General features: G+C 68.5%; 50 protein-coding genes (1 of these 50 running past the window's edge). 23 read left to right on the top strand and 27 right to left on the bottom strand.

The window, feature by feature from the left end:
• Positions 1–2737: the 5' portion of a methionine synthase gene (metH, locus tag IU459_RS31360; RefSeq protein WP_195133210.1), read on the bottom strand. The gene continues 860 nt to the left of window position 1, outside the view; only the first 2737 of its 3597 coding nucleotides appear in the window; the start codon lies at positions 2735–2737; its stop codon lies off the left edge, out of view.
• Between the two features lie 296 nt (positions 2738–3033).
• Between metH and IU459_RS31355 the strand changes: the two genes are divergently transcribed.
• Together IU459_RS31355 and IU459_RS31350 are read left to right on the top strand one after the other, a co-directional pair.
• Positions 3034–3918, top strand: a complete 885-nt coding sequence (locus IU459_RS31355; protein ID WP_195133209.1) for a PAC2 family protein — start codon at positions 3034–3036, stop codon at positions 3916–3918.
• Between the two features lie 111 nt (positions 3919–4029).
• Positions 4030–6624, top strand: a complete 2595-nt coding sequence (locus tag IU459_RS31350; protein ID WP_195133208.1) for an AMP-binding protein — start codon at positions 4030–4032, stop codon at positions 6622–6624.
• Here the strand turns inward: IU459_RS31350 and IU459_RS31345 are convergent.
• Positions 6526–6831, bottom strand: coding sequence for a hypothetical protein (locus IU459_RS31345; protein WP_067475793.1), 306 nt, complete (start codon positions 6829–6831; stop codon positions 6526–6528). The genes IU459_RS31350 and IU459_RS31345 overlap by 99 nt on opposite strands.
• Positions 6832–7109: 278 nt before the next feature.
• Between IU459_RS31345 and IU459_RS31340 the strand changes: the two genes are divergently transcribed.
• From IU459_RS31340 to IU459_RS31320, 4 genes are all read left to right on the top strand, one after another.
• Entirely contained in the window at positions 7110–8303 is a 1194-nt protein-coding gene (locus tag IU459_RS31340) for an XRE family transcriptional regulator (protein ID WP_228838782.1), read from the top strand.
• Positions 8304–8458: 155 nt separating this feature from the next.
• On the top strand, positions 8459–10111 hold the full coding sequence (locus IU459_RS31330; RefSeq protein ID WP_440446547.1) for a TIGR02677 family protein: 1653 nt from the start codon (positions 8459–8461) through the stop codon (positions 10109–10111).
• On the top strand, positions 10111–11535 hold the full coding sequence (locus IU459_RS31325; protein WP_195133207.1) for a TIGR02678 family protein: 1425 nt from the start codon (positions 10111–10113) through the stop codon (positions 11533–11535). Before IU459_RS31330 ends, IU459_RS31325 begins: the two co-directional genes overlap by 1 nt.
• A 3-nt stretch (positions 11536–11538) precedes the next feature.
• Positions 11539–15729: a TIGR02680 family protein gene (locus IU459_RS31320; RefSeq protein ID WP_195133206.1), complete on the top strand. Its 4191-nt coding sequence runs from the start codon at positions 11539–11541 to the stop codon at positions 15727–15729.
• Positions 15730–15787: 58 nt separating this feature from the next.
• Here IU459_RS31320 and IU459_RS31315 read toward each other — a convergent pair whose 3' ends face one another.
• The 3 genes from IU459_RS31315 to IU459_RS31305 all read right to left on the bottom strand — a co-directional run bounded on the left by IU459_RS31315 (position 15788) and on the right by IU459_RS31305 (position 19346).
• On the bottom strand, positions 15788–16312 hold the full coding sequence (locus IU459_RS31315; protein ID WP_195133205.1) for a M15 family metallopeptidase: 525 nt from the start codon (positions 16310–16312) through the stop codon (positions 15788–15790).
• A gap of 741 nt (positions 16313–17053) precedes the next feature.
• Positions 17054–17530, bottom strand: coding sequence for a hypothetical protein (locus tag IU459_RS31310; RefSeq protein WP_228838781.1), 477 nt, complete (start codon positions 17528–17530; stop codon positions 17054–17056).
• Positions 17531–17669: 139 nt separating this feature from the next.
• A complete protein-coding gene (locus IU459_RS31305) occupies positions 17670–19346 on the bottom strand; it encodes a fumarate hydratase (RefSeq protein WP_195133204.1) in 1677 nt (558 codons plus the stop codon).
• A gap of 281 nt (positions 19347–19627) precedes the next feature.
• Between IU459_RS31305 and IU459_RS31300 the strand changes: the two genes are divergently transcribed.
• Entirely contained in the window at positions 19628–20098 is a 471-nt protein-coding gene (locus IU459_RS31300) for a MarR family winged helix-turn-helix transcriptional regulator (RefSeq protein ID WP_195133203.1), read from the top strand.
• Between the two features lies 1 nt (position 20099).
• Here IU459_RS31300 and mftD read toward each other — a convergent pair whose 3' ends face one another.
• A complete protein-coding gene (gene mftD, locus IU459_RS31295; RefSeq protein WP_195133202.1) occupies positions 20100–21326 on the bottom strand; it encodes a pre-mycofactocin synthase MftD in 1227 nt (408 codons plus the stop codon).
• Positions 21323–22024 (bottom strand): mycofactocin biosynthesis peptidyl-dipeptidase MftE, encoded by a 702-nt coding sequence (gene mftE, locus IU459_RS31290; RefSeq protein ID WP_195133201.1) that lies wholly within the window; start codon positions 22022–22024, stop codon positions 21323–21325. Before mftE ends, mftD begins: the two co-directional genes overlap by 4 nt.
• Before the next feature lie 64 nt (positions 22025–22088).
• Here mftE and mftR point away from each other — a divergent pair, with 64 nt between their 5' ends.
• From mftR to IU459_RS31260, 6 genes are all read left to right on the top strand, one after another.
• Positions 22089–22685, top strand: coding sequence for a mycofactocin system transcriptional regulator (mftR, locus tag IU459_RS31285; RefSeq protein WP_195133200.1), 597 nt, complete (start codon positions 22089–22091; stop codon positions 22683–22685).
• A 139-nt stretch (positions 22686–22824) separates the two neighbouring features.
• Positions 22825–23730, top strand: a complete 906-nt coding sequence (locus IU459_RS31280; protein WP_195133199.1) for an STAS domain-containing protein — start codon at positions 22825–22827, stop codon at positions 23728–23730.
• A gap of 12 nt (positions 23731–23742) precedes the next feature.
• A complete protein-coding gene (locus IU459_RS31275) occupies positions 23743–24132 on the top strand; it encodes an STAS domain-containing protein (protein WP_040779629.1) in 390 nt (129 codons plus the stop codon).
• The gene (locus IU459_RS31270; protein WP_195083374.1) at positions 24122–24535 is read left to right on the top strand and encodes an ATP-binding protein; all 414 of its coding nucleotides are present in this window, start codon (positions 24122–24124) and stop codon (positions 24533–24535) included. The genes IU459_RS31275 and IU459_RS31270 overlap by 11 nt, the downstream gene beginning before the upstream one ends.
• On the top strand, positions 24528–25202 hold the full coding sequence (locus IU459_RS31265; RefSeq protein ID WP_195133198.1) for a SpoIIE family protein phosphatase: 675 nt from the start codon (positions 24528–24530) through the stop codon (positions 25200–25202). Before IU459_RS31270 ends, IU459_RS31265 begins: the two co-directional genes overlap by 8 nt.
• On the top strand, positions 25199–27481 hold the full coding sequence (locus IU459_RS31260) for a SpoIIE family protein phosphatase (RefSeq protein ID WP_195133197.1): 2283 nt from the start codon (positions 25199–25201) through the stop codon (positions 27479–27481). The genes IU459_RS31265 and IU459_RS31260 overlap by 4 nt, the downstream gene beginning before the upstream one ends.
• 50 nt (positions 27482–27531) lie before the next feature.
• Here IU459_RS31260 and IU459_RS31255 read toward each other — a convergent pair whose 3' ends face one another.
• The 3 genes from IU459_RS31255 to IU459_RS39845 are packed head-to-tail and all read right to left on the bottom strand — an operon-like array spanning position 27532 to position 29681.
• On the bottom strand, positions 27532–28491 hold the full coding sequence (locus IU459_RS31255) for an acyl-ACP desaturase (protein WP_195133196.1): 960 nt from the start codon (positions 28489–28491) through the stop codon (positions 27532–27534).
• Positions 28492–28500: 9 nt separating this feature from the next.
• Positions 28501–28932, bottom strand: a complete 432-nt coding sequence (locus IU459_RS31250; RefSeq protein ID WP_440446546.1) for a pyridoxamine 5'-phosphate oxidase family protein — start codon at positions 28930–28932, stop codon at positions 28501–28503.
• An 8-nt stretch (positions 28933–28940) separates the two neighbouring features.
• On the bottom strand, positions 28941–29681 hold the full coding sequence (locus IU459_RS39845; RefSeq protein ID WP_324199099.1) for a sigma 54 modulation/S30EA ribosomal C-terminal domain-containing protein: 741 nt from the start codon (positions 29679–29681) through the stop codon (positions 28941–28943).
• Positions 29682–30068: 387 nt separating this feature from the next.
• Here IU459_RS39845 and IU459_RS31240 point away from each other — a divergent pair, with 387 nt between their 5' ends.
• A complete protein-coding gene (locus tag IU459_RS31240) occupies positions 30069–30842 on the top strand; it encodes an MBL fold metallo-hydrolase (protein ID WP_228838780.1) in 774 nt (257 codons plus the stop codon).
• 225 nt (positions 30843–31067) lie between these two features.
• Positions 31068–32099: a DUF2293 domain-containing protein gene (locus IU459_RS31235; RefSeq protein WP_324199098.1), complete on the top strand. Its 1032-nt coding sequence runs from the start codon at positions 31068–31070 to the stop codon at positions 32097–32099.
• Between the two features lie 7 nt (positions 32100–32106).
• Here the strand turns inward: IU459_RS31235 and IU459_RS31230 are convergent, their stop codons facing one another.
• The gene (locus IU459_RS31230; RefSeq protein ID WP_195133193.1) at positions 32107–32799 is read right to left on the bottom strand and encodes a helix-turn-helix transcriptional regulator; all 693 of its coding nucleotides are present in this window, start codon (positions 32797–32799) and stop codon (positions 32107–32109) included.
• 129 nt (positions 32800–32928) lie between these two features.
• Here IU459_RS31230 and IU459_RS31225 point away from each other — a divergent pair, with 129 nt between their 5' ends.
• The 4 genes from IU459_RS31225 to IU459_RS31210 all read left to right on the top strand — a co-directional run bounded on the left by IU459_RS31225 (position 32929) and on the right by IU459_RS31210 (position 35557).
• Complete coding sequence (locus IU459_RS31225) at positions 32929–33441, top strand: DUF2231 domain-containing protein (protein WP_195133192.1); 513 nt, start codon at positions 32929–32931, stop codon at positions 33439–33441.
• 30 nt (positions 33442–33471) lie between these two features.
• Entirely contained in the window at positions 33472–33891 is a 420-nt protein-coding gene (locus tag IU459_RS31220; protein ID WP_195133191.1) for a hypothetical protein, read from the top strand.
• Positions 33892–33895: 4 nt separating this feature from the next.
• Positions 33896–34492, top strand: a complete 597-nt coding sequence (gene folE, locus IU459_RS31215) for a GTP cyclohydrolase I FolE (protein ID WP_195133190.1) — start codon at positions 33896–33898, stop codon at positions 34490–34492.
• 168 nt (positions 34493–34660) lie between these two features.
• Complete coding sequence (locus IU459_RS31210; protein ID WP_195133189.1) at positions 34661–35557, top strand: bifunctional DNA primase/polymerase; 897 nt, start codon at positions 34661–34663, stop codon at positions 35555–35557.
• A 494-nt stretch (positions 35558–36051) separates the two neighbouring features.
• Here the strand turns inward: IU459_RS31210 and IU459_RS31205 are convergent, their stop codons facing one another.
• From IU459_RS31205 to IU459_RS31160, 10 genes are all read right to left on the bottom strand, one after another.
• Entirely contained in the window at positions 36052–36660 is a 609-nt protein-coding gene (locus tag IU459_RS31205; RefSeq protein ID WP_195133188.1) for a TetR/AcrR family transcriptional regulator, read from the bottom strand.
• Positions 36661–37033: 373 nt separating this feature from the next.
• The gene (locus tag IU459_RS31200; protein ID WP_195133187.1) at positions 37034–37930 is read right to left on the bottom strand and encodes an LLM class flavin-dependent oxidoreductase; all 897 of its coding nucleotides are present in this window, start codon (positions 37928–37930) and stop codon (positions 37034–37036) included.
• On the bottom strand, positions 37927–38910 hold the full coding sequence (locus IU459_RS31195; protein WP_195133186.1) for a zinc-binding dehydrogenase: 984 nt from the start codon (positions 38908–38910) through the stop codon (positions 37927–37929). Before IU459_RS31195 ends, IU459_RS31200 begins: the two co-directional genes overlap by 4 nt.
• 1 nt (position 38911) lies before the next feature.
• On the bottom strand, positions 38912–39682 hold the full coding sequence (locus IU459_RS31190) for a hypothetical protein (protein ID WP_195133185.1): 771 nt from the start codon (positions 39680–39682) through the stop codon (positions 38912–38914).
• Between the two features lie 25 nt (positions 39683–39707).
• Complete coding sequence (locus IU459_RS31185; protein ID WP_195133184.1) at positions 39708–40853, bottom strand: FAD-dependent oxidoreductase; 1146 nt, start codon at positions 40851–40853, stop codon at positions 39708–39710.
• A 208-nt stretch (positions 40854–41061) separates the two neighbouring features.
• Positions 41062–42000 (bottom strand): alpha/beta fold hydrolase, encoded by a 939-nt coding sequence (locus tag IU459_RS31180; protein ID WP_195133183.1) that lies wholly within the window; start codon positions 41998–42000, stop codon positions 41062–41064.
• 111 nt (positions 42001–42111) lie between these two features.
• The gene (locus tag IU459_RS31175; protein ID WP_195133182.1) at positions 42112–42783 is read right to left on the bottom strand and encodes a carboxymuconolactone decarboxylase family protein; all 672 of its coding nucleotides are present in this window, start codon (positions 42781–42783) and stop codon (positions 42112–42114) included.
• A gap of 12 nt (positions 42784–42795) precedes the next feature.
• Positions 42796–42936, bottom strand: coding sequence for a hypothetical protein (locus IU459_RS31170; protein ID WP_195133181.1), 141 nt, complete (start codon positions 42934–42936; stop codon positions 42796–42798).
• A gap of 417 nt (positions 42937–43353) precedes the next feature.
• Positions 43354–43713: a hypothetical protein gene (locus IU459_RS31165; RefSeq protein WP_195133180.1), complete on the bottom strand. Its 360-nt coding sequence runs from the start codon at positions 43711–43713 to the stop codon at positions 43354–43356.
• The gene (locus tag IU459_RS31160; protein ID WP_195133179.1) at positions 43710–44924 is read right to left on the bottom strand and encodes a hypothetical protein; all 1215 of its coding nucleotides are present in this window, start codon (positions 44922–44924) and stop codon (positions 43710–43712) included. Before IU459_RS31160 ends, IU459_RS31165 begins: the two co-directional genes overlap by 4 nt.
• Before the next feature lie 157 nt (positions 44925–45081).
• Between IU459_RS31160 and IU459_RS31155 the strand changes: the two genes are divergently transcribed.
• Positions 45082–45648, top strand: a complete 567-nt coding sequence (locus IU459_RS31155; RefSeq protein WP_195133178.1) for an HXXEE domain-containing protein — start codon at positions 45082–45084, stop codon at positions 45646–45648.
• 149 nt (positions 45649–45797) lie between these two features.
• On the opposite strand, the gene IU459_RS31150 is transcribed toward IU459_RS31155, so the two are convergent.
• The 3 genes from IU459_RS31150 to IU459_RS31140 all read right to left on the bottom strand — a co-directional run bounded on the left by IU459_RS31150 (position 45798) and on the right by IU459_RS31140 (position 50681).
• Positions 45798–48491, bottom strand: a complete 2694-nt coding sequence (locus tag IU459_RS31150; protein WP_195133177.1) for an AAA family ATPase — start codon at positions 48489–48491, stop codon at positions 45798–45800.
• Between the two features lie 220 nt (positions 48492–48711).
• On the bottom strand, positions 48712–49263 hold the full coding sequence (locus IU459_RS31145; protein ID WP_195133176.1) for a MarR family winged helix-turn-helix transcriptional regulator: 552 nt from the start codon (positions 49261–49263) through the stop codon (positions 48712–48714).
• A gap of 761 nt (positions 49264–50024) precedes the next feature.
• Entirely contained in the window at positions 50025–50681 is a 657-nt protein-coding gene (locus IU459_RS31140) for a YcnI family copper-binding membrane protein (protein ID WP_195133175.1), read from the bottom strand.
• Positions 50682–51504: 823 nt separating this feature from the next.
• On the opposite strand from IU459_RS31140, the gene IU459_RS31135 reads away from it, so the two are divergent.
• From IU459_RS31135 to IU459_RS31125, 3 genes are all read left to right on the top strand, one after another.
• Complete coding sequence (locus tag IU459_RS31135; protein WP_195133174.1) at positions 51505–53046, top strand: multicopper oxidase family protein; 1542 nt, start codon at positions 51505–51507, stop codon at positions 53044–53046.
• A 300-nt stretch (positions 53047–53346) separates the two neighbouring features.
• Positions 53347–53967, top strand: a complete 621-nt coding sequence (locus tag IU459_RS31130; RefSeq protein ID WP_195133173.1) for a class I SAM-dependent methyltransferase — start codon at positions 53347–53349, stop codon at positions 53965–53967.
• Between the two features lie 7 nt (positions 53968–53974).
• Positions 53975–54346, top strand: a complete 372-nt coding sequence (locus tag IU459_RS31125; protein WP_195133172.1) for a DUF2218 domain-containing protein — start codon at positions 53975–53977, stop codon at positions 54344–54346.
• Positions 54347–54536: 190 nt separating this feature from the next.
• Here IU459_RS31125 and IU459_RS31120 read toward each other — a convergent pair whose 3' ends face one another.
• From IU459_RS31120 to IU459_RS31110, 3 genes are all read right to left on the bottom strand, one after another.
• Complete coding sequence (locus IU459_RS31120) at positions 54537–55889, bottom strand: MFS transporter (protein WP_324199096.1); 1353 nt, start codon at positions 55887–55889, stop codon at positions 54537–54539.
• Positions 55886–57013, bottom strand: a complete 1128-nt coding sequence (locus IU459_RS31115; RefSeq protein WP_195133171.1) for a PLP-dependent cysteine synthase family protein — start codon at positions 57011–57013, stop codon at positions 55886–55888. The genes IU459_RS31120 and IU459_RS31115 overlap by 4 nt, the downstream gene beginning before the upstream one ends.
• Positions 57014–57111: 98 nt before the next feature.
• Positions 57112–57489: a hypothetical protein gene (locus tag IU459_RS31110; protein ID WP_195133170.1), complete on the bottom strand. Its 378-nt coding sequence runs from the start codon at positions 57487–57489 to the stop codon at positions 57112–57114.
• Between the last annotated feature and the right edge of the window lie 182 nt (positions 57490–57671).

Below are 57671 nucleotides of genomic sequence, written 5' to 3'. Positions count from 1 at the left end.
CGGGTACCACGACGGGCACTTCGGCCGCCCTGCGTTCCGCGGCGATCCGCTTGGACCGCTCGTGCCGCGCCTTGCGCTCGGCGGCCTTCTCCCGCTCGGCGATGGCCTCCGGGCTGTCCGGGTCGGGCCCGCCGCCGCGCTTGCGGGTCATGATGTCGCCCATCAGCCGCAGGCCCTCGAACGCGTCGCGCGCGTAGTGCACGTCGCCCTCGTACACCTCGGTGAGGTCGTTCTCCACGTATGAGCGGGTGAGCGCCGCACCGCCGAGCAGCACCGGGAACTGCCCGGCCACGCCTTTGGCGTTGAGCTCCTCGAGGTTCTCCTTCATCACCACGGTCGACTTCACCAGCAGACCGGACATGCCGATGACGTCGGCCTTCTTGTCGATCGCGGCATCGAGGATGGTGGCGATCGGCTGCTTGATGCCGAGGTTGACCACCTCGTAGCCGTTGTTGGACAGGATGATGTCGACCAGGTTCTTGCCGATGTCGTGCACGTCGCCCTTGACGGTGGCCAGCACGATGCGGCCCTTGCCGCTGTCGTCGGTCGCCTCCATGTGCGGTTCCAGATAGGCGACGGCGGCCTTCATCACCTCGGCGGACTGCAGCACGAACGGCAGCTGCATCTGGCCGGAGCCGAACAGCTCGCCGACCGTCTTCATCCCCGCCAGCAAGGTCTCGTTGATGATCTGCAGCGGCGGCACCTCGGTCATGGCCGCGTCCAGATCGGCCTCCATCCCAGCCCGCTCGCCGTCGACGATCCGCCGCTCCAGCCGCTCGAACAGCGGCAGTGCGGCCAATTCCTCCGCTCGCGACGCCTTCGACGACGACGTGGACACGCCCTCGAACAGCGCCATCAGCTTCTGCAGCGGGTCGTAGCCCTCGGCGCGGCGGTCGTAGACCAGATCCAGCGCGGCCTCGCGCTGTTCGTCCGGAATCCGGCTGATCGGCAGGATCTTGGACGCGTGCACGATCGCGGAGTCCAAACCGGCCTCGACACACTCGTGCATGAACACCGAGTTGAGCACCTGGCGGGCTGCCGGGTTGAGACCGAAGGAGATGTTGGACAGACCCAGTGTGGTCTGCACCCGCGGGTGGCGGCGCTTGAGCTCGCGGATGGCCTCGATGGTCTCCAGGCCGTCGCGGCGCGACTCCTCCTGCCCGGTGCCGAGGGTGAAGGTGAGCGTGTCGATGATGATGTCGCTCTCCGACAGGCCCCAGTTGCCGGTGATGTCGGCGATCAGCCGCTCGGCGATCTCCACCTTCTTCGCTGCAGTGCGGGCCTGGCCTTCCTCGTCGATGGTGAGCGCGACCACCGCGGCGCCGTGCTCGGCGACCAGCCGCATGGTCTGCTGGAAGCGCGACTCGGGTCCGTCGCCGTCCTCGTAGTTCACCGAGTTCACCGCGCAGCGCCCGCCGAGGTGTTCCAGTCCGGCCTGCAGCACCGGGGTCTCGGTGGAGTCGAGCATGATCGGCAGCGTCGACGCGGTGGCCAGCCGGCCGGCCAGCTCCGCCATGTCCTGGCTGCCGTCGCGGCCGACATAGTCGACGCACAGGTCGAGCATGTGCGCGCCGTCGCGGGTCTGGTCCTTGGCGATGTCCAGGCACTTCTGCCAGTCGCCTGCCAGCATTGCTTCGCGGAATGCTTTGGAGCCGTTGGCATTCGTGCGCTCACCGATCATCAGGATCGAGGCGTCCTGCTCGAACGGCACCGCGGTGTACATGCTGGACACACTCGGCTCGTGCACCGGGTCGCGACGCTCGGCGACCGGCGGCAGCGTCGGCTCGACCTCGCGCAGCGCGGCGGCGACCTGACGGATGTGCTCGGGGGTGGTGCCGCAGCAGCCGCCGACCAGCCCGAGCCCGAATTCCGTGACGAATCCGCGCAGCGCGACCGCCAGCTCCTCCGGCGTGAGCGGATACACCGCGCCGTCAGCGCCGAGCACCGGGAGTCCGGCGTTCGGCATTACCGAGACGGGCACCCGCGCGTGCCGGGACAGATGCCGCAGATGCTCGCTCATCTCGGCCGGACCGGTAGCGCAGTTCAGGCCGATCATGTCGATGCCGAGCGGCTCGAGCGCCGTGAGCGCGGCGCCGATCTCGCTGCCGACCAGCATGGTGCCGGTGGTCTCCACCGTCACGTGCGTGATGATCGGGATCCGGCGGCCCAGCCGTGCCATCGCCCGCCTGCTGCCGGTCACCGCCGCCTTCACCTGCAGCAGGTCCTGGCAGGTCTCGATGAGGATGGCGTCGGCGCCGCCGTCGAGCATGCCCAGCGCGGCCTCGGTGTAGGCGTCGCGCAGCGCGGCGAACGGGGCATGGCCCAGCGTCGGGAGCTTGGTGCCCGGCCCCATCGAACCGAGCACATACCGCGGCGTACCGTCGGAGGACGGGCCCATCTCGTCGGCGACCTCACGGGCCAGCCTGGTACCGCGCTCGGACAGGTCGCGGATCCGGTCGGCGATGTCGTAGTCCGCGAGGTTGGACAGATTGCAGCCGAAGGTGTTGGTCTCGACCGCGTCGGCGCCCGCCTCGAAATACGCGCGGTGGATCGTGCGCAGCACGTCCGGCCGGGTTTCGTTGAGGATCTCGTTGCAGCCCTCCAGCCCGCGGAAATCGTCCAGGGTCAGATCGGTGGCTTGCAGCATCGTGGCCATCGCACCGTCGCCGATGACGACACGACGGCGCAGCGTGTCGAGTAGCGTGGTGTCGAACTCGGCGGGGATGGGCGCAGACATGCGTTCCAGGGTAGTGGGCGGGCCGGACAATCCAGGCCACCACGTCGAAGCTCGGTGTCCTGCACCACACGGTGATGCCGATGCCGGACGATGCCGGGTGCGCGGTACGACACGGTGATGCCGATGCCGGACGATACCGGGTGCGCGGTACGACACGGTGATGCCGATGCCGGACGATACCGGGGCGCGCGGAACGACACGGTGCCGCCGCCTGGTCCGTCCCAGCCGCGGGGAACACATCACCGATCCCACCGCCATACGGCACGCCATGCCGACGAACGCCGTAGGCTGACCGAGTGAACGCCAGTGAAACTCCCGATCCGGAACTGCCGACGTTGCGGGATCCAGTACTGGTCGCCGCCTTCGAGGGCTGGAACGACGCCGGGGACGCGGCCAGCGGCGCCGTCGAGCATCTGGAACTGATCTGGGATGCCGAGCCGTTGGCCGAACTCGACTCCGAGGACTACTACGACTATCAGGTCAACCGGCCGACGGTACGCCAGGTGGACGGTGTGACCAGGGAAATCCAGTGGCCGTCGACGATGCTGTCGGTCTGCTCGCCGCCGGGCAGCGATCGTGACGTGGTGCTGCTGCGCGGCATCGAACCGAACATGCGCTGGCGCAGCTTCTGCGGCGACCTGCTGGAGTTCATCGAACAGCTCGGGGTGCAGACCGTCGTCATACTGGGCGCGCTGCTGGCCGACACCCCGCACACCAGACCGGTGCCGGTGACCGGCTCGGCCTACAGCAAGGAGGCGGCCGAGCGGTTCAACCTGGAGCAGACCCGCTACGAGGGTCCGACCGGGATCACCGGTGTGCTGCAGGACCAGTGTGTCAAGGCGGGGGTGCCCGCGGTGTCGTTCTGGGCCGCCGTTCCGCACTACGTCTCCCAGCCGCCGAACCCGAAGGCGACCATCGCGCTGCTGCACCGGGTCGAGGAGGTGCTCGACATCGAGGTCCCGCTGGGCGAGCTGCCCAAACAGGCCGAGGACTGGGAGACCGCGGTGAACGAGATGACCGTGGCCGACGACGAGATCAGCGAATACGTGCGTTCGCTGGAGGAGCGCGGCGACGCCGCGGCCGACGTGAACGAGGCGATGGCCAAGATCGACGGCGACGCCATCGCGGCGGAATTCGAAAAGTACCTGCGCAGGCGGGGTCCGGGCAGCTTCGGGCTCTGACCTCCCGGTCCGCGGCGGCCTCGGCTCGCGCGGGCGCGCGCCCAATTCACCGGAAGTTCGCCAGGGGGCCGCCTTCGGACCGGAAAGCGGCCGCCTCCTACACTCTCGCCGGTGACCGTGCTCCCGATCGTCGCGCATCTGCGCAGCTTCGACGACCGGGTCGCCGTCCACTTCCCTGGACCGGGCGCGGCGAACGTCGCCGCGGCGGAGCCGATGCCGCAAGCAACGCAGCGGGTCACCTACGCTCGGCTCGCCGCGCTCGTCGAGGACTACGCGACCGAGCTCGGGCCGGCCCGCCGCCTCGTCGCGCTCGCCGCGCGCAACGACGTCGCCTCGCTCGTGGCGTATCTCGGCGCACTCAGCGCCGGATGCGTGGTGCTGCTGACCGGAGAGATCACCGCGGAGTTGCGGGCGACCTACGATCCGGACGTCGTCATCGAGGCGGGCCGTGCCCACGTGGTCCGGGAGAACTCCGCGCATAGCCTGCACCCGGATCTCGCGTTGCTGCTGAGCACGTCGGGTTCCACCGGGTCGCCGAAGCTGGTGCGGCTCTCGGCGACGAACCTGCGTGCCAACGCCGCTGCGATCGCCGACTACCTGGCGATCGGCCCGGACGACTGTGCGGCCACCACGCTGCCGATGTACTACTGCTACGGGCTCTCGGTGGTGCACAGTCATCTGCTTCGCGGTGCGAGCTTGCTCCTCAGCGCCCGGTCGGTATTGGACGTCGAGTTCTGGCACGCCTTCCGGGACTGCCGCGCAACGTCGTTCGCCGCCGTCCCCTACACCGTCGACCTGCTCGACCGCATCGGCTTCCCCCGCATGACGTTGCCGCACCTGCGCTATGTCACCCAGGCGGGCGGCAGGCTCGCGCCGGATCGGGTCCGCGAGTACGCCACGCTCGGCCGGCGATCCGGCTGGGATTTCGTCGTCATGTACGGCCAGACCGAGGCGACCGCCCGGATGGCCTATCTGCCCGCCCATCTGGCGACCGAGCATCCCGACTGCATCGGAATCCCCATCCCCGGCGGCGAATTCACTCTCGAACCGATCGAGGAAGACGCCGAGGGGCCGAGTGAGCTGGTCTATCACGGCCCCAACGTGATGATGGGCTACGCCGGATCCGCGGAGGAACTCGCCCTCGGCCGCACCATCGGCGCGCTGCGCACCGGTGACCTGGCCCGCCGCACCCCGGAAGGGCTCTATCAGGTGGTCGGCAGACGCAGCCGATTCGCCAAGATCTACGGCCTCCGCATCGATCTGGAGCGTCTCGAACGCGGCCTCGCCGACGCCGGATTCACCTCGTGCTGCACCGATGACGACGCGCACTTGATCGTCGCGGTCGAGAGCGCCCGGTCGGATCCCACCGAGATCGCGGCCCGACTGGCCGGGTTGCCCGCCGCGGCGGTCCGGATCCTTCCGGTCGAGCGGATCCCGCGGCTACCCAGCGGCAAACCCGACTACCCGGCTATCCGGGGACTGGCCGAACCCACGCCGCCGGTGCATGACGTGCGCGCCCTGTACGCCGCGACCCTCGGCATCGACCCCGCGCGGATCCGGCCGGATCGCACGTTCGTCGATCTCGGCGGCAACTCGCTGACCTACGTGGCCACCGCGGCGCGGCTGGAACGCATGCTGGGCCACCTGCCTGCCGACTGGCCGAACACCTCCGTCGCGGACCTGGAACGGCTTCCGGAGAGCCGCAGGCGCTTCGGACGTGCGCTGGACACCGGAACGCTGCTGCGTGCCATCGGCATCGTGCTGATCGTGGGATCGCACGCAGGCGTGTTCGTGCTGTGGGGTGCGGCACACGTGCTGCTCGGCGTCGCGGGATTCAACTTCGCGCGTTTCGCGGTGACCGCGGCACCACGCTCGGAGCGGTTGCGCCATACGCTGCGCACCGTGGCGTCGATCGCGGTCCCGACCGCGGCCTGGGTCGCGCTCACTCTGGTGTGCGGCGATTACTACGGCTGGCAGAACGTGCTGCTGCTGAACAAGATTCTGGGTCCCAGCGACAGCCCGACCGCCGGGCACCTGTGGTTTCTCGAGGTGCTCGTCTACTTCATGCTCGCCGCCGCGCTGCTGATCCGGATCCCGTGGGTGGACCGCCTGCAACGGGCCGACCCGTTCTGGTTCGCGATGGCGCTCGTCGCGGTGAGTCTCGTGTTCCGATACCAGGCGTTCGGTCTGTATCCACAGAAAGACATCCCGTTCTCACCGCTGGCGGTGTGGCTCTTCGCGCTCGGCTGGGCGGCGGCGAAGGCGAGTTCGGCGTGGCAGCGGGTCGCGGTCAGTGCCGTCGTACTGGTCACAGTACCGGGATATTTCGGCGTTCCCGATCGGGAAAGGCTGGTCATGGCGGGCTTGCTCGCGTTGGTATGGTTGGCCGCGATCCGAGTTCCCGGCATCGTCGCCGCCTGCGCCGCCGTGCTCGCCGATAGCTCGCTGTTCGCCTATCTGCTGCACTGGCAGGTGTATCCACTGTTCGGCCAGCACGACCTCGTGGCGCTGCTGGCATCTCTCGCGGCGGGTGTTGCCGCGGCCAAGATGGTGGTGATACTGCGGCGCTGGGGATCTAGGAGATTCCGGGCAATCCGGTCGAGCTGGTCAGCTCTCCACGGTCCAGACTCGTGCCGCCGCCTCCTGAGCGAGTTTCGCGATCAGGATGTCGCGCGGAATGGTCTGACCGGCAAAGTGATCGAGTGAGGGAACCACCACGTGGTGTGCGTCGGCGCGCTTGAGTTCCGCGGTGAGCTCCGCCAAAGCCGTCCCGTCACCCCCGGTCGATTCATGGAACGTCGCGGCGAAGCAGAGCCCTTCTTCGCGAGCGAGGCTGCTCATCGCCGCCTCCAGCTCTTTGCTGTGGCCATCGGCCAGATCGTCACGCAAGTATCCATAGATCAACGCTTCCACCCGAACCTCCGTTGGATTGGGATCGCTGTTCTCTGAAGTGGATCCACCCGTTTTACGGGGTTACTGCGCTTCATGCAAGAGCAGATGTACTTGCAGTTGCTCTGGTAGAGACGCCTGGCAAACTCTCCGCGTCGATGTCGAGCATGCACCATGCGGCGCCGCGAAACGAGCTGTCAACCCGATGACATCTGTCTGCCCTATCGGGGCCACCAAACGTTAACTGGTGCGATACTACAGACGTGGCCGCTACTGACGATCGACCCGTCTGGGCTGTCCGGATGCGTTCCGAGCGTGACGCGAGGGGGTGGTCGCAAGCCGACGCGGTTCGCGTGATGCGCGGAAAGTCATCGCACAACCTGCCGACGGACAGCACCCTCCTACGCAACTGGCGCCGTTGGGAATCGGGCGAATCGCGCCCGGACGACTTCTACGCCCCCATCATCGCCGCCACCTTCGACACGGTGACCGCGGCGTTCTTTCCCAAGGCCAGACCGAACCGGGACGACGAATTGCTCTCCGCGACGGGCATGGACACGCTCGAGTTCCTCGGCAGACTCCGCATTTCGGACGTGTCCCCGGTGACGCTGGAGGCCGTCCGGATCACCGCCGAGCGGCTGTGCTGCGAGTACTCCTACGCCGACCCGCACGACCTGCACACCGAGGGCACCGCGTGGCTGCGCAGGATCACCTCGTTGCTGGACGGTCGCCTGACTCTGGCCCAGCACCGCGAAATCCTCGTCCTCGCCGGATGGGTCGCGCTGCTGGTCGGATGCGTCGACTACGACCTGGGCCGGCGCACCGCCGCCGAGGCCACCCGCCGGGCCGCCCACTCGCTGGGGCAGGAGGCCGAGAACGCCGAGATCACCGCGTGGGCAGCGGAAATGGCCGCCTGGTTCGCGCTCACCCAGGGCAACTACCGTGGCGTGATCGAGACGGTGCGGCCGACGCTGGAAGTGAGCCAGGACCTGCGCGTCGGCGTGCAACTGGCCGCCCAGTGCGCCAAAGCCTGGGCCCGGCTGGGTAACCCACGGGAAGTGGAGTCCGCGCTCGCAGAGGGTCGAGCAATCCTGGAGCGACTCGAACATCCGGCGAATCTGGACAACCATTTCGTCATCGACGCGCACAAGTTCGACTTCTACGCGATGGACTGCTGCCGGGTGGCGGGCGAGGATCGGCTCGCCGAATCCTACGCCCGCGAAGTGATCCGGAACGCCACCCGCCCCGACGGGACGGTGCGCAACCCGATGCGGATCGCCGAGGCGCACCTGACGCTGGCCGTGGTCGCGGTCCGCGACGGTGACCTGGAGACGGCGGTGGCCGAGGGCATGCGCGCATTCGCGGGCAGGCGGCGTTCGCTGCCGTCGCTGATGTGGATCGCAGGCGAAGTCGCGCGCGAGATCATCGAGCGCTATCCCGGCGATCCGCGTACCCGCGCGTATCTGGACCAGCTGCGCTCGCTGTCCGTCGAGTGAGCCGACCTGGCCCGCAGCCTCGGCGAACGGTGACGAACCTGACGCGTCCACGCCGAACACCGGAACGTCGTGCAGGCGGCGACCAGCCCGCTATTACCCTGTTCCCGGTGACCGACTCCGATGACGGCTGCGCCGGCGAACGCTGGGACGAGCGGCTGCGGCTGTTCTCCTTCGCCACCGCCGAGCGCCGCGCGGACTACCTGCGGGTGCTGCGCGCCTTCGACAGTGCGCGGGCGGCCTACGTGGTGTTGCTGCACGCGGACGACGTCGCGGAGTGGATCGAGCGCAACGGAAGCACGCTGCGCACACCTGATCTGGACGATACGAACCAACCGGTCACGAATCGGGCGGTTGCCGATCGCGCGCAGCGGCGTAATAGTCCGGACGATTCGCGCAGTGTGGCGTCCGAATCCCCTGCGCCGGACCATTCCCCGGCCGCCGAACGCCCGACCGCGGCACGCCTGACCGCCGCCGAGATCGGTTCCCTGCTCGACCAGCTCCACCAATGGGGCGTGCTGGAGCGCAGCTACGACGGAACCCGCGCCGCGACCCTGGCCGAGTATCGCAACCGGCACTACGTCTACCAGTTCTCCCAAGCCGGATTTCAGGCCTACCGGGCGGTCGCCGGTGTGCTCAGCGCCCGCCTCGACGAGGCCTCGCTCTCGCGTCTGGTGCTGCCGGAGCTGCTGGCCGATCTGCACGCGCTGGCCCAGGCGAACCGGTCCGGCGACGCCGAGCGGGTCTACCGCACCTTGCGTCGCCTCGACGCGGCCCTGTCGGAGCTGGCCGCCCGCGCCGCGCACTTCTATCTCGGACTCGGCGATATGGTCCGGACCACCGAGATCACCCCGGAGTCGTTTCTCGCGCACAAAGACGCGCTGCTGGCGCATATGCGGGAGTTCAGCCTCGACTTGGCCCGGTTCACCCCGCGACTGGCGGCGGCGATCGCGGAGATCGAGGAGACCGGCATCGAGGAGCTCATCGCTCGTGCGGCGCGCTGTGACGAACGAGTGCTGCTGAGCACCGCCGAACGCCGGTCGGATTGGCAGGCCAGATGGGACGGACTGCGGACCTGGTTCGTCGCGTCCGGCAGTGGCGAGGCTGCGGGCGCGACGGAAGCCGAGCGGCTGCGCGAGGCGACCATGAGCGCCATCGCCGCGGTACTCTCACTGCTGCGGCGGGTCACCGAGACGCGGCGCGGTGGGGTGAGCCGCGAATCGGCGCTGCGGCATCTGGCTGCCTGGTTCACAGCGGCGCCGAGCACGGACAGCGCCCACGCGCTGTTCGACGCGGTGTTCGGGCTCGGCAAGCCGCGGCATCTGGCGATGGAGCACCCGGACGCCGACCTGATTCCGGCGGTCCGGTCCTGGTGGGACGCACCCCCATTGGAGATTTCGCGCACGCTCGCCGAGACCGGGCGGCCCCCGTCCGCGGGCGCGCCCGCGCGAATCCACCGCAACGACGCCGGGATCCGGCGGCTGCGCGAGGCCCAGTTGGACGCGCAGCGGTCGCGCGCCGAGGCCGCGCGGTCGCTGGCCTCCGGCGACGTGCACGAGCGGGTCTTGGACGAACGGGAAACCGAAGTGCTGCTGCGCCTGTTGGACGCCGCGTCCACCGCCTGGGTTCCGGTGCGCGGCCGGGTGGCGGGCAGCACCGGTTCGGACAGCGGGGTCACGCTGACGGTGTCCGAGCACGACGGCCCGACCGTAGTACGCACTACTCGCGGGCTGCTGCACCTGAACAACCGGGCACTCGAGATCGAGCAGACGACCAAGACGCGTCGGCGAATTCCCGGGGAGCGTGGCTGATGCACGGACGCTCAATCGACACGCTCGCGCTGGACAACTATCAGCGCGCAGCCCGCGTCATCCTGGCCAATCATCTGGTGACCCGCACCTATCCGGATCGGATCGCCCTGCCCCTGATCCGCCGCTGGGCCACCGAACTCCGTGAGGACCTCGCCGAATTGTTCGGCTACCGGCTGGAAGTCACCGAGACCACGGCGCGGGTGTTCCCCGTGCTGGACCGTCTCGACGCGAGCAGGCCGGCCCGCACGCCTGCCGAGCGCGTGTTCGACCGGCGCCGCTACGCCTATCTGGCCTTGGCGCTCGCCGCGCTGGGACGCGCGGGTGATCAGGTCACGCTGTCCGAACTGGCCGACCAGGTCGCCGCCTACGCGGCCCGGGTGGACGGTCTCGAGCTGGCCACGGACCGGGCGTCCGATCGGGACGCGTTCGTCGACGCGGTCGGCTGGCTGACCATGCGCGGCGCGCTCACCTTGGCCGACGGCGACGCGGGCGGTTGGGCCAGCGATCCGGAGGCGGGTGAAGCGCTCTACGACATCGACCGGCCGGTGGTCTTCGCGCTGTTCCGGCCGCCGCGAGCATTGCAGCACCTGCACAGTGTGCGCGGGTTGTTCGCCGAGGAGTCCACCGGCACCGGAGTTTCCGCGCACGCCCCGAGCGCCGCCGAGATCGCCCGCCGGGTGCGCAGGGCACTGGTCGAACGACCGGTGGTCTACATCGATGATCTCGCGCCCGAAGAACGTCCGGTGCTCGTACAGGACCGGATCGTCGCGGATGTGGAGCTGTTCACCGGCCTGCGTGCCGAGCGCCGCGCCGAAGGCGTCGCGCTGATCGACACCTCGGGGCGGCTGTCGGACACGCGTTTCCCCGGGACGGGCACGCTGGCCCAAGTCGCCCTGCTGCTGGCGGGGGAGATCGCCGACCGCGTGCTGGACATCGACAACCCGCTGCCGCGGCGCGGCGGCGCTCCGCACCCGGATCGGGCGCTCGCCGGGCAACTGGACGCGGCCATCCCCGAATCCACCTTGTTCACTCCGCTGGCCCAGCCGCATTCGCCGGATTCGCTTCCGGCCGAGACCCGTTCGCCGGATGTCGAGCCGGATCAAGAGGACGAGCCGGTGGCGAGCACGTATCCACTGGTCGACCCGGCGTGGCTGCGCGAGACGATGCAGGCGCTGGCCGACCGCTATGGCGCCACCTTCGCCGCGCAGTGGCAGGCCGACGTGCCGCGTCTCACCACGGAGGTGGTGGCGCTGCTGGAGCGGCTGCGGCTGGTGCGGGCGGTGGACGAGGGACTGCTCGTGCTCCCCGCTCTGGCCCGCTACCGCGGCGCGGTCGTGACGGTACGCACCAAGCGGGCCGCGGAGCTGTTCGTCACCGCGGCCGACACCTACGGGCCCGGCGGCACCGGGACGGAAGGGAACTGACGGATGTCGCTCATTCACGGAGGAGTGCGGTTCACTCCCACCCGCGCCGGAATCGTCAATCTCTGGGACTACCGCGACCAGGAATTCTGTTTCGCCGACGGCAGACTGGTGCTGCGCGGGCCGAACGGGTCGGGCAAGACCAAGGCGCTGGAGGTGCTGTTCCCGTTCGTGCTGGACGGGCGGATCGAACCCCGCCGGCTCAACCCGTTCGCCGGCGAAGAACGCACGATGAAGTCGAACCTGCTCTACCGCAAGCAGGACTCGGCCTACTCCTATGTCTGGATGGAGTTCGCGCGCGGTCGATGGGACGACCCGGAAGTGGTCACGGTCGGCATCGGCATGCGCGCGACGCGGTCCTCGGACAAGGTGACCCGCTGGTACTTCGTCGCCGACGGCCGCGTCGGCGTGGACTTCTCGCTGATCGGCCCGGACGACCGTCCGTTCACCCGCAAACAACTCGCCGAACAGATCGGCAGCGATTCGCTCGTCGACCGGCCGATGGACTACCGCAACGCCATCGACGCGCGCATGTTCGGTCTCGGCGCACAGCGCTACGACCAGTTGATCAACCTGATCCTCACGCTGCGCCGCCCGCAGCTGGCCAAAAACCTGGATCCGCGCGGGCTGTCCCAGGCGCTCACCGACGGCCTGCGCCCGCTCGACGAGCAACTGATCCTGGATGCCGCCCGGTCGTTCAGCGACATGGAGGAAGTGGCCCGCACCCTCGAGGGGCTGGTCAACGCCGACACGGCGACCAGGACTTTCGTCGAGGTCTATCGGAAATACCTCGCGGTCCAGGCGAAAACGGACGTCGACCAGGTGCGGGCCCGGCTCGACGCGGTCACGCACGCGAGCACCGCGCTGTTCGCGGCGACCACGCTGCGCGAGCGCAGGGAGACCGAACGCGCCGCCGCCGAGACCCGAGCCGAGGACGCCGACCGCGCCTACGAGCAAGCCCTCGCCGATCGGGAAAACCTACGGCGTTCCAGCGCTTACGAAGGCAAGCAGCAGCTCGAAGACCTGGCCGACGCGGTACGGCGGCTGGAGACCTCGGCGGGCGTGCACGCCGACAAGGCGCTCAAAGCGCAGCAGACCTTGGACCAGCGCGCCGCGGAGGCGGAACGTGCGCGCAGCGCGGTCCGCACCGCCGCGGCCGCGCTCGCCCGTGGCGAGGACGACCTGCGCGGCGCCGCCGAGGACGCGGGCATCGCGTGGACGCCGCTGCCCGAGACGGCACGAGCCGAACAGCTCACCACGGCCGTGCGGGGCCACGCCGAGGAGCGCGACGCCGACGTCCGCGCGGTGCGCAGGGCGTTGGGCGCGGTCGACACCGCGGCCGCCGAACGCACCAGGGCCGAGCGGCTCGCCGAGCGTGCCCGCGAACTGCGCGATGCGGCCGCCGCCGAGGTCGCGCACGCCGAGGCGACGGTCACGTTGGCCCGCACCGAGTCCGCCGGCGCGCTGCGCGCGTGGTGGGAGGAGCACCGTGCGGTCTACTCCTCCGTCCGAGCCGGTCTGTTCGAGGCGCTGAACTCCGCGGTGGCCGAGGCCGGTTCGGACGCGGCCACTGTCGCCGAAGTGCTGGCGGAGCGGGCCGAGCCCTTGCTCGACGAGATCCGCGGCCGTCGCCAGGAAGCCCGCGCGCGGGCGGCGACGGCGGCCGCGCACATGAGCGAGCTGACCGCCGAACGCGAGCGCGTCGCGGCCCAGCGCGACGACGATCCACCGGCATTCGCGGCCCGGTCCGGCCGCACCGGCGAACGGCCCGGCGCCCCGCTGTGGCGTCTGGTGCGCTTCGCCGACGATGTATCGCCTGAGACCGCAGCAAGTATCGAGGCCGCGCTGGATGCCGCGAACCTGCTCGACGGCTGGGTCTGCCCCGCAGATGCGCTGCCATCGGACTTCGAGTCGGATCAGTTTCTGGTGCCGCTGCCCGCCGCGGATCGGCCTGCCGGGCGCACCCTCGCCGACGTGCTGGTCGTAGAGGACGATTCGGACGCGCTCACCGTGCCCCGGCAGGCCCTGGCCGACGTGCTCGCCTCCATCGCCCTGCACGATGGCGCGGACGATCCGAACGCAACGGTGACGATCGAGGCGAACGGCGGATTCCGCCAAGGCGTGCAGGTCGGCAGGCACCGTAAGGCCGACGCGGAGTACATCGGCGCCACCGCGCGGGCCAGGCGCCGCGAGATCCGCTCGGCCGAGCTGACCGCGGCCATCGCCGCCGCGGACTCCGACCGGCGCGACGCGGAGCGGCAGGAAGCGGACGCCGTCGCCGAACTCGCGCGAATCTCCGCCGCCGCCAAAGGGCTTCCGCGTCCGACCGCGGTGCTCACCGCGTTGCGTGCGGTGTCGGAGGCCGCGGGCATGATGCGGTCCCGCGCCGAAGCCGCCGCCCACGCCGAGCGCGAACTGGACCAGGCGATCGCGGACCTGTCCGCCGTGGAGAAGAAGCTGCGTGCCACCGCCGCGGCGCACCGCACCCCGCGCACGGGCACCGAGATCGACGCCCTCGCCGCCGCCATCCGGCACTTCGAGAACACCGGCGCCGGACTGCTGCGGCTACGCGGCGACCACGAGCGGGAACGCGAGCGCGAGCGGGAAGCCGAGGACCGCTTGGCCGAGGCCGCCGACCTGGCCGAAGCGTTCGCGGAGGAGGCGGAGGCCGCGCAGTCCGGCTACCGGGAACAGCTGCGCAAGCTGGAGACCCTGCGCGAGGCGCTCGGAGCGGGCGCGGCCGACATCGATCGCGAGCTGGAGCAGGCCAGGCAGCGGATCGAGGCGACCAAGGCCGAGCAGAAGGCCGCGCGCAAGGCCGCCAACGAGGCCATCGAGGCGGTCGGCGACGCCGAGGCCGCCTACCGCACGGCGCACGAATCGCTCGCCACCGCGCTCACCGAGGTGCTCGCGGAGGTGAAAGCCCTTGCGCCCTATGCCCAGCCAGATCTGCTCACCCTGCTGGGCACATCCACCGACGGGCGCTGGCCCAGCAGCGACGCCGCGTGGTCGACACCCGAGCAACTGCTGTACCGGATCTCGGCGGCGGGACCTCGAGCACAGCCCGGGGTCTTGCCCGACGAGGTCGCCGAGCTGTTCGAAGCCCTCGCCGCCGCCACCGCGTCGGTACGGGCGAGCGAGGCGGCACGCAAGTCCACCCGCAGCGCGGTGACCGCGGCGCTGCAGGAGTTCGACGCCGCGCTCGCCGGTTCCGGCCGCGACTACCGGCTCCAGTGGGACGCGGCCGACGGCCTCACCGTCGTGCAGGTGCAGGACGAGCACGGCGTCTCGGCGCTCGCCGAGTTCGCCGACCGCGTCGACGCCGCGCGACGCGACCAAGAGCTGCTGCTCACCGACGCCGAGCGACGCATCCTGGAGGACGCGCTGCTGACCGGCCTGGCACAGCAGATCCACGAACGCACCGGCGACGCACGCGACCTGATCGCCAGGATGGGCGCGGAGATGAAGCAGCGGCGGATGTCCTCGGGCAACACCATCGGCGTGCACTGGCTGCTCGCCGACAACCTGTCCGACGCCGCGCGGGCCATGTGCAAGCTGCTCGACCGGGACGCCTCGGCCCTCACGGCCGAGGACTTGGCGGCGATCCGGGGACATTTCGCCGCCGAGATCCGGGCGGCGCGGGCCGCGCACCCGGAACGCTCCTATCCCGAGATCCTCGCCGCCACCCTGGATTACCGCAGCTGGCGGGTGTTCTCGTTCACGCTGATCTCCGCCGACGGCAGCGAGGACAAGCTCACCGTGGCCCGGCACAGCGCACTGTCGGGTGGTGAACAGTCGGTGTCGCTGCACCTACCGCTGTTCGCCGCGGCGCACGTCATGCTCGATTCGGCCGATCCGCAGGCGCCGCGCCTGCTCGCGCTGGACGAGGCGTTCGCCGGCGTCGACGACAACGGACGCAGCGAATTGCTCGGCTTGAGTGTGCAATTCGACCTCGATCTGTTCATGACCGGCTACGACCTGTGGATCACCTATCCGCACGTCCCGGCCTGCGCGCACTACGACCTGGCACATTCCGCGGCCGAGAACACCGTCAGCGCGACGCTGCTGGTGTGGGACAGCGGCGAGCTGCTCGCCGAACACGACGGAACCGATCTGACCGCCGCGCTCGGCTCCCCCGATCGCCGCCGAGTTCCCACCACGATCGAGGGCGGGCTCGAACTCGCGCCGGTCACCTGATCATCCGGCACCGCCGCGCGACACAGGTGGCTGGGAGACGGCTGGATCGCCGGTACGGCTAGCGCACGCTCGCGTCCGGCTTCATCGGCGGGCAGTCCGCGCCCGGCAGGGTGGCCAGTTCGAAATGCCACCACTCGTTGTCGAACATCCGGCACAACCCCCACCGATGACCGTTCGTCTCCAGCCACTGCGCGCCCTGCCGCGGACCGACGTCGATCGCCTCTCCGGAGACGTGCGTCGACTCCTCCGGCGGCAGCACCCAGCGACGCGCGCCGTCCGGGCCGTAGGTCGCCACGCCGTCCTCCCATAGCGCCTGCTGCTGGGCGGGTGTGCGGTATCCGGACGTGATGGACAGCGGCACACCCTGCGCGTGCGCCTCACGTTCGGCGAGCGTGTACGCCAGAGCCAACGCGGGCTCGAGCCCCTCGGTCCCGGTCGCGGAGCCCACCGACTCCCGCTGATCTATGCCGCGCAGCTCGGCCTGCGCCTGCCCCGCCAGAACGCCGGTCGCGACCAGCGCGGGCAGCACCGCCACCGATAGTCGCTCCAGCAACCCACTCCGACCACGATTCCGAAGCACCATGCGCCGATGCTATCGTCCGCGGTCGAGTATGCCGGGTATGCCCCGGTTTGCCGGAAGCGAAGCCTCGCCGCACTCCCTAGCGGCCTTCCCGGCGCGCGCGCGGCACGTCATGACGGCAACCGAGATGGCGACCGTCCGCCGCTCGGCGGCTCGGGTGCGCCCGGCCATCCCCAAGGAAGACTGTGGACAACATTCAGCGAATTCCACAGCGAACAGCACTACTTCACATGATAGCGATCTGTTATGCCCGATATGTGCCCAATTATCCTCAGGCGGCAAATATTTCGCTCACGTGGAAGATCTGCTGTCCACAATCTATTCCAGTGTTGTGGATCACGGTGGAAGTACTGGAGCTATCACTCCCGAATTGCCGGAATGCCCAGTACTTCCGGAGGAATCCGCGGAGCCTGCACGATCACGTCAAGGCGCATCCGGGCCATTCGCAAGCGGCTTTCCATCCTCGGGAGGCATTCCGTTCGACCCGAATTTCACACTTCATCCCCATGCGGAGATCGCGTCCGGTGCCTTCGTGGACCCGCAGCAGCGACGAACGTGCAGCGCACGAAATACTTTGCTCCCCAAGCGCCGTGAAGGGCAACAGGGCCGACGCACCGCGGACGGCTACCGGACTGCGCCGGCTAGCCGTCCGCGCGTGACGTGACACTGTGCACAGGGTGTGATCGTTTCCACATTTCGCTCCACAGTATGTGAAGACCTATCGCACCGGACAATCCGGCCGAATCACGCCTGCGCCGGACCGTCCAGTACGCTCCGTCGCATCGCCGCCGCGGCTACTCGGAGCCGACCGCGGCGAATCGCTTCCAGCGCTTGCCGATTGCGTCCGATCCGGTCCAGGATCTCGCCGCCGTGCGCGCGGGCGTAGGCCAATGCGATCTTGATCTTGCTCGTGTGCAGATCCGACTTCGCGCTGAGCACCGCGATGCGGCGCTCCACCGGGCCGTCCAACTCCCGTAGCCGCGCAACGACTTCCCAGATGTCGGGTCCGGCGGCCAGCGCCGCGCGCCGATCGTGCAGCGGGCCGCGGAACACGATCCCGGGATGGTCGAGCTGATCCACGCCCTCCCGGATCAGCCGATCGAGCAGGACAGCGCAGGTCGTTCCCTCGCGCGCGGCGCGGTCGGCCAACCGGCGCGCGGCCGGTTCCGACACGAACACCGACGTCGGCACCGGCCTGGACTTGTTCCTGGATGTACTCATTGCCACTCCTCGAGCCGCATCGGTACCGGAATCAACGACGTACTGCGCTAAGGGTGCCCTGTGCGACGGCGAGGCCACCCCGGCGATCGGGGTGACATCACCGTGTCCGCGGATTGCCGCCTGCGAGCGGAAGGTCGGCTCAGACGCGTTCTTTGGAGCGGGTGCGCACACGCAGCGCGATGGGCTTCTGCGTCTCGGCGAAGAAGTCGTTGCCCTTGTCGTCCACGACGATGAACGCCGGAAAATCTTCGACCTCGATCTTCCACACCGCTTCCATGCCCAGCTCGGCATACTCCAGCACCTCGACCGACTTGATACAGTCCAGCGCCAGCCGCGCGGCGGGCCCGCCGATGGAGCCGAGGTAGAAGCCGCCGTGTTCCTTGCACGCCTTGGTCACCTGTGCGGAGCGGTTGCCCTTGGCCAGCATGACGAACGAGCCGCCCGCGGCCTGGAACTGGTCCACATAGGAGTCCATCCGGCCCGCGGTGGTCGGGCCGAACGAACCGGACGCGTAGCCCTCCGGCGTCTTGGCCGGGCCCGCGTAGTAGACGGCCATATCGCGCAGGTAATCCGGCATCGGTTCACCCGCGTCGAGCCGCTCCTTGATTTTGGCGTGCGCGATATCGCGCGCCACCACCAGCGGCCCGGTCAGCGAAAGCCGGGTCTTCACCGGGTATTTCGAGAGTTCGGCGCGAATCTCGCCCATCGGGCGGTTCAGGTCGATCTGCACCACGTCGCCGCCGAGAATGGCGTCGGTCTGCTCCGGCAGATACTGCGCGGGCTCGCGCTCGAGCTGCTCCAGGAACACACCCTCCGGGGTGATCTTGGCCAACGCCTGCCGGTCCGCCGAGCACGACACCGCGATCGCCACCGGGCAGCTGGCGCCGTGCCGGGGCAGCCGCACCACCCGCACATCGTGGCAGAAGTACTTGCCGCCGAATTGCGCTCCGATGCCGAAGGACTGGGTCAGCTTGAAGACCTCTTCCTCCAGTTCCACGTCGCGGAAGGCGTGCGCGGACAGCGATCCCACGGTGGGCAGGTTGTCCAGATAGTGCGCCGAGGCGTATTTGGCCGTTTTCAAAGCGAACTCGGCGCTGGTGCCGCCGATCACGACCGCGAGGTGATAGGGCGGGCAGGCCGCGGTACCGAGCGAGCGGATCTTCTCGTCCAGGAACTCCAGCATCCGCGTGGGATTCAGCACGGCCTTGGTCTCCTGGTACAGGAACGACTTGTTCGCCGAACCGCCGCCCTTGGCCATGAACAGGAACTTGTAGGACGGATGCGCCGGATCACCCGCGGTGGAGTACAGCTCGACCTGAGCGGGCAGGTTGGAACCGGTGTTCTTCTCCTCCCACATGGTGATCGGCGCGAGCTGCGAATAGCGCAGGTTCAGCTTGGTGTAGGCGTCGAACACACCCCGGCTGATCCATTCCGCGTCATCGACACCGGTGAGCACACCCTCGGACTTCTTGCCCATGACGATCGCTGTGCCGGTGTCCTGGCACATCGGCAGAATGCCGCCCGCGGAGATGTTGACGTTCTTGAGCAGATCCAGCGCGACGAAGCGATCGTTGCCGCTGGACTCCGGGTCGTCGATGATCTTGCGCAGCTGGCCCAGGTGCGCGGGCCGCAGGAAATGACTGATGTCGTGCATCGCCGTTTCGGTGAGCAGCCGCAGCGCCTCCGGCTCCACCTGCAGGAACGTGCGCCCGTTGTGCTCGAACGTGCTGACTCCCTCGGTGGTGAGCAATCGATACGGGGTGTCGTCGGCGCCGATCGGCAGCAGATCTGAATAGCGGAAGTCCGGCGCGGTCACCAGTCGCACTCCTTCGGATGGGCCCGGGCGCCATGAGCGGCCGGGCTGGTCACGAGCACAGCGAGCCTAGCCACCACCGCGCGCCGCACCGCTGGTTAGGCAACCCTTTCTCGGACAGTTGGCCAAGAAAGGTTGCACGTTCAACCCCGGTGATGCTACCTCTCATCTCTGAGAAAGGCGCTCGGGCGTCCGATCGCCCGGTCGCGCGCAAGACTGTTCGCGCGCCGCACGCGGCGCGGCCGAACGGTCGTTGTGATCACGTCAGAGTTTGGAGCGCTACCGTGACCGATCCCCATTGGCTAGATGAGGTCGAGATGCGCGCCTGGGTGGGTTTCGTACGCACCCGCGATCTCATCGCCGCGGCGGTCGGGCGGGATTCCACCAGGGAGTCCAACCTCACCTACGTCGAATACTCGGTGCTGGCCTATCTGGCCGACGCCCCGGACCACCTGCTCACCTTCGCCGATCTGGCGGCCGCACTCGAGTGGTCGCAGAGCAGGCTGTCGCATCAGATCACCCGCATGGAGAAGCGCGGCCTGGTCGCGCGGGAGCCGATCCCCGACGACGCCCGCCGCACCGCCGCGCGGCTCACCCCGCGCGGCGCCGAAGTGCTGACCGGCGCCGCGCCCGCGCACGTGCAGAGCGTGCGCAGGCACATGATCGACGTCCTCGATCGCCGGCAGCTGGCCGCCCTGGCCGATATCTACGACACCTTGCTCGCGCATCATCGGCGATCGGCGACCAAAGGCTGATTCAGGCGGGCGCAGCCTCCGTACGATCGCCCGAATGGCCTGCCGCACCGGCTGTTTCGGGCACTCCGAGCGCGAGTTCGAAACCGGCGGGCACCACCACGTCCGAGCGGTCCAAATCAGTGATGCGGGTCTTGCGCAGGCCCAGCAGCGCCGAATCGATGCCGCCGCGCAGGATGTCCAGCACGTTCTCCACGCCGGCCTGCCCGTTCGCGGCCAGCCCCCACAGGTAGGCCCGCCCGATCAGCACCGCTCGCGCACCGAGCGCCACCGCCTTCACCACGTCGCTACCGCGGCGGACGCCGCCGTCGAGCAGCACCTCGATCTGCGAGCCCACCGCGTCGGCGAGCACCGGCAGCGCGCGAATCGCCGCCGGTGTGCCGTCGAGGTTGTTGCCGCCGTGGTTGGACACCGAGATCGCCGCCACACCGGCGTCCACCGCCCGCAGCGCGTCATCGACCCGCATGACGCCCTTGAGCAGCACCGGACCGTCCCATTGCGCGCAGACCCACCGCACGTCCGCCCAATCCGGCGCCGACGTGCCCATCCATTCGCCGTAGGCGCCGAAGAAGCCGGGTGCGGGGCCGTCACCGACGGTCATGTTCGGGGCGGTCAGGTCCGGGATGCGGCCCGAGCGCACGTAGGTGGCCAGCCAGCGCGGCCGCGCCAGGGTCTGCGGTGCGAATTTCAGCATGGTGCGCAGGTCGAGTTTCTCCGGAATGACCGGGCTGCCCCAATCGCGCCCGTGCGAGAACGACCAGTCCAGCGTCAGGATCAACCCCACCGCCCCGGCAGCCTTGGCCCGCGCCATCCGCTGCAGGATCTCGTCCTTGCCGCCGCACCAGTACAGCTGGAAGAAGGTGGCCGGGTTGGCCGCGACCACCTCTTCGATCGGCTTGCTGGCGAACGAGCTCAACCCCATCGCGATACCGCGTGCGGCCGCGGCACGCGCGACGGCCACCTCACCGTCCGGATGAACCGCCTGCACACCGGTCGGAGAGATCAGCACCGGCATCGACAGCTGCTGGCCCAGTACAGTCGTCGACTGATCGCGCTCGCCGATCGGTCCCGCGACATGCGGTGCGAAACCCAGTTCGGTGAACGCCTTCTGGTTGTCCTCGATGGTCTGGCCGCGCTCGGAACCGGCGATCAACGCGCCGTACACCGATTTCGGCAGCCGCTTCTTCGCCCGCCGTTGCGCTTCGGCGACGGTCTCGAACCACGGATTCATGTTCCGGTCCTTTCCGCAGAGTTCTCCGGCCACCAGAGCCGGGTTCGGTCGATCAGGTCGGTGCCCAGGTGATCGAGCAGGGCCGCGCCTTCTGTCTCAGTCGCGCCCGCCGGGTCGCCGAGCACGCCGTTGGCGCTCACCGCGCGTACGCCCGCGGCGCGCAGCACAGGCAGCAATTCGGCGAGCGGGCGCTGGTCCCCCGCCGCGGCCCGGTCGCCACGCACCCGACCCGGCGCGAGCGCCAGCTGGAGCGCGGTCTCCGACCGCCCGGCGTGCAGGTCGCCGTCGAAGCGCGGCAGGTAGACCCGCACGTCGCGGGACTCGGCGCGCAAAAGATCCTTCGCCCGGCACAGCGGTTCGACATTGCCGCCGTGCCAGTTCACCAGCAGGATGCGGTCGAAGGTGTCGGTCGCCGAGCGGCACAGCTCGACCACGAGCAGCTCGAGCGCCGCCTGCCCGATGGAGAGCGTGCCGGGGAAACCCGCGTGCTCGCCGCTGGCGCCGTACGGAATCGCCGGCCCGACAAGCACATCGGGTCGCGCGGCGGCCAGCCGTGCGCACAGCGCCCCGGCGATGTCGGTGTCGGTGGACAGCGGCAGGTGCGGGCCGTGCTGCTCGGTCGCCCCGACCGCGATGGCGAGGATCGCACCCGCAGCGGCTCGCTCGCCCGCCTCGGGCCAGGTGAGATCCGCCAACATGCGGCGAGATTATCGTCAGTCACTGACATAATCAAGAGCCGTGACGGCCGAGCAGAATCAGACGATGCGGCAGAACCGGACTACGCGCGGACGCCCACGCGGTACCACCAAACGCGAGCTCGAACTGATCGCCATGCGGCTGTTCACCGAGCAGGGCTTCGACGAGACCACCGTCGAGCAGATCGCCGCCGCCGCAGGCATCAGCGGGCGCACGTTCTTCCGATACTTCCCCACCAAGGCGGAGGTGCTCTGGTACCAGTTCGACGATGAGGTGGCCGCACTGCGCGCGGCCTTCGCCACCGTCGCCGACGAGGTCCCGATGATGACCGCCGTACGCCGAGTCGTGGTGAACGCCAACCGATATCGCGCCGAGGACGTCCCGGAACTGCGCACCAGGATGCAACTGGTCGCCACAGTTCCCGCGCTGGCCGCCACCGCGGGCGCGCACTACGACGCCTGGGAACGCGCGGTGAGCGCCTTCGCCGCGGGACGGCTCGGTGAACCCGAGGACGGCCTCATCCCACTGGCGGTCGGGCGGACCACGCTCGCGGCGGCCCGAGCCGCGTTCGACGCCTGGCTCGCGCGCGCCGACGCGGATCTCACCGTGTATTTGGACGAGGCGCTGGCAGCGCTGGAACGCGGGTTCGCTACGGTGCCGTGAGGACCACCACATCCGAACAACAGGCGAAGAACCGGCAGGTTTCGTCGGCGACCCGGGTGGGGTATGACTAGGCTCGGAATCGGCTAGCAGCCGAAGCACGAAGATCCCGACTCAACCGTCGAAAGGGGCTGGAATTTCCATGTCCGAGGTGTCCATGGGCCTTTCGGCGGACTCGCTGCCCGCTGGGACGATCGACAACCTGCTGCCTCAGCTCGTCGAACATCTGCGCCAGAATCGCACCGCGCTGCGCGAAGAATGGGCCCGCCGCATCGGTGACGCCCAGTTGCTTTCCGCCATGACCCCGGAGGAAATCTTCTCCGAGGCCACCTCGGTCTACGACAACTACGTCGAGGTGCTCGAGACCGGTAGCGCCGAGGCGCTGCAGGCCTACGCGCGCGATCTGTCCGAACGCATCATTCCCAGAGGCGTCGAGACCGATGAGGTCATCGGCATCGTTCTGCTGCTGCGTGACGTGCTGGCACGCTCGCTGTTCGAGAAATACCAGGCCGACTTCGACTTGCTCAACGCGGTCCTGGACGCGTACGAGCCCGCCGCGAACCGCATCGCCAACACCGTGACCGTATCGTTCGTGCAGGAACGCGAGCGCGTCATCCGGCAACAGCAGGAAGCCATCCGCGAGCTGTCCACCCCGGTGCTGCAGGTTCGTGAGCAGCTGCTCATTCTGCCGATCATCGGCGTGCTCGACTCGCAGCGCGCCCGTCAGCTCACCGAACAGCTCCTGCGCGCCATCCGCGCCAATCGCGCGAAGGTGGTCGTCATCGACATCACCGGTGTGCCCGCGATCGACTCCACGGTGGCCAATCACCTCGTACAGACCGTCGACGCGTCCGGCCTGATGGGTGCGAACGTGATCATCACCGGCCTGTCCTCGGAGATCGCGCTCACCCTGGTGACCATCGGCTTGGATCTGTCGAAGATGAACGCGGTCGGCGACCTGCAGGGCGGCATCGAGGAGGCGGAGCGCCTGCTGGGCTATGAGGTCTCCCGTGTCACCGAACGGTTCACCGAACGCGACGGCCGCTGATCAGGCGGGCACATGCCGGTTCCGATTCTCAAACAGGGCACGTATCTCATCGCGTCGGTGCAGTCCGCGCTGACCGACGCCGATACCGAGCGTTTGCAGGACGACCTGATGAAGCAGGTCAGCAAATATCGGGCACACGGCATCATCGTCGATGTCACCGCGATCGACGTGATGGATTCGTTCGCCGCGAGATCGTTGCGTACCATCGCGCACATGACGCAGCTGCGCGGCGCCGAAACGGTGATCGTCGGCCTGCAACCAGAAGTCGCGTTCGCCATGGTGCAGCTCGGTCTCACCTTCGAGGACATGCACACCGCTCTCGATCTGGAAGAGGGACTCGCCTGGTTGGACCGCAAGACCCCAGCCCGTCGCCAGCGAGACGGTCGTGACAGTGGCCGCTGAGAACGTGGTGATCGCGGTCAGGGTGTCCGGGGACATCGTGACCGCACGTCAGGCCGGACGCGAACTGGCAGCAAAGCTCGGATTCACGCTCACCGATCGAACCATGATCTCCACGGCGATCTCCGAGATCGCCCGCAACATCACCAGTTACGCCGGTAGCGGCGAGATCCGTTTGCTGGTCGATGACCGAGAAGGGCGCCAAGCGCTGGTGGTGCAGGCCGAGGATCAGGGGCCCGGCATCCTCGACATCGCTCGCGCGCTGGAGGACGGCTACTCCACCGGGCGGGGTCTCGGGCTCGGCCTGCCCGGCGCCCGTCGGTTGATGGACCGGCTCACCGTCGACTCGGCGCCCGGCCGCGGCACCCTGGTGGAGATGTGGAAGTGGGTGCCCAACGGTGCATGAGGACGGGCTCATCGGCCGGATCGAGTGGGCGGTGGCCGGTCGCGCACTGCCCGGTCAACAGGTATCCGGTGACCGCGGCGTCGTCCTCGACGCCGGCGGGGGCACAGCCCTTTTCGCCGTCATGGACGGGCTCGGGCACGGCGCCGCCGCCGCCGACGCGGCCGACCGCGCCGTACGGGTGCTCGCGGAGAACCGCGCCGAACCGCTCGACGTGCTGATGGTGCTGTGTCACCGCGCGATGGCCGACACCCGTGGGGCGGCGATCTCGCTGGCCCTGTTCGACGAGGGCGACACGGTGCGCTGGCTCGGCGTCGGCAATGTCGAATCCCACATTCTCACCGCGGGTCCCGCCGGTTTGACCGTGCGCGCCACCGTGCTGCTCACCGCGGGCATCGTGGGCTACCGGCTGCCTGCGAACCTGCAGCCGCAATCCGTGGCCGTCCGCCCCGGCGACCTGCTGCTGATGTGCACCGACGGCATCGTCCCCGAATCAGCCTCCGGTATAGACCTTTCCAAGTCCACCGCCGAGATCACCGCGGAGATCCTCACCCGGCACGCCAAGGACACCGACGACGCACTCGTGCTGGCCGCCCGGCATCGCGGTGCGGGCAGAGCGCCGGGGAACGCGGTCATGGCGGAGCCGCGCGGCGGCGAGGCGCAGACATGAGCGGCCTGCTGGCCGATTTCCTGGACGCCTACGCGGACGCGCTACGGCGGCACCTGCATTCGCCCAGCCAAGCGGGTCTCGCCGAAGGGTACGAACTCGGCAGGCGTGCGCTGGTGGAGGGCATCAGCCTGCTCGATCTCACCGAGAATCACTTCCGGGTCGTCCAGCAGGAACAGCAGCGGCACGACGTCGCGGAAGGCGGCGAGTCCGAGAGCCGCGTGCCCGAGAACGCGCTGGAATTCCTGTTGCAAACCCTGGTTCCGTTGGATATCGCCACCCGGGGCTATCTCGACGGCACCCGCCGGTACGAGCAACAGCGTTCACGCGCAGACGATCTCGCAGGCCGGGACGCCTTCCGCACCGCGCTGGTCGAATCGCTTCAGGACGGCTTCTTCGTCGCCGACGCGCACGGCACCATCATCGAGGTCAACACCGCCTTCGGCGCGCTGACCGGCTACGGCGCCGCTGGCATCCCCTATCCGCTGCCGCATCCGTGGTCGAGTCCGGAGGGCACGCGCTACCCCGATCTGGGCACCGAGGCGCAGCGTTTCGTCATCCCGATCCGGCATCGCGACGGGCGGAACGTGTGGCTCGCGGTCAGCACCAGCGCGCTGATCAAGCCGGACGGCAATGAGCGGATCTTCGTCGGCACCATCCGCGATGTGACCGCCGAACACGATGCGCAGGCTCGCGATCAGGCGGCCTCCCGGCTGGCGACCGCGGTGGGCGCGGCGACCAGCGTGGTCGAGGTGCTCGCCGTCGGGCTCGACGAGCTGCGCCGCACCGTGGGCGCGGAGACCGCGGTGGTGGCGGTGTGGCCGAGCCGCAATGCCGCACCCGAGGTGTACGTCTCCGGCGCGGGCGCGGACGGTGCTTCGCACAACGGCGCCGCTGCCCTCGACGACCGGTCGCGCGCGCTGCTGGACCGGGCCAGGCGCAGGCCGCCGCGCAGCCTGCTGGCCATCCCCGACGGCGCCGAGAGCTCCGAGGGCATCGTCGCGCCGCTCGGTGAGACCGGCGATGCCGCCATGTGGTTGCGTTTCGCCGCTCCCCGCGCGATCGGCGCGGCGGACTGGACGCTGTTCTCCCTGTTGATCGGCCACCTCAGCCTCGCGGTCCAGCGGGCGCGCAACTTCGACCAGGCGCGCGCCACGTCGCTGACGCTGCAACGCGCCATGCTCGGCCCGATCGAGCTTCCGCCGCGCTTCTCGGTGCACTACGAGCCCGCGCTGCCGCCGCTGGAGATCGGCGGTGACTGGTACGACGTGGTGCCGTTGCGCGACGGAACCATCGGCGTGGTGGTCGGCGACTGCGTGGGTCGTGGCCTGTCCGCCGCAGTGGTGATGGGCCAGCTGCGGACCGCGGCTCGTGCGCTGCTGCTGCGCGGCGCGGGACCGGCGCAGCTGCTCGCCGAACTCGACACGGTCGCCTCACGCATCCCGGGCGCCATGTGCACCACGGTGTGCGCCGCCGTACTGGACCCCGTGCGCGGGTTGGTGCGCTACAGCAGCGCCGGACACATGCCACCGATCCTCGCCGATGTCGGCAGTACCGGCAGGCTGCTCGAAGGAGGCCGCTCGGTTCCGCTGGCGACGTTCGACACGCCGCGCCGCCCGGAGGCCACAACGGCCGTGGCGCCCGGCTCGACGCTGGTGCTGTTCACCGACGGACTGGTCGAACAGCGCGGCGTCGACATCGATGAGGGGTTCGCCAAGATCGCCGCGGTGCTCGCCGACACGTCGGGACGGCTGCCGCGCGAGGTCGCCGACGCGGTGCTCTCCCGGCTGCGGCCCGCGGCCGGATACGACGACGACGTGGCCATGGTGGTCTACCGCCAGCCGCCGGCACCGCTGCGACTGGACGTGCCCGCGCACGCGGACGAGCTCGCGGTCCTGCGGCGCACGCTGAAAGGCTGGCTCGCCGCCGCGGCGGTGCCGCACGACTTGGCTGCCGATCTGGTCGCCGCGGCCAACGAGGCGTGCAGCAACAGCATCGAGCACGCCTACCGCAACGGGGACGCCGGACGGGTCCTGCTGGCGGCCACCTGCGATATCGACACCGTCGTGATCGTGGTCACCGACACGGGCGACTGGAAACCGCGCGCCTCCGATCGCGGCTATCGCGGCCGCGGCATCGACATGATGCGCGCACTGACGGAAGAACTCGACATCGACCACTCCGGACCGGGCACGACGGTCCGGATGTCGGTGACACTGCCCGCGATCACCTTCCCCGTCGCCAACCCGCTCCGCGGCACGAACCGGCGGCTTCCCGGCTGATCGTGCGTTACTAGAGTTTCGCCCTCGCCGCGGCGCACGCGATGATCACGTCAGGAACGCGCCCGCTCCCGTGCCAACGCGCGGTCGCGCTGCTCTTCGAACCTCGGGATCTTCACCCGCTCGAGGTCGTCGACGAAGGCCGCGAGGCGCTCCCGGACCTGTTCACCGCGGGGGCCGAAATCGACGCGGTCGAAGACATTCCACTGCCGCAGCACCGGCGCCACCACCTCCTCGAGGTGCTGTCGCAGGTCGTAGACGCCGTGCTTGGCCATGAGCACACCATTGCGGCGGAAGTCCGGCATGCCCGCGCCGGGCATCCGGAAGTTCCGCACGATCGTGTCGATGGCCTCGATGGCTTGATCGGGCACCAGATCCAGCGCCGCGCCGCACATGGTTCGGTAGAAGACCATGTGCAAGTTCTCGTCGGCGGCGATGCGCTGCAACATCCGGTCGGCGATCGGATCGTCGCACACCTTCCCGGTATTGCGGTGCGTCACGCGGGTGGCCAGCTCCTGGAAGCTCACATAGGCGACCGAATGCAGGAAGCCCGCACCGCTGTCCACCTCGGCCGGGGCGATACCGGAGGAGAAGCCGTTGGTCATGTGGACCATCCGAGCTTGCTCCAGTGCCACCGGATCGACACCGCGGGTCACCACGAGGTAGTCACGAATCACGGTGCTGTGCCGCATCTCCTCGGCCGTCCACCGGCCCACCCAGGTGCCCCAGGCGCCGTCGCGGGAGAAATTCTCCGAGATCTCCCGGTGATAGGAGGGGAGGTTGTCCTCGGTGAGGAGATTGGTGATCATCGCCGCCTTGGCGACTTCCGACAGCCGGGACTGTCCGGGTTCCCAGTCGACCCCGCCGAGCATCGCGAAGTCGCGGCCGCGGCCCCAGGGGATGTAGTCGTGCGGATGCCAGTCCTTGGCCATCGCGAGGTGCCGATGCACGCATGTCTCGGCGACGGGCTCGAGTTCGGCCAGAAGTTCGCGTTGGGTCAGATCACGCACCAACGGTTTTGCCTACCTTTCGTTTTCGATGATTCGGATGCCAGTGACGATGTCGGGTTCGATGGCGATCACCGTGTCGGTCATGCTGTCGACCCATGGCCGCAGCAACTGCTCGTAGTGGGCGGCGCGGGCGGGATCGGTGACCGGGTGCGCCAGACCGACCACGACAACCGACCACCCCAGATGCCGGACCGGATCGATCTCGTCGGCCTCGTAAGCGACCACCACGGGGGAGTTTCCGCGCACGGCAGTGGTGAGCCCGGACGAGAGCCGGGTCCGCACGATGATCGCGCCGCGGTCGTCGACCAGGTGATTGACCGGACGGACAGCAGGCAAGGCGTTGCGGGTGAAGACCACTCGCCCGATCGGCACCCCGGCCAGTAGTCGCATCGCTTCCGCACGGTCGAGCGCGACGGTCGCACGGGTCCTGGAACCCTCGGTGATTCGCTCGGTCACGGGACGGCCCGCCTCGGGCCGGAGCCGCACCCGCTCTGCGCGGGAGTCACCAGGGTCAGGTCCCCGTCGTATCGCCGCAGCAGCAACTTCCCGCGCCCGGTGACGGGATCGGTGAAGAACAGGAACGGCAGGCCGTATCCGCACAACCGTCGTGCTGCCTCGGCCTCGGTAAAACATTGTGGGAGGCGTGGATTCATCGCCAGTGCGACCGTCGTCCCACGCTGCGGCGGTTGCAGCCGATTTTGCCGCGCCAACCGCACTCCGAGCGGACCACCCCAGTAGACAATGGCGTCCTCGCCGGTCTCGAGGTCGGTGAACAGGTGTGCGTCGTAATCCCGCGCATCCATCACACGAGTGGCCGCATCGGGATCACCGACCAGAAGTTCGCATTCCTTGCGCCGCACAATAGGGCGCGGTGAGGTGACCGAAACCTGCTGCGGCCGTGCCGGATCCGGCCACATCCGCCGACCGGACGCATCGGTCAGCCGAGTGAGCGTCCGGTCGAGCCGATCGGCGACGAATGTCGCGATGAACCCGGGGGGACCGGCGACCTGCACCCGGATCGGCGTGTCTCGATCATCGATATTCACCTGTGCCAGCACCGGACCCGCGACAGCCGGCGGGCCCGTGAACCTGGCCCTGGCCGTCTCGTCGATGCCACGGCATCGCATCACACGCTCGATCGAGCGCACTGCCCTGGCGATATCGGTCGAGTCGACCGAACCCTTCGCCCGCACTGTCACCACCGACGCGGCTTCAGCCGATTCTAATTCGGAAGTACTCACCCGGCACCGACTCGCTTTCCGTTCCGGCGATCACCAATACGACCCTGGCGAATATCCCCGGATCGGCGAGTCCCCGAGTAGGGCCGAAAGTCCTCGCGCCGAATGACCAGCGAAACGCTGAAGCCCGATCCGGGCGCGGTCCACGACGAGCGCCCGCGGACTGCTCGCTGGAAGTACAGGCGCCCGCCGCGTCAACGGGCTATGCCTTGCCTCCGGACCCCCCGCCTGTCGTAGTGGCGATCCGCGGGTAGGGTACCGATCGGACGGCGGCATGGATTGGAGCGGACTGTGCATGTCCATCATTTGGACGCCGGGGGGACCCGTCCTTTTGGAGGCCGGTTGTTCGACGGCCGGCCGGGGGTGCTGCGCGAGGCAGACGGAGCGTGTCATTGCCTGTTGATCGAGCACTCCGCTGGATTGGCACTGGTCGACACCGGCTATGGCGAGCAGGCAATGGTGCGGCCGGATGTCTGGGTGGGCCGGAAACTCATCCGGCAATCGAACCCTGTTCTCGACCGCCCGATCGTCCGACAGATCGAGGAACTGGGGTTCTCCCGTAATGATGTCCGAGACATCATCGTGACGCACCTCGATCTCGATCACGCAGGCGGCCTCGCCGATTTCCCGCAGGCGACCGTGCACGTTCATCAGGCCGAACTGGACGCTGTCGGAGGACCGTTCGGTCGCCGGGAAAAGTTCCGGTATCGGCCGGTGCAATTCGAGCACGGCCCCAAGTGGTCGGCCTACGGGGAGTCCGACAGCCGTGACGAGGGCTGGTTCGGTTTCCAGGCGGTGCGCGAGTTGCGGGGTCTGCCACCGGAAATATTGATGGTTCCGCTGGCGGGACACACACGCGGTCATGTCGGCGTCGCCGTGGACACCGGTTCCGGCTGGCTGTTGCACGCAGGGGACGCATACACCTACCACGGCCAGATGGCTACGAAGCCGTCAATGCCCATTGGGACGCGGATCTTTCAGTGGTACGTGGACACTCGACGCCGGGCACGGATCGAAAATCAGCGCTGGTTGCGGGAACTGGCTCGCGATCATCGTGACGCGGTGACGGTGTTCTCGGCGCACTGCGCCACGGAATTCCAGCGGCTGCGCCAATAAACTTGCGGTCTCACATCGTCGCCGAGGGAGTGCGTCAAGCCACCACACCGAAACCGGAAGGCTTACGGGGTGTAGGGGTCGGCAATCCGCTCGGCCACCGATCGCGGTCGCGGCTCACCCCCGGTGCGGCGAACACCGACTGGATACGCACCATGCCCGACCGTCGCGATTCGACCGGCGGCCGATCACCGAGTTCCCCCTCGGCATGCGCTAGGGTTCGGACCCGTGTCCAAGCTGAGGCGGCGTGTGGTCGAGGCTGCGGAAGGGGCGCTGGCCCAACGCAAATACGTGTCGGTAGTCGATGTATTCGCCGTTCTGGGGTGGGTGCGATCCAGTCAGGTCGATCGCTGGCGGCAGGGACAGGTGCGGTCGTTGGAGCAAGTCACGGCGGTGGACGGGCGGCGAATGCACGAGGCGGCGGAACTGCTGACCGAATGGGCCCGCGAACACGGGCTCACCGCGAGCACCGCCGCGTATCTGTCGAGCGGGCGCGATCGCGAGGCGCTGCAGTTCGTCGACAACGGCGACGACGCGGTGTTCCGGGTGCATTGGCTTTCGGCGGAACTCAGCCCGGCGCGGCGCGAACAGGTCGTCCAACGCCAGAACCGGACCCCCGATCTGACGGTGGTCGAGGCCGCGGAGCCGTGGACGTGCGCCGAATGCGCCGAGACCGGCCCGTATCTGATCACCTCCGCGGCCGGACCGCTGTGCCTGACCTGTTCGGACCTCGACCATCTCGAGTTCCTGCCCGCCGGGAACGCGGCGCTGAGCCGGCGCGCCAAGAAGGAGAGCACCCTCGCTGCCGTGGTGGTCGCCTTCAACCGGCGACGCAAGCGCTACGAACGGCTGGGCATCCTTGTCGAGGAGGCGGCCCTCACCCGCGCCGAACAGCAATGCCTGGCCGACGAGGAGGCCCGCTCCCGCCGCCGCGAACGCGACCGCGTCCGCCGCGCAGCCCAGGACGTCGAATACCGCGCCCGCATGTCCGAGGAGATCCGGCGGCTGTTTCCCGGCTGCCCCGGCGACCGCGCCACCGAGATCGCCGAACACGCCGCCGTCCGCGGCAGCGGCCGGGTGGGCCGCACAGCCGCCGCCAAGCTTCTGTCCCCCGAAGCGCTCACCCTCGCCGTCATCGCCTCGATCCGCCATCGCGACACCGACTACGACCAGCTTCTCATGACCGGCATCTCCCGTCCGGAGGCCAGGGCCCGGATCCGTCCCACCGTCGACCGCGTCCTCGAAACCTGGCGCGGCTGAGGCATCGTCAGGTTGGCGCACGCACTTCGACGCAGCATTCGCCCACCCGTGGTGCGAGGACTGCTTGCACGCTGTCGGCGCCGAGGCCGGTGAGTATGCCGGAGCAGAACGCATGGTTGAGCCCGCACACCAGCTCGGGAGCGGTGTTCGCCAGCGGGTGGAACGGGCAGTTGCGCATCCGCACGCACGTCGGGGCTGCACGGCTGGGTTCGAAGCCGTGCCGGGCCAGCATGCCTTGCACCAGGGTCAGGGCGCGCTCGGCCCCGAGCCGACCGGGTCTGACCCGTTCCCGCTCGGCGTCACCGAGTTCCTCGCCGCGGCGCTGCGCGACTCGCATCGCCGCCTCACGCGCAGTTTCGCCGTCACGCTCACCGAGCACGGCGCCCATCAGGATCTCGGCGAGCACGTCGTAGCGGCGTTCGGGAATGCTCACTCGCACATCGGCGTCGGTGGGCTCATACACCTTCGGGGCGCGCCCGACCCGGCGCACACCACCGGGCGCCTCGTACCGGGCACGTAGCAGTCCCGCGTCGACCAGCTTGTCGAGGTGGAACGCGGCCAGCTTACGGGAGATCCCGACCTCGGCGGCGGCCTCGTCACGGGTGACCGGCCGACGCGCCTGACGGATGAACCGGTACATCCCACGCCGCAACTCGTCATCGAGGGCGGCAACGGCACCGATCGCCGATTCATTGCTCACCCCACCATCATAACGCCGATCATGTCAGGCATAGCCCGATTGGTACCCGATCAACATGGAGCATCTTGACCTCCGCGCCAATTACACCAATAATATTTGGTATTATTCGAGTCGAAACGGAGGTGTGTGGTGAACAGCGATCCGCCGCAGGCCAAGCAGCCGGTCAGCGCGGTGCTGGCGGGGCCGTACGGACACCCGTTCCACCCGATCCTGGTAACCGTCCCGATCGGCGCGTGGGTCGCGAGCCTGGTATTCGACCTCGCCTCCCACGTGGTCGAGGACCCGGCGTTCCTGGCCGAGGGCGCGCAGTGGCTGATCGCGATCGGTGTGCTCGGCGCACTGGCCGCCGCGTCGGTCGGTTTCCTGGATCTGCTGGCCATCCCGACCGGCACCCCCGCTTTCCGCACCGGCGTGGTCCACATGAGCCTGAATCTGGCCGTGACCGCGGCCTTCATCGCGGATTTCCTGTGGCGGCGATCCAGCGAGGACCCACACAGTCCGGTGCAGGCCGGGCCATTGGCGCTTTCGGTGGCGAGTGTGGTCGTGCTGGCCGTTTACGGCTATCTCGGCGGAAAACTGGCCTACCACTACGGCGTGCGGGTGGCCGATGAAAACACCCAGGCCGCCGGCTTCCGGAACTGAATCCCGATCTGCACTTGTGAGGAGCACATCTTGGGTATCGCGGCATTGATCACCTGGTTGTCGACCGCCGTCGGCGGGTTCGTCCTGCTCGGCACCTGGATCGCCAAAGGCGGCGGTCGGCAACCGAGTACGACGCACTTGCCACCGCCGGTGGTGTTCGGCCACTTCCTGCTCGCCGTCGCTGGCCTCGTCGTCTGGATCGTGTACCTGGTAGCCGACTCCGACGCGCTGGCCTGGATCGCGTTCGCGCTGCTGGTTCCGATCGCGGCGCTCGGATTCACCATGCTGGCACGGTGGCTGCCGGTCTACCGCGACCGCACCACCGCCACGGATCGGAATCCGCCTGCCGAACGGCATTTTCCGGTCGCGGTCGTCGGCGGGCACGGCGTGTTCGCCGTCGCCACCGTCGTGCTGGTGTTGCTGACCGCGCTCGGCATCGGCGGGAGCTAGCCTCATGTCACGCCCCGCTCTACGTGTCATCCACGAACCGGTCAACACCGTCGACCTTGCCGCCGCCGAACAGGCCGCCGGTGAGTTCCTCACCGCGCTCGGCGTCGGGCTCGATGACGAACACCTGCACGCCACCCCCGGCCGGATGGCCCGCGCCTACGCCGAACTGTTCACCCCACGCCCGTTCGACCTGACCACCTTCCCCAACGACGAAGGCTACGACGAGCTCGTCCTCGCCCGCCGCATCCCGCTGCGCTCGGTATGCGAACACCACCTCCTGCCGTTCGTCGGTGTCGCCCACGTCGGCTACCTCCCCGGCGACCGCATCCTCGGGCTCTCCAAACTCGCCCGCATCGTCGAGCACTTCTCCCGCCGCCCACAAGTCCAGGAACGACTCACCAAACAAGTCGCCGACTGGCTCGCCGAACACCTGCAACCCCAAGGCGTCGGTGTGGTCATCGAAGCCGAACACACCTGCATGACCCTCCGCGGGGTGCAAGCCGCCGGCACCACCACCGTCACCTCGACGCTGCTCGGCACCCTGCGCGAAGACGCCCGTTCCCGGCAGGAATTCCTCTCCCTCACCGGAATCGCACCCTGACGGCCCACAACCCCGCTGACGCCTGACCCGCACCTCACCGGCCACCGAGAACCACCCTCGGATGCCGGGTCGGCCGGTGCTGCTGTTCACGCAGTTTCTCCGTTCACCGATCGACCCGGCTTCAGCGGGCCGAACCGGGATGTCCGCCCTGCGTCCTACCCTGGGTTCATGAGTGCCGCATCAGCCGCGCGCACCACCCTGAGGCGGGCGGCCCAAGACGCCGCCGCCCGCGGCTTCTGGGTATTTCCCCTCGGCCCGGGCTCCAAGAAACCCGCCCTGCGCAGACGCAACTGGAAGGACCTGGCCACCCGCAACCCCGAGGTGATCGCCCGCGCGTGGCGGCGGGCGGCGTTCAACATCGGCATCGCCTGCGGTCCGAGTCGCCTGCTCGTTCTCGATCTCGATCCCAGCCACGGCGAGCCGCCACCACCGGAGTGGGAAGGCGCCCGCCACGGCCGCGATGTCCTGGCCCGGCTCACCGCCGCCCACCGTGTCCCCTACCCCATCCACACCTACCGGGTCGCCACACCGTCCGGAGGTGAGCACATCTACTTCACCGCCCCCGAGGCACCGGAATTGGGTAACAGCTCGGGCCGGCTCGGGTGGCGCATCGATACCCGCGGCGCCGGCGGTTACGTCGTCGCCGCCGGATCGGTTCTTCGCGGCGGTGCCCCCTACCGCCTGCTCGACGACAGGTCTCCGGCTCCCCTGCCCGACTGGCTGATCACCGCCCTGACACCACCACCCCCTCCGCCCCCGACCACAGTGCACCTCGCCGAAGTTCGCGTGGACGCCTATGTGCATGCCGCGCTGGTCGCGCAGTTCGAGCGGATCGTGGCCGCACCCCGAGGGCAGCGCCACGACACCCTGCTGTCGGCCGCTGGTTCGATCGGCCGCCTCGTCGGCGCCGGGATGCTCACCCGCGACGACGCGCACCAAGTGCTGCGTGGGGCCGCCGACAGCCACATCGGCATCGACGGGTTCACCGAACGCGAAGCCGAACGCGTGATCAGCGACGGCCTCGACTTCGGCATCGCCCGCCCCCGCCGCATCGACCTGCACTGACACCCCTTCGCCCCGGCTCCTCCCACGCCGATGGCGGCATCCACGCCGAATTCGTCCCGGCTACCTGTCCTTCCGCGGCGGCGCGGAACGCGGCTCGTTCCTCGACCTGGTATGGCACTTCGTGCGGGGCGGGAGCGGATGTGCTGCGCATCAGGGTTGCCGACAGCGCGGCGGGCGAGGTACTGCACGGCCGGGACCTGCTCCGGCACGCCGGTCTCGAACCGGTCGACAGCGCGCCACAGTGGCTGAGCGAACGCGCGAGTGGGTACCGCCGGTAGCCCCCAACCGCTTCGGCTCACCACGCTGGACACTCGGCGGAACCTACCGAATCGGCCTGACCCATACCGGCGACAGCTGGCTCATCGACACCGTCGTCATGACACCCCCTGGGCCGACGGCAACGAGGAGATCCTGACACTCGCCGCCGCCGGATCCGTGTTCGCCGAATCGTGACGATGGAGGTCGCGGCCGACCGCGCCGTCGGCACAGCCTGTTCAGCCCTGCGCGCCGCCCTGCCGGGCAAGGTCGTGGCGGCGAGCCGGCATCGGGTCGGGGCGTTCACCTGTGAGGTCGGTCTGGATGACCGGGGCGAGCCAGGAGATGACCTCTTCGCGTGGCATCGAGACCAGTGGCGGGAAGGCCAGTACGTACCGGCACAGTGCCATGCCCAGCATCTGCGATGCCGCCAGCGCGGCCCGGACCGGCCCGTCGCGGGGATCGTCGCTCACCCGGGCGATCACCGGCTGCAGCTGCGCGGCCAGGATCGAGCGCATCCGTTCGGCCACCGCGTCGTTGGTCACCCCGGCGCGCAACAGGATCAGCAGGGCCTCGTCGCGCTCCCAGCGCTCGAGAAAGTGGGTGACCACCGCGGCGCCGATGCGTTCACGTTCGATCGCGGCCAGATCCGGCAGTTCCAGGTCGAATTCGACCGCCGCGGCGAACAGCCGCTCCTTGCTGCTGTAGTAGCGCATCACCATGGCCGGATCGATGGCCGCGTCGGCGGCGATCGAGCGGATGGTGGCGCGGTCGTAGCCGTCCGCGGCGAATCGCTCGCGGGCCGCGGACAGGATGGCGGCTTTGGTCTCCGTCGAGGACCTTCTCATGCCAACAAGTGTAGACAACAAACGTTGACATTTGCCGGAACGGTGCTGTCGACGGCACGATTCCAAGGTCACTCGCGGCATGCCATGTACCGCGTGCAACCGGTCCAGCTGACCGATCATCGTCTCGTCATCTCCCACAGTGGTGTAGCGGGCCTTCTCGGCGATGTCGCTCCATACGTTTCGATACCCCGGCGTCAGGTCGTCGGGAATCCGGTGGGACCCGAGCAAGGTGTCCAAGATCGAATACGGACGGACCCCGCCCTCGCACGACGATATCGCCGCATACTTGCCGTGAGTGCGTCGCGCAAGATCAGCTGGCGGACCTGGTGGCGACCCGGCAGAGCATCGACTCCGCTTACCTCGAATCCGCCGTTCAGGTGAGTGCGGCTTGGGCACGGGCCAGTAGTTCGCACTGGTTGCGCCAGTCACCGCCCGCGATGCCGAAGACCAAATGGTGGGCACCGGTACCCTGGTAGGCCGCGATGCGTTCGGCCGCCTCGGCGAGAGAGCCGGTGATCGGGATCGACAGGGTTTCCTCGAGTGATCGCCCGTAGGCCCCGGTGATTCCGGCGGCGATCTCGACGCGGGTGGGCAGGTCCGTACCGGCGCCGAGGACTCCGGTGGCGCCGACGGTGACCGTGGGGGCCGGTCGCTGGTGCCGGGCGGCGAGTTCGGTGATTTCGGCGAGTCCGGTTGCCACCTGCGCGGGCTGTATCAATGACGGAAACCAGCCGTCGCCCAGTAGCGCGGCACGGCGGCGGGCGGGTGCGGAGTGGTTGCCGACCCAGATCGGCGGGACCGGCACGGACGGTGCCAGTTCGAGCTCGGCGCGCCCGCGCGCATCCGGGAGCGTGACCCGTGCGCCGGAGAGCAGTGCGGGTAGCAGGCGCAACGCGGTGTCGGTGCGCGGGCCGCGCTCTTCGTAAGGAATTTCTGCCGCCGCCCACTGTGCCGGTCCGCCGCCGGATCCGACGCCGAGCAGCAGCCGGCCCGCGCTGAGGCACTGGAGGCCGGCGATCTGCTCGGCCGCCCAGGCCAGGGGCCGCAGCGCCGGAACGAAAACACTTGTGCCGATGTGGATCCGCTCGGTCACGGCGGCAGCGGCGGCCAGCGCGACGGCGACGTCCAGGGTGGGCGCGCCGGTGGCGAGGTGATCGCCGTGCCACACCCCGGACAGCCCGAGCTGTTCGGCGTGGCGGGCCGCGGTGGCGATATCCAGTTTCTGAGCGGCCTGGGTCTCGATCGAGGGCAGGATGACACCGATCTTCACGGGACGAGCACCACCTTGCCGGTGGCGGTGCGCTGTTCCAGCGCCGTATGCGCCGCCGCCGCGTCCCACAAGGAAAACGTCTGTACCGCCGGGAGAAGCCGCCCGGCGGCGAGCTCGGCCAGCGCCCGCTCCTCGAGACCGCGCAGTCCGTCGGGAATCCCGGTGATACTCGCGCCCAGGGCCACGACGGCGGTCAGCTGTCGTTCGAACAGTTCTGCCGAGGTGAACCGCAATGGCTCCCCCGCCGACCACCCGAACGATACGACCCGGCCACCAGCGCCGAGCAGGTCGAACGCCGCCCGGCCCACCGCGCCGCCCACACCATCGAAAACCACAGACACCGCACGATCGCCCAGCGCGGCGCGCACGGCATGCGGCCAGTCCGCGGCGATGTAGTCTACCGCGGCCACCGCGCCGGACCGCCGGATGCGCTCGACCTTGCGCTCTCCGCCGGCCGCCCCGGCAACCGTTGCCCCGGCCCGTATCGCTGCCTGCACCAGCAGGTTCCCGATCCCGCCTGCGGCCGCGTTCACCAGCACCACATCCGCGGGGACGAGCCGGGCGTGATGCAATATCCCCATTGCCATCCGGCCGGTGCCGACCATGGCGACAGCGGCCTCGTACCCGGCGCCCTCGGGTATCTCGTGCAGCGCAGCGGTATCGGCCACGGCCAGTTCGGCGTAGCCACCTCCGGCACCGGCGCCGAGGTGGACCACCACACGCCGGCCCAGCCAGCGCTCATCGACCTCGTCGCCCAGTCCGGTGACGACACCTGCTACTTCCCGCCCGGGCGTCATCGGCAGCCGTGGCGGCGAAACAGAGCCCCGGGTGTCTCCGGAGCGCAGCACCGTATCGACCAGGTGCACCCCGGCCGCACGCACCTCGATCAGCGCTTGCCGCGGGCCCGGTGCCGGGTCCGGCACCAGTTCGTACGCCAGTTGTTCCGGCGCGCCGAACTCGGACTGCCGGATCGCGTACACCTCAGCTCCTCGTGTTCCCGGTGGTAGCTGTCGAACTGATCAGCCGGTAGATGATCGGCTGGGCGGCGATCTCGTTGGCGGCGAAGTTGGCCAGCACGAAGGTGCGGAAGCTCGGCCGCAACAGCAAGCTCGGCAGGAATGCGCGCACCGTGGGCCAGGATGCGTGGTTGACGAGGGTGTAGTCGCCGGGCTCGCCGTGCAGCGGGCGCATCGGCACCGAGTCGGGCAGTGCGGTTTTGCGCTGGAACCAGCCCGCGGTGTAGCGCCAGACGTCGAAGACGGTGTTCTGGTCCGCGCAGTGAAAGTAGTTGAAAAGGAACCAATTACCCGGATCGTGGTCGACATCGGCGATCCGGGCCGGGCTGCTCGCCGCGATCCGGTGCACATGCCGGGCGTTACCGGTCAGCAGCGCCATCAGTTCCGGCCAGGCCGGGTCGGCTTGCACCGCGTCCAGATCGGCGACTGTGCGGGTGCGCACGAGGACGACGATGTCGTAGCGGGCCGGGCGAACTCCGGCCCGGCGCAGCAGTGCGCCGCCCTCGCCGGGAGGCCGTAATGCCGCCCGGAAAGCTGTCGCCTCGAGGACATCGGCTCGGTTGCCCAGCCGCGCGCACAGGAGGCCGAGAGGAGACGAGACGTGGCGTCGTGATCGTGCTGGAAGCGGGAACGGTCCGGCCCAGCCGCCCGTCTCGGCGGCCAGCAGGAGGAATCCGTTGTCGGTTGGGGTGGTCAGGCGCGCTTTGACGGCGAGGTGCTCATTGACAATTTTCACGGCGGGTTCCGTTCGTGGGAGCCGGTCAGCGGCGGTCGAGTCCGGACAGGCGCCACGCCAGCCGATTCCGCACGGGCGCGGCCTTACCCGCCAGCGCCATGACGGTATTGCGCATCGGCCGCACCCGCGCCGACGCGGTCGCCAGGTCGGTGAGCCGGCTCGCGATGGACACCACCGCTCCGGCCGTGCGGTGGCGGCTCTCGGCGTATTCGTCGAGCAGGGCCTCCGGCTCACCGGCCAGCACGCGGGACAGGGTCGTCGCGGCAGTCACAGCATCCTCGATACCGAGGTTCATCCCTTGCCCACCGGCCGGCGAGTGCACATGACCGGCATCCCCGGCGAGCAGGACCCGGCCGTGCCGGAAGGTGTCGGCGATGCGGTGATGGACGCGGAAACGCGAGCCCCACACCACTTCCTCGACCACGACCGGATGCGCCTGCGGACCGCGCTCGTCGAGCAGCCCCTGCACGAACGCGGTATCCGGGTCGTGCGGCGCCTCGTCCACGGTGGCCACGATCCGGAACATACCGTCGGGCAGCGGCGCTACCACCACGAGCCCGGCCGGTGAGAAGTACAGGATCACCTCGTCGGTGGGCACTCCACCGGAGAGGCGGACATCGGCGAGAGTGAACGATTCGGCATAGGCGCCGCCGGTGAAACCGATACCCGACTGTTCCCGTACCAGGCTGTGCATACCGTCCGCCGCCAGTAGATACCGAGCACGCAGCGGCTCACCCTCGGACAGGGTCGCGGTGACCGAATCCGGGTCATGCACTATCCCGGTGACCGTGGTCGGGCGGGTGACCTTCCCGCCCAGCGCGGTGAGCCGGTCCAGCAGGAATTTCTCGGTATCGGCCTGGGAGATCATCAACGTGTACGGGTAAGCGGTCGGCAGGTCGCTGAACGGCACCGCCATCAGCAACCGGTCCCGGTCACGGATCGCGAAAGTCGGGGTGTGCACACCACGGTCCACCAGTGCCGGGACCACACCGTAGGGCTCCAGTATTTCCAAGGTGTGCGGATGCACCACCGCCGCGCGGGAGGTGTTGGCACCCTCGGCCTGCCGGTCGACGATCACGACGTCGTGGCCGAGTTGTTTCAGCACGACCGCGGCGGTGAGGCCGACCGGTCCGGCTCCGACGATCAGCACGTCCGCGATGTGGCGGTTCATGGCTACTCCTTCAGGTCAACGGTTGTTGTCATCAAAGGTAGGAGGCAAGTTCGCGTTTGTCAACATTTGTTGGCCTACGCTCGTTGACCTCAGGGTTCGCCGAGCACCGGCGGGCGACCGCGACACACGCGCAAGCGAACGTGGTGGCGCTCCGCGGTCGACACGATTCGCTCCCCCAAGCGGCCCGCTCGCCGGTGATCGTCGCGGTTCAGCGCAGGAATGCGGAGATCAGCGGGTTGGTCCACGCAGGGCAGTCCTCGTGGACGGTGTGCCCGCAGTCCGGGAGGACCGTTGCGGTGGCATTCGGGATGCGTTCGGCCAGACGACCGGCCTGGGAGGCGGGCAGCCAACTGTCGGCGCCGCCCCACAGCACGAGCGTGGGTGCGGTAACCCGCCCCAGACCGGCGTCGGTGAGCCGGTAGTCCAGATTGCGCCACAGCGACAGGAATCCGTCACGGTTCGCCGGGCGAGAGAACGGCGCATAGAGCTCATCGATCACCTCGTCGGTGACCAGCTGATCGTTCTGGAAGGTACCGCGGATACTGTCGGCGTAGAACGACCGGGTGGTGAGATTCGTAGCCAGTTCTCCCACCAGCGGTGTGGTGAACAACGGTGTGACGGGTGCCTTTTCGGCGTCGAGTCCAGGCGAGTCGAGCAGGACGAGGCGTTCGACGCGCTCGGGGTGCTGCTCGGCGAAGTACAGGCTCCAGGCACCACCCCACGAGTGGCCCACCAGGGCGGTGCGCCGCAGGCCGACCGCATCGAGGAAACTCGCCAGCGCCTGCGACATCGCGGGCAGGTCGTAGGCGAAGTCACCGCGATGCAGATCGGTGAATCCCTGACTGGGCAGGTCGACGGCGTAGACGGTGTGCTCGGCCGCCAGTGCCGGGATCACGTCTCGCCAGGAGTACCCCCACAGCCCACCACCCGCGACGAGTACGACGGGAGACCCGGTGCCGGTTCGGGTGTAGTGAAAACGAGCGAGCTCGGTATCGGCGTAAAGGGACTCCACCCGCGACAGGTACTGCGATCGATAGTCCGAGGTCGGCGGCTGTCCGTACGCCACGGGAACGACGAGAGCGGTGAGCACGCCGACCAGCACCGCGGCGATCGCGGCCACTCTTTTGAATGCCGGTTTCGATGTCATGATTCAGCTTTCCGATCAGTGGGACCTGGCATCCCTTGGACGAGCTGCCGTGGGCCGGTGTGACGGGTCATGACGCAGATCACAACGCGGCCCGCTCAGGTGCGGTCTCGCCTACCGGTCGCCGGCCGGTTCGGTCGCGGGCAGCAGAGCCCTCGCGGCGGCCCACGCCCGGGCGAGCCCGAATTCGGCCACGCCACGGATCAGATCGCGGAAGGTGCCCTCGGTGGCCCCGTCCGCCCGCGCCAGCTCCGCATGCAGGTGCAGCGACTCGCCGAGTGTCTGGTAGAAGATGTCCACGACCAGGCAGGCGAGCGCCCGTTCCCGGACACTCAGATGCGGACGGGCCCAGCGCTGGGCGAACTGGTCCTCCGTGAAAGCGGCCAGTCCGGAATCCACGTTGTGCAGAGCGCCGACCGCGCGGGCGAGGGCGCCGTCGGGTGGCACCGGCGCGACCGGGTCGGTGTCCGTGGCTTCGGGGAGCCCGAGTTCGGACAGACGCTGGAAGCCGGGAACCACGATGGGATAGCCCACGTACGGGGCCAGATGCCGGAAGAGCTCCCGGATGGCCTCGGGTTCGACCCCATGGGCCGACGCCATCTGGACATGCATGGCCAGGGGAAGATCCAGATGAGGGTGGCACAGGTCGGCGGTGAGACAGGTGAAGACCTTCTCCCGCGGAGTCAGGTGCGTCAGGCCCCAGAGGTTGTGGCCCACTCCGACGGCGAGCTGGGCGAAAACAGGATCGAGGGCGGTCAGAGCCTCGGCTCCGGCGAGCTGGGTCATGGTGTGGTCCGTTCAGGAAAGGCCGAGCGCACGCAGGCGCACGGCGTCGAGGGTGTACTGGGGAAGGACACGGCCCAGGGTGCTCATCAGCAGCAGCGCGGCGGCCCGCCCGATTCCGGTCGACGCACCTGTCACCAGAACAGTTTTCGACATCCCTTATCTCCCTCGGTCCGGTGTCGGCAGTCGTCGACACAAGTCCACCGTGAGTCCGGCACATGGTTGCCGGCGTTCGCCTGTACCACCTGAGCGGCGGCATACGCATCGAATCGATGACGGGCAGCCGATGCCCCCGAGCGGGTTCGGATCCGCTGTGTACGGCTGGAAACAGTAGGGAGATCGCGCGGCCGGCCGCTTCCGTCATATGACTCAATGACGTAGGTGCCGCATCAGTCACCCGGCATAGGCATGGGCATAGGCATGGGCACATCGAGCCGAGCGGGCTGCGATTCTCCGCCCGCACCGGGCCGGCATTCCGGTCAGCTGGACCTTCCGGCCGGGTGCCGGGATTCGGAGCGGGTGGTTCCGAGGCCGCCGGCGTTGCCGCACAACCCGAGGCAGCTCTGGGCCACCTCACCGTCGCACCGGCACGCCGACGGTGATGATCTCCGTGCCCCGGTCACCGGACAGGTTGATCGACAGTTCCCATTCGCCGTCCATCGTCAACACGTTCTCCACGGCGACGAAACGACCGGCCTCGACCTGCACGGTCGCGACGGACGGCATCGCGTGACCCATTCCCGGCATCGCCGCGGCGAGGGTGACCGCCTGCGCCTCACCCGAATCGACTCGCACCTCGATGGGATCGACCACCAGGATCGAGACGACGTACCGGCTGCCCGCGGCCTGCACGGTGGAACCGGCGCCGGACCCGCACGATACGGCTGCGAACAGCGCTCCTACCAGGATCAGGCATGTACCCACGGATTTCATCGGCCCACCTCCACGGTGAAGGGCTCGGTCATCAGGCGGTCCCCGACGATGTACTGGACCCATGCCAGGTAGTGGCCGGGCTCGGGCAGGGCGAAGGTGAATCGCAGGAGGGCGGCACCGGCTGCCGTCGCGTGCACATGCGCCAGATGCGCGCCGTCGCTGCTCCTGACCACCAGATGGCCGGGCATGCCCAGCCAGGGCCGGTGCGGGCCTTCGGTCCCGATCTCGATCGTCACCGGACTCCCGGCGCGCGGCTCGCCTGGAAATAGCCGGGGCACAATGATATTCCGGTCCGATGGGGAATGATCCGCAGTATCCTGCCGGACCGTACCCGAGACGTCGAAGGTGCCGGAGAGCAGCTGCCCGCCCGACTGCTGCCGCTCGATCTCCAGATAGGCCAGATAGCGCCCCGGTCGCGGCAGGGTCAGCCCGACGGTCAGCACACCCGGTGCGATCCGCAAAGGATGCAGGTGCCGGAACACCGCGCCGTCCGCACTGGTTACCACCACATGCGCCATCGCCTCGTGGTCGACGGCGAGATCGTCCACCGGCCGGCCGGTCGCGCCGTCGGACAACCGCATGGTCAAGGTGAACTCGGCACCGGTCACGGCCGGTGTCGTCGAGAACCGGGCTTGTGCATAGGGCCGGCCGCGCTCGGGTTCTCCGGAGGAACCGGCCGGCGACAGGTACGGCGCGAGCAGCGTGACCGTCACGGCGACCGCGGCTGCCGCAACCGAGCCGCCGGCGAGGATGCGGGATCCCCGGCCGGCCAGCACCGAACCCACCAGCAGCAGCCCCGCGACGAGGAAAGCACCGTCGGTCACCATCGTCGCGCCGCTGCTCTCGGGTACGACGAGCCGGAACGGGACCAGCGACACCTCGTCACCCGACCTGATCCGCAGTTCGTGCGGGCCTTCGTGCTGTATCCGCAGCACCGCGGGCGCTCGGCCGGTGTCCACCACGCCGGTCGAGCTGCTGCCATCGGTCATCGACCGTAGTTCCAGCTCCAAGCGCATCGGGCGCATCGCGTGCGCGCTGACCGGAAGCGGCGCCGGCACCTGGGAAACCCCGGCGACGACCAGTGTGACCTCACCGGCCGAGAAGGTCTGCGTCACTCGCAGATCGGCCCCGGGCTCGATGTCGTGCGCCTGCGCCGGGGCTACCGGCAACAGCACCAGCAGGAATACCGCGGCGGCTTCGATCAACCTCACTGTGGCGACGTTAGAGCCGGCGACTCGGCCGCCGCCTCCGTCGGATGACTGAAATACCCCTTCTTCCGATTCAGTCATCCGGCGGAGGCGGGCAACCGCACGCGCTGTTTATGGTCCGCTCATGATCAAAAGACCCGAACCCTATTCAGCGGCCGTCATGGCGATCCTGGCGATCTGCTTCTGCGCCTGGGCACTGCTCACCCTCCCCATCCAGGGTGCCGCCATCCTCACCACGGCCAGCGTGCTGGCCTACGGCGGCTGGATCACCTTCAGCTATACACGACCGGTGAAATCGCGGAAGGTGATCGCCGTCTATCTGTGCGCGGTCGGATTCCAGCTCATCCATATGGCCGAGGAATACACCGGCGGCTTCCCACATGAGATCGTCGAGCTGTTCGACTCACCCCGCGACTGGCCCGAGCGAGAATTCCTGCTGGTGTTCGTCTTCGGCTTCGGCGCACTGTATTTTTTCGCCGGCGCCGGCGCGCTCTACCGGATCCGCGTATCCAATTTCTTCCTGTGGTGGTACGCCCTGGGCGCCGGCCTGCTCAACGGGATCTCCCATTTCGTCTTCCCGATCATCAAGGGCGGCTACTTCCCCGGCCTCTACACCGCCGGCGGTCATTTCATCATGAGCGCACTGCTGATCTACTTTCTCGTCACGGAAAGCCGTCAGCTCGCGGCGGCGGACCGACTCGACCGACGCCCGCTGCCGGTCGTGTAGTACCGCGCCCGTTCTGTGCCGCGCCGAGGAACGAGGTGACCGCTGGGGTCGCTGGCGCCGGGCAGTCCTCAGCAACAGTGTGCGCGGCCTCGGGCGCCGGGATCACCCACGGCACCACCTCGGCGGGCTGGAATATCCCGCCGGTCAGCTCATTCCAAGAGTTTGCTCAACTCGGCACGGGAGGAGATGCCCAGCTTGGGGAAGGCTCTGTACAGATGGGAAGCAACGGTGCGCGGGCTCAAGAACAGCTGGGCGCCGATCTCACGGTTGGAGGCTCCGTCTCCGGCTAGTCGCACCACTTGCAGTTCCTGCGGTGTGAGGGCCGCCAGCGGGTCGCCGGGGCCGGGCGGGTGGACGGCCACACCGGTGGCGCGTAACTCGGTGGCGGTCCGGGCGGCCCATGGCGCGGCGCCGAGCCGGTCGAACGTTTCCAGGGCCACCTGCAGGTGGATACGCGCTTCGGCGCGACGCCGGTGGCGGCGCAGCCACTCCCCGTAGACCAGCCGGGTGCGTGCTTCGTCGAACGGCTGCGGCCCCTCGGCATGCAATGCCAGGGCCCGCTCGTACAGTCCCTCGGCCGCATCGCCGGAGGCGAGCAGCGCGCGGAGCCGATGGAGCACGGCGAGCTGCCCGGGTCGGCCGGTGGCCTCGGCCCACTCCGAGTAACTGTTGAGCCGGTCCCGGGCGTGCTGTGGATTTCCGACCCGCACGGCAGCCTCGATATAGTCCGGCCACAGGTACCGCCACAGGAAGGCGTGCCGGGTGGGGCCGGTCAGCGCCAGATCCATCCGTTCGAGCACCGCGGCATAGCGCCCCAGCCCGAAATCGACCATCACCCGCGCGGTTTCGGCCCAGCAGGCGCCCGGCATCCACCAGTGGGGATCGGCATGGCGGATCGCCTGCTCGGCCATCGCCTCGCATTCCGCTTCCGCACCACCCACCGCGGACAGCCAGGCGTGCACACCCGCCAGGTAGCCCTGCCACATGGGCTGGCCGACATCGGAGGCCAAGGCAAGGCCCGCAGTCACTGTCGCGCGTGCGGACCGGTGCTGGCCGGCGAGGAGTTGAGCAATGGCCAGCAGCAGCATGGCCTGCGGCATTCGCCCCAGCCGCCCTTCCGCCCGGCACTCTTCGACGAGCTCGGTCGCGCCGTCGCGCATGCCCCCGATATCGGCGCGGGCCAGGCCCTGGAAGTTGATGAGGAACCGCAGGTCGGGCGGCAGGTGTCCGACGCTGCCCGGCGCCGGGTAGACGACCGTGGTCACCTCGTCACCCTCCAGGATCAGGCGGAACGCGCGAACGATGGCGCGTACCAAGGCCGGAAGCCCTTCGCCGTCCGGGCACAGTTCCTCGACCCTGCGGGCCAATTCCGGCTGGTCCGGGTGTGTGGCACTGGCCCAGGTGTAGTAGCCCGCCATGCTGAGCAGCGACAATTTGATCGGCAGACTGTCGGCCGCCTCCACTGCCTCGAGCAAGAGCCGCACACCCCGCAACGGCCGCCCCGACTCGACCGCCAACTTCGCGCGCACATAGGCGAGTTCGGCCGGTACCGGCCCGGTCAGTGGCGTTGTCCGGGCACGGTCCAGTGCGCGGTCCACCAGGTCGCCCGCTCGCTGCCGCAGGCCTGCCTCGATCGCGGCTTCGGCCGCGGCGGTCCACCGGCGCACGGCCTCTCCGGGAGCGGCGGACAGCTCGGCCGCGCGCGCCAGCGCCGCCGACACCGCGGCCTGCCCGCCGCGCTGTCGCGCCCGCAATGCCAGTTCCTCCAGCTGCGCGGCGACGTCCTCGTCGGGCTGCAAGGTAAGTGCGGCCAGATGCCAGGCGCGCCGGTCGATATCGGATGCCTCGGCCAGCGCCCGGTGCGCGGATTTCCGCGCGACCACATCACAGGCCGTGATCACCGCGGCACGCACCAAGGGGTGGTGGAATTCGACGCCCTCCGGATGCACCCGGATCAGCCCCGCGCGCTCGGCTTCGGCTAAGTCGGCCAGTGCGGCGCCGAGCCTGCCGACCGCGTGTTCCAGCACAGGCAACTCGTCGTAGTTGGCGAGCGCCGCGACCAACAGACAGAGGCGGGTGGCCGGAGAGAGACCCGAGATCCGGTTACGGAAGCCGATCAATACCCGATCGGTCACCGGCCCCGCCGATGGGACCAGCATCGGTCCCAGGGCGCCGCGGCGCTGCCCAGGCGTGAGCATCCGGGGAATCTCGATCAGCGCGAGCGGATTGCCCTCGGCCTCGGCGAGTAACCGATCGCGTACCGCAGGCGGCAGATCGTCGGCGTGCTCGGCAAGCAGGCGCCGGGCCGCACCGTCGTCGAGCCGGCCCACTCGTAGCTCGGGCAACCCTGGTGCGCGCAACCCGTCTTGCCGCGTGGCGAACAGCACCACGACAGGCTCGGCATGCAGGCGCCGGGCGGCGAACAGCAGGGCATCCGCCGACTCGCCGTCCAGCCACTGCGCATCGTCGATCACACAGACCACCGGGCCGGCCGCCGACAGCTCCACCAGCAGGCCCAGAGTCGCGAGTCCGACGAGGAACCGGTCGCCCCGGGTGGAGCCGGTGAGGCCGAGCGCACCGCGCAACGCCTCGCCCTGCTGCCGCGGCAACGTGTCGATCTGATCCAGGACCGGCCGAAGCAGCAGATGCAGAGCTGCGAACGGCAGATCGGACTCGGACTCCACCCCGGTCACCCGCAGCACCCGCGCCTGCACTTGCCGGGCCGCGGCGTCCAGCAGCGCCGACTTCCCGATACCGGCCTCGCCCCGCACGATCAGCGCGCCACACCGGCTCTCCAGCAACTCCCCCAGGACGGTCAGCTCCGCGCGGCGTCCATACAGCATGACACTCCAAGATGAAACGTGAGTCCGTAAATCGTGCACCGCGAGGTCACCACGGCCCAGTGCCGGCGGCCGTCCCGGAGCGACCGCCGACCGGCCCGGTGCCAGTGGGAAGGCACCGGTTTGTTCCGCCACTTGCCCTCGGCGACATGGTGGAAGTCGGACCGAGCAGTTTCCCGCGCCTGTCCGACCGGTGACACCCGCGTGATCTGCACGCGCTCATTCACCGGCTCCCAGCGGATGCCTCGGTGACACGCTGTGCGGCCGGATCCGAGGCCCCCGCGTACCCCCGGTGCAGGCGGCGTTCATTCCCGCCGTTCCCGGCTTTCGCATCGACCCGGCGCTCGGGAGCGGAAACGACCTGGTCCAGGGCATCGAGCAGTTCGGCGAACCGGACGCGGCCGTCTTCACCGAGCGCGTCCAGGACGAGATCGTTGATCACCTCGAAAACCTGTTGGGCACGAGCCGCGGTCTCGGCTCCGTGGGGTGTCAGGAAAAGGGCCGCGGCCCGCGGATCGTTTTCGCTGATACGCCGCTCGACGAGGCCCGCGTCTACCAGACGACCGACCGCGGCAACGAGGGCGGATTCGCCGAGGCGCAGCCGCCGGGCGACATAGCGTTGCGAGCAACCCGGATCGTCAGCAATGACAGCCAGGATCCCGGATTGGGCGGTGGTGACGTCCGCGGCTTCGGCCAGCATCCGATCGGACCACTTACGGAAGGAATGTGCGACCTGTTGAATACGGCCGATCAGCCGGTACGGGTCCCTTGCCATTCCTGCCACCCTACTCGATATTTTTGTAGTGAAGTATATCCGAGTAGGGGTTCCATGGGCGTACCAAATGTCTAGGCACAGCAGGTGATCCCCGCCTACTCGGAGTCGATCTGCACGATCCGGTCCGCGCTGTGCGGACAGTACGGGAGCCGGCCGGTGATGTCTTCAGTGGCCGGCTTCCTACACGGCACCACCCCGCGTCTTCGAACTCCTGGACACCCGGAACCGACGGAGACCTCCAGTGAGCGGGTCGGGCCCCCGGGCTGCGGCGCCGCGCAACCATGAAGGGCCCCTCGCACATGCCCCGTGAGCACCGTATGGACCGGCTCGACCCACAACTGCACCAACACGTGCGGGACAGCTTCGCGCGACAAGGGTTCATGGCCCACCTCGGTCGTTCGTGACGCACTTTCGTGCCGCGTGTTGGAGTGCACTCGCACACCCGGAGGCCGACCAGCCGAAACACGATCCTGCCTGCATTGATTCGGGGCACATCTGTGCCAGATCACGTCACATCTGACCGCTCGGAAAAGTTTGCTGGCAGCAGCGATCGCGCGATCGAGGCCGGGTTCCTGTCAGCGGCGTCCGCCTAATACAACCTGACCGGTTCTATACCGGGCGGTCTTGGCCTCGGGGACGGGTCACGATCTCGCGCGCGGGGGCAGTTGCGACGGGCGTGAGATTGCGTGTGCCGGGTCTCGGAGAACCCGGCACACGCAACTTACTCGGATCGACTATCGCGGTTTGATCGAGCCGCTGGCCTAGACTCGGCGCCCGCGGGCGAGAGCCGCCACACCTGCGCCAGCGCCCACAAGCCCGAGCAGCAGCCCCGTCACGCCCAGCCAACGAGCGACCGAATCGCCGCTTTCCTCGTGCCCTGGTTCGCCGAGAGCCGCTGGCTCGGAGTCATGTGAATGTTCGTCGTCGCCCGCAGCAAGCGACAAAACGGGCAGCGGATATTCGGGTTCAGGCGCGCCGTCGGGAACGGGTTGATCCCAGGTCTCGACCTTTCCGTCGCTGTAGGTCTGTATTGCACGGAAAGGCACCTTGTCTTGTTTCGGAAGCGGGCCCCCGTAGAGGAAGAACCTTTGAAACTGGCCAGGTCCCACGCCAGAGCCCGGCTCAGCAGTCCAGGTCACTGCTATAGCCTTCTTCGCCGGATCCCTCTCGATGACCGCGGTCCACCCCGGCATCGGTTCGGTCCGCGCGGTCTTGAGACCCGGCAGCTCGACCCTCAAAGTTATCGTGCTCGCTTGCTCGGATTCATTGGATATGCGGAACGAGATCGTTGATGTGGAGCCCTGCTTCGCAGTAGGCGCCTCCACATCGAGGTGCGCGGACGCCGCGCCGCTGGCCAGAACGGTCGCGGCAGTAGCGATGCCCGTCGCGAGAAGGAGTCGCCGGAGAACTGTATTCATGTGATGGTGTCCTTCTTTCGGAGGATTGAAAGCGTCGCGTGCACCACTGGGGGCCCTCGACGGACCACTCCGAAGCGACGGATCAATTCCGGGCCATAGCGCCATCTCACCGTTGTCTCGCCGACGACGTCGATGCGCCCAGACCTCGGCGCCCGTCCGCAGTGTCCTGCATGGGGCGCGGCGTTCGGCACCGGATCGGATAGGTGGCGGCCGACCCGGAGGCCGTTGTGTACCAGACAGCCGACGACGATCAGCGGCTCGGAGCCGAGCCGGGCGGCGCGTGTGCCGCCGACCGCGAATTTGCCTTGCGCGGAGAAGTTCCGCAAACCCAGCACCAGCCCAATCGACCACGCCGCCGAGCCGCGGGGGCTTGCACGGTATGGCATCAGCATGGATTGACCCACGGTACCGAGGTATTTCCTACCGCAGCGTGTGGCTGCCGAGCAGCATGCAGCGCGGCCGCGAAGGCCGCGGATATCTCTGTGTGGGTGTGCCGCACAACCCTATTCATGCTTGTCGCTTCCTGTATCGAGACCGCCGCACAGGCGGCGAAGATGTGAGCGGGCAGCTAACACCAGCCGACACACCTCGTTCGGGCGCTCGGCTGAACGGCCCCTGCCGGTTGTACGGCCCGCCCAGCCCACATTGGGACCCCCTGTATCAGTCATTCGCAGCCTCGACCGCACAGCCACCCGAGGGCGTCTCGACGCTCCTGACCGATGTTGGCGCCCGACGCGCTCTTTCCGTTCCGATAACCTCACCTAATACCCTAGTAGGGTATGTTGAACGGTAACAGGATGTTGGCGCAGCATAGGAGAAATTGATGTCGTCGAGGCGGCTCGCGCACTCCAGGGCAATGTCTCGGCGGAGTTTCCTCGCTGTCACTGGTGGTGCGGTATCCGCGCTCGCCGCGTGCTCGAGTGGATCCCATGCGCCGGCTGCGATCGTCGGGCCGGATTCGGATCCGGTTCGCGCCGCCGAGAATCGCCGCCGAGCTGCGAGTGCGCCGGTTCGTGACGTGGTGTTGAGCGCAGAACCGACGACGGTCGACTTGGGCGGCTTGCAGGTGCAGACCTGGACCTACGGTGGCAAGCTGCCAGGGCAGGAAATCCGGATCGCTCGTGGTGAGGTTCTGCGAGCGGACTTCACCAATGCCCTGCCTCAGCCGTCGAGCATCCATTGGCATGGCGTGGCGCTGCGTGACGATATGGATGGGGTCCCCGAACTCACTCAGTCGGCAGTCGCCTCAGGCGGTGGCTTCCGCTACGAATTCACAGTTCCCGACGCGGGTACCTACTGGTTTCATCCGCACGTGGGCGTACAGCTGGATCGCGGGTTATACGCGCCACTGATCGTCGAAGATCCCGCCGACGGCAACAACTACGACGTGGAGGCTGTTGTCGTACTGGATGACTGGCTCGACGGCGTCGACGGCCGCGACCCGGACACAGAGCTCGCCCAGTTGCGGGCCACCGGCATGGCCGGAATGAACATGGGCCCGATGACCGGGGGCGCAACGGGTGGGCATGGCGGCCACGGCTCGGGACCAGATCCGACAGCGCCACTGGGTACCGACGCGGGCGATGTCACCTATCCGTACTTCCTGATCAACGGGCGTCTCAACACCGATCCGATGACCTTCGCCGCACGCCCCGGCCAGCGGATGCGTCTGCGCATCATCAACGCTGCCGCGGACACCGCTTTCCGAGTCGCCGTCGGCAGGCACCAGCTGAACGTGACTCACAGCGACGGGTTCCCCGTGCACCCTGTCACGACAGACTGCCTGCTGATCAGCATGGGAGAGCGCTATGACGCCATCGTGGAACTGGGCGACGGCGTCTTCCCGTTGATCGCGGCCGCCGAAGGCAAACAGGGACGTGGCCTGGCATTGATCCGCACCGGCGGCGGCAATCCCCCGCCAGCTGACGTCCGGGCTCGCGAGTTGGACGAAACACCGCTGACCGCCGCTCGGCTGCGCGCCGATGAATCCGTCTTGCTCACGCCGAAGGCGCCGGACGCGGTCCTCGATGTATCCCTGGGCGCCGACGACAAACGTTATCAATGGACCATCAATGGGAAAACCTTCGACGAGCACGCCATGCTCGACGTCCGCGAAGGCCAGCGCGTCCGGCTGCGGTTCGTCAACACGACGATGATGTTCCATCCGATGCACTTGCACGGTCACACCTTCCAACTGGTCGACGGCAACAGCACCGGCGCCCGCAAGGACACCACCATCGTGCTGCCCAACCAGACCGTCGAGGTCGACTTCGACGCAGTGAACCCTGGGCAGTGGATGCTGCACTGCCACAACGCGTATCACGGCGAAGCCGGAATGATGAGCGTCTTGTCCTATGTCCGCTGATGCCGCTGTCTCCGCCGCTACCCGCGTGTTACTGCTCAGGTCATGAGACACAGAACCCGACGCTGCCCATCGGCAATCAACGGAGACGCCGTCGATGCGATTGCTCGCATCCGCCGAGACGGCTATCGGTATCGGCAACTCCGTTTCTTTCTACTTGCCCTCGTCGAGCCACTGCCATCAGTCGTCACGGCGAATAGTGCGCTGCGCAGTACGCACCAACATGTGCTCATGATGTATTGACAGTACACATAGTGTATCGAAAAATAGAGGGCGACCCAACGTGAGGGGAGGTAGAAGGCAATGTTCGATTTGAGCCACGACCCCTACTCCGGACATCCGCAATTCGCTGGCCCTGAGGACTTGTACACCACTCCCCCGCCATGGGATATCGGCCGCCCGCAGCCGGCGTTCGTTGCACTTGCCGAATCTGGCGAGCTCAACGGCCGCGTACTCGATATCGGTTGCGGCACAGGCGAACATGCCATCATGGCGGCCCGTCTCGGGCACGAATCGAGCGGCATCGATCTGTCGCGGCAAGCAATACAACTCGCCGAGAAGAAGGCCCACGACCGTCGCGTGAGTGTGCGATTCATGCGGCACGACGCATTTCGGGTAGCCGAACTCGGCGAGGTATTCGATACGGTCCTGGATTGCGGCCTGTTCCATCTGTTCGACTCAACCGCCCGAGCGAGATTTGCCGCAGTCCTCGCTTCCGCCATCCGCCCTGGCGGCCGCTACTTCATGCTCGGTTTCAGTGATCGGCAGCCAGGAGACTGGGGCCCGCATCGGCTCACCCGTGCCGACATCACAGCCGCCTTCTCCGGAGATTGGCGGATCGACTCGATCGTGGAGGCCACTATTGCCATCGTCCCCGACCCCTACCGTGTCCGGGCATGGCCCGCTTCGATCACCAGGATCTGAGGACACCATGCCGAGCTTGGAAGCGCGCATCATCACCGAGCAGTCCCGCCGGTACCTGCATCAGTTCTGCAAGCACGCGGAAGCAATGGGGTCACCGCGCGGCGATCGCATGCGCAGGCACGGTGGCAGCCCTGCCGCCCATGGCGAACTCCGGCTGAACGTGCAGTGGTCCGATACAGACGGCACCGCAGTTTTCGAGCCATGGGGCAGTTGCCTTCTGCACGCTGCCGCCGACGCACTGCTGGTCCGCATCGAGGCTACGGACGAACAAGCTTTACTCAGAATCCGGGAAATCATCGACCGCGACTTCGACCGGCTCGGCCGACACGAGCTCATGGTCGAATGGCGGGTGTTAGACGACACGGCAGAAGATGCCTGACCGGACTCCCTGCCGCGTTGCTGCGGGGTGGTGAGTGTGTGAACGCTGACATGAAGACCTCCAGATCAGCGGCGGTTGACCCGGGCCGACCACCAGGCCCTACAGCGGGCTTCCGTGGATCCGTCACCGGTCGAGCATGCACTGGCACTATGCGAGCGCTGCGAGCTCCACAACGACCGCAGCTACCACGTCATGTCGTGATCCGGTCGTCGCGGTGGCCTGTCGGAGGGCTGACCGGCGGCACTGTCCGGCCAAGAGCACGGTCGTGCCGCTCACTGCTCGTTGCGGTATCCGGATCGACGCCTCCGGACGCCCTGACCACCGCACGCTCCGACCGGTCGAGTCCGTGCAACGCCAGCGCGGCGAGCGCGCCGATGGCTATGAGCCCGACCCAGACCGCCCAGTCGGCTCCAGCGTCGTGGGCGGCGCCGACCACCGCGCCGGTGGCGAGGTTGCCGATCAGGATTCCGACGCCGACAACGGTGTTGTAGAACCCGTAATGGGTGGCCACCAGCCTGCCGTTGGCCAGGGACACCACGGTGTCCATCTCGAACGGAAAGACCGCTGCCGTCCCGACCGCCAGCAGCGCGGCTGCCACCAGGAGCGCGGCGATCGCGGCTTCTGCCCCGAACCGCTGGGGTCCGGGCACGAGAGCCAGCGGCAGGAACGACGCCGCCAGCAGACTCATGCCGACGACCAGGCTGCGGCCGGTGCTCCAGCGGGAGCGCAACCACGCGGTGATGCGTAACTGCCCGGCCACCGCGACGACACCGGAGATCACGAACACCGCCGAGGTCACCGCCTGGGATCGCGTGCCTGCCACGTAGTCCGCCTGCAGCGGCAGCGCGAGATAGACCTGGAACGACAGCACATACGAGCCGATCATCGCCACCGCGAAAGCCACGAACCGCCGGTTGGAGATTACGGTGCGCCAATCCTCGACCACGGTGGTCTTCGCTGCCGGGGCCTCGGCGCGCCGAGTGGGGAGCGCGAACAGTTGCGCGACCGTCAGCACCGCGAACACCGCGGCTGCCGCGCCCGCGGTCACCCGGAAATCCAACGCCATCAGCGCGAGGCCGACCAGTGGCCCGGCCAGGATGCCCGCCTGGTAGAAGATGTTGAACACCGCGAACGCTTCCAACCGGCGTTCTCCGGTGTCGGCGGCGAGATAGGCGCGCACCGCGGGGTTGAACAGCGCTCCAGCGAAACCCGTTGCGGCCGAGGCGATCAGCAACAACGGCAGGGAAGTCGCGAACACCAGGAGCGCGAAACCACCGGTGCGCAGCAGGCATCCGGCGACGATCAGTGGTTTGTAGCCGAGCCGGTCGGCGAGTGTGCCACCGAGGAGGAACATGCCTTGCTGGGAGAAATTCCGCACACCCAGCACGAGCCCGACCGCCCAGGCCGCCAAGCCGAGTGGTCCGGCCAGGTACCCGGCCAGGTACGGCATCAGCATGTAGAAACCGAGGTTGATGCCGAACTGGTTCACCATCAGCAGCCGCGCGGCGAGATCGAAGCTGCGGAACTTCGCGACTACCGTCACGACGACCGCTTCCTGTCGCGGGTGAGCTGTTGGGGATCGATGACGGTGGCGCAGCGGGTCCAGCTCCGCACCACCTTCTCGGCCGGGTGCGTGATGGTGACCGGTTCGATCGGTGGGTCGGCGTCGAGCAAACCGTGCTCCTCGCAATAGGCGTCGTTGTAGATGGTGTCGAAGTAGCGGAGCGGCCCGTCGGGGAACACGGCCGCGATCCGCGACTCGGGGTCGGACATCCGGGCGGCCCACCCCGCTACCAGCGCGACCGCACCCACGCTCCAGCCGCCGCTGGCGTGATGGGTCGCCGCCAGCGTGCGGCACGCCCACACCGCCTCCGATGGCGCGACCCAATGGATTTCGTCGAAGGCCTCGTAATCGACGTTGCGCGGATAGATGCTCGAACCGAGGCCCCGCATCAGTCGCGGACCAGCGGGCTGACCGAAGATCGTGGACGCCACGGTGTCCACCCCGATCAGCTTCAGGTCCGGGTTGAACCGCCGCAGTACCCGCGCCACGCCAGCCGAATGCCCGCCGGTGCCGACCGCGCACACCAGCACATCGACCCCACCGAGCTGCTCGATCAACTCGATCGCCAGCGCTTCGTAGCCGGTGACGTTATCCGGATTGTGGTACTGGTCCGGGCACCACGCATCGGGCTCGCGCTCGAGCAGTTCCGCGACTCGATCGCGGCGCGCCTGCTGCCAGCCGCCGGTGGCGTGCGGTTCGGTCACTATGTCGACGCGCGTTCCATAAGCCGCGAGCATTCGCGCGACGATCGGCTCCAGCCCAGGGTCGGTGACCACAGTGACCGGATGGTGGTAGGTCATTCCCGCCAGCGCCAAACCCATACCGAGGGTGCCGCTGGTGGACTCGACGATCCGCGCTCCGGGCGCCAGATCGCCGCGATCTCTCGCTCGCCGCACCATGTGCAAGGCGGGACGATCCTTCATGCCTCCCGGATTGAACCCCTCGAGTTTGGCCCAGAACCCGCGGCCCGCGGGTGCCAGCGGCGCGCCGACCCACAACACCGGAGTGTTGCCGACCAGCGCGTGCGGCTGCCGGGTCGCGTCCGGCGCGCCCCCCAGCGCCGCAGGAACCTCGGCACGCCTGCCGAGCACAACGTTGTCCATGAGTGTCGCTTTCTGTATCGAGACCGGCCACAAGGGCGGAGCGTGCACGGGCAGCACACCGGCCGACGGGGACGACACGTCGGCCTGGCGCTGACCGATCAGCGTCGGGCGATACAGATGCGCGTCAGCAGAACTCTGCCGCTGACGATGGGCACGGCCGCGACGGGCGGACCGCGCACTCCACCGGGACCAACCCGGTACACAGCCGCGACAACCATGACCGCGACCAGAACGAACAGGAGCAATTGCAGCGGCACGAAACTTCCGCCACCTGCGGGTAGTGCAGGTGCGACCGCGCAGTGGACGGCGTGCGGCGAACCGTGGCGTCCTCCGATATCGGCGAGGGTATGGGAGGTGCCGTCCAAAGCCGCGGCCACCAGGGCGGTGATCGGCGTTGCGGCGTCATGGGTGTGGTGATGGGCTCCATGGTGATGCTCATCGGCGTCGAGCAGCGTGCAGTGCAGCAGCGGCGCCATCAGCAGCGCCGCCGCAAGCAGCGCCAGCGCTAATACTGCAACGACACTCAGGTGTGTGGGTGTCCGCGCCGTCGGTAGTGGGATAGGCGTGCTTGGTGTTGGCGGCGGCGTCGCCATCGTGACCAGGTCCAGATGTGGTCGGCGGAGTGCTGGCGGATGAGGACGAAGGCGATTACCAGGCG

Source organism: Nocardia amamiensis (assembly GCF_015477605.1).
In the GTDB taxonomy this organism is placed as follows: domain Bacteria; phylum Actinomycetota; class Actinomycetes; order Mycobacteriales; family Mycobacteriaceae; genus Nocardia; species Nocardia amamiensis_A.
Note: the sequence above shows the minus strand (reverse complement) of the source record. Positions and strands in the feature narration are given on the sequence as shown.

What these genes read in the sequence shown, in the direction of transcription:
- mftR (WP_195133200.1), top strand. Translation starts at nt 22,089, where the DNA reads ATGCGGCAGAACCGGACTACGCGCGGACGCCCACGCGGTACCACCAAA.
- mftD (WP_195133202.1), bottom strand. Translation starts at nt 21,326, where the DNA reads ATGAATCCGTGGTTCGAGACCGTCGCCGAAGCGCAACGGCGGGCGAAG.
- IU459_RS31205 (WP_195133188.1), bottom strand. Translation starts at nt 36,660, where the DNA reads ATGAGAAGGTCCTCGACGGAGACCAAAGCCGCCATCCTGTCCGCGGCC.
- IU459_RS31340 (WP_228838782.1), top strand. Translation starts at nt 7,110, where the DNA reads ATGCGTTCCGAGCGTGACGCGAGGGGGTGGTCGCAAGCCGACGCGGTT.
- IU459_RS31125 (WP_195133172.1), top strand. Translation starts at nt 53,975, where the DNA reads ATGCCGAGCTTGGAAGCGCGCATCATCACCGAGCAGTCCCGCCGGTAC.
- IU459_RS31180 (WP_195133183.1), bottom strand. Translation starts at nt 42,000, where the DNA reads ATGACATCGAAACCGGCATTCAAAAGAGTGGCCGCGATCGCCGCGGTG.
- IU459_RS31260 (WP_195133197.1), top strand. Translation starts at nt 25,199, where the DNA reads ATGAGCGGCCTGCTGGCCGATTTCCTGGACGCCTACGCGGACGCGCTA.
- IU459_RS31155 (WP_195133178.1), top strand. Translation starts at nt 45,082, where the DNA reads ATGGCGATCCTGGCGATCTGCTTCTGCGCCTGGGCACTGCTCACCCTC.
- IU459_RS31140 (WP_195133175.1), bottom strand. Translation starts at nt 50,681, where the DNA reads ATGAATACAGTTCTCCGGCGACTCCTTCTCGCGACGGGCATCGCTACT.
- IU459_RS31135 (WP_195133174.1), top strand. Translation starts at nt 51,505, where the DNA reads ATGTCGTCGAGGCGGCTCGCGCACTCCAGGGCAATGTCTCGGCGGAGT.
- IU459_RS31175 (WP_195133182.1), bottom strand. Translation starts at nt 42,783, where the DNA reads ATGACCCAGCTCGCCGGAGCCGAGGCTCTGACCGCCCTCGATCCTGTT.
- mftE (WP_195133201.1), bottom strand. Translation starts at nt 22,024, where the DNA reads ATGTTGGCGGATCTCACCTGGCCCGAGGCGGGCGAGCGAGCCGCTGCG.
- IU459_RS31130 (WP_195133173.1), top strand. Translation starts at nt 53,347, where the DNA reads ATGTTCGATTTGAGCCACGACCCCTACTCCGGACATCCGCAATTCGCT.
- IU459_RS31110 (WP_195133170.1), bottom strand. Translation starts at nt 57,489, where the DNA reads ATGGCGCCGCTGCTGCACTGCACGCTGCTCGACGCCGATGAGCATCAC.
- IU459_RS31310 (WP_228838781.1), bottom strand. Translation starts at nt 17,530, where the DNA reads ATGAGTACATCCAGGAACAAGTCCAGGCCGGTGCCGACGTCGGTGTTC.
- IU459_RS31185 (WP_195133184.1), bottom strand. Translation starts at nt 40,853, where the DNA reads ATGAACCGCCACATCGCGGACGTGCTGATCGTCGGAGCCGGACCGGTC.
- folE (WP_195133190.1), top strand. Translation starts at nt 33,896, where the DNA reads ATGTCACGCCCCGCTCTACGTGTCATCCACGAACCGGTCAACACCGTC.
- IU459_RS31275 (WP_040779629.1), top strand. Translation starts at nt 23,743, where the DNA reads ATGCCGGTTCCGATTCTCAAACAGGGCACGTATCTCATCGCGTCGGTG.
- IU459_RS31325 (WP_195133207.1), top strand. Translation starts at nt 10,111, where the DNA reads ATGCACGGACGCTCAATCGACACGCTCGCGCTGGACAACTATCAGCGC.
- IU459_RS31170 (WP_195133181.1), bottom strand. Translation starts at nt 42,936, where the DNA reads ATGTCGAAAACTGTTCTGGTGACAGGTGCGTCGACCGGAATCGGGCGG.
- IU459_RS31150 (WP_195133177.1), bottom strand. Translation starts at nt 48,491, where the DNA reads ATGCTGTATGGACGCCGCGCGGAGCTGACCGTCCTGGGGGAGTTGCTG.
- IU459_RS31280 (WP_195133199.1), top strand. Translation starts at nt 22,825, where the DNA reads ATGTCCGAGGTGTCCATGGGCCTTTCGGCGGACTCGCTGCCCGCTGGG.
- IU459_RS31145 (WP_195133176.1), bottom strand. Translation starts at nt 49,263, where the DNA reads ATGGCAAGGGACCCGTACCGGCTGATCGGCCGTATTCAACAGGTCGCA.
- IU459_RS31315 (WP_195133205.1), bottom strand. Translation starts at nt 16,312, where the DNA reads ATGGTGCTTCGGAATCGTGGTCGGAGTGGGTTGCTGGAGCGACTATCG.
- IU459_RS31320 (WP_195133206.1), top strand. Translation starts at nt 11,539, where the DNA reads ATGTCGCTCATTCACGGAGGAGTGCGGTTCACTCCCACCCGCGCCGGA.
- IU459_RS31115 (WP_195133171.1), bottom strand. Translation starts at nt 57,013, where the DNA reads ATGGACAACGTTGTGCTCGGCAGGCGTGCCGAGGTTCCTGCGGCGCTG.
- IU459_RS31210 (WP_195133189.1), top strand. Translation starts at nt 34,661, where the DNA reads ATGAGTGCCGCATCAGCCGCGCGCACCACCCTGAGGCGGGCGGCCCAA.
- IU459_RS31165 (WP_195133180.1), bottom strand. Translation starts at nt 43,713, where the DNA reads ATGAAATCCGTGGGTACATGCCTGATCCTGGTAGGAGCGCTGTTCGCA.